Raw genomic sequence first — 57,671 nt, forward strand, 5'->3', positions numbered from 1 at the left:
TAATTGTTTTACACTATCTATTACCGCATCTAAATTTATACAACAAACAACTCCTAATTTTATATCAGAATCCTTGTCTACCAGATTTCCTTTGAACTCAGTAGAAGCAATTTATCTGTGTATAAAAAACATGCCTTTTCAAAACAACTGACAGTAACATTTCAATGGCCTCTCTAAGAATTTCTTGTTTTGTCACAAATTAATAAATAGACGATATTTTCTCCTATACTACAAACTTAATAATAAATAAAATTAATCGAATTAAAGGAGGGATCCTTCCAAATAAATTACAACAATGATTATTTTCATTCGCTGACAATCAAATTTATCCTCTATTTCTTTTCATGCTATTTTTTATTATGAAAACTTGATTAATCCTATTATATCAAAGGAAATAGGAAGCACAATAGGTATTCTTCACAAGATTCTTTTCAGTATAAAAGGAGAATAATCTCTGTACATACTCAACCTAACATAACACCTATTTATTTTTTTGTACCTATATGCGTACTTGATTTGTCCTTAATTCACCTTCATAGATAATCATTAACTAAAAAAATAATTATTTTCTTGTTCTTTCTTACACATTTTTTATGTATGAACATTAACAGCTCCTTTTTATAAGTACTAGATAAGAAATCAAAGCAAAAAAGACAAGAAATTTAGCGAATACGCCTCATTTCCTGTCTTCATGCTTTATTAAGTAAACTTATTTTCCTCTCAAACGCTTGAAAAGCAAGGGATCCGTTCTCACACTTACATCTCTTCCCCTGCCAAAAAGACCTGCTGTACATTCCGCAGCTGCTCAATATCCTGGGTAACATCGCCGGATACCACTAAAATATCCGCCTGCAGGCCCGATTTAAGTTGGCCTGTCACCTCGGTTAAGTCGAAAACTCGTGCCGGATTTTGAGTAGCTGTTTGAATCGCCTCAAGTGGCGTCAAACCATAACGAACCATTAACTCAAGCTCCTCAACAATCGGCACATCAGGCGCCTCCAGCATCACCATATCTGTCCCTGCTAAAATTGTTACTCCTTCATCATAGATCGGTTTAAAATTCTTCGAGTAAGCCTCAACAGAAGCTTCAAAAAAATCTAAATGATGAGAGTAGGTTTCAGTAGATTGATTAGAATGATCAATCCCCACCTCTTGTACCTTCTTGTTGTAATCAGCCAGAAAATGATAAGCAAACATCGTAGGCGTCCAAGTCTGCTGATTTGCCGCCATTTGTTTGCCTTGTTCTACCGTTAAAAAGTTGCCATGTTCAATCGTATCAAAGCCAGCATCAATACACATTTGGATTCCTGGTTGCGTGCCGGAGTGAACCACACATTTCATGCCCAAACGATGGGCCTCCTCAACTCCCGCATTCAGTTCTTCTTGGGTAAATTCACAGATATCGTCACGGTTTGTGGTTAACAGCTTAATCCAATCCGCACCATCACGTTTTTGACGACGAATGGTATGACGAATATTTTCTACACCATCCACCTCTTCAATGCCATCCTCATGGCCATGACCACCAGTAATACAAATTCCACGATCAGTATGCAGAATCCTTGGTGCTTTGACAAAACCTTTTTCCGCTGCCAGCCGCAGCGTTTCTAAAAGAAATTGCGGACCGCAGCAGTCCCGAATCGTTGTTACCCCCTTCTTCAGACAGGTCTCCGCTTGCTTTTGTGCATAATAAGCAATCATAAAATCATTGTAGTGATGCAAATCTGGCTGCGTCCAATAATAGCCCAAATGGATATGAGCATCCATTAAACCTGGTAGAATCGTTGACTGACCGTAATCTCGAACCTCTGCCTCCGGATATTTTTCCTGTAATTCTTTCGCAGGACCCACTGACAGAATCTGATCGTTTTGACAAACCACACCGCCATCCTCGATCACTGTTTCTCCATCACCAATAATAATTTTTGCCGCCTTTAATAAAAACATGCTATCCTCCCTTTCCCTACTAATGTTAGTATATTCACAAAAGTTTACGCTTACAAGGGGGAGGTGGAATTATTTAGCAAAGTCATTTTTTTAGAGATTTAAAAGCTTTCTATTACTCCTTTTTACTTTCCCATACGTGTCTTCTCTGTATTAACCTTATATAAATCAGAAATTATGCAGATTGAAAATTTTTGCACCTCTAATAATTTTTTTACAGTTTGCTTCATGAAAAAAAGCCTGCCTTCATTTTGCAACGAAAGCAGACTGTCTATTCTTAATAGCGTTCATTTAACACGGATAAAGCAACTAGAAACAAGATTACCAAGCTGATACTTAAAATAATATTCATTGAACGCTTGCTGACATCCAAGCCTTTGCCATGGCTGCTGAACAGCGGAACCATAGTTAGCCCAACCGGAATAAAGTAGCGGCCTTGAAGTCCCTCAATGGTTTTCTTGGCATTCACTGGATTCCAGATTTGATACAGTGCAAAGAAAGTCAGCAGGGTGTATAGGATCAGCAACAGCACAATAATTCCTTTTTGATAAAGAGCCAGTGTTCCACCGTCTTCTTTTTGCAGCAGGGAAGCCACAATCAAAATTGAAAAGTAAAAGATAATCCAGTGGGTTGCCATTGGTGCATCCAACAAACCAAAGTCTCCGACTGCTGACCGAGTGATATAATCTCCTTTGATCCCTAAAACATAGTTATCATAAAAATTCGTCAGAAAAATCGACGGATCCTTGAAAAAGGCTGCCACCTGCTTCGATGGGTTAGAAAAATCACGATAAAGCGTTTGCTGATCAATCATGAAGCTGTTCCACCACAGATAAAAACCAATCGATAAAGCCAAAATCAAAATACCCCAGGCAATTTTCCTTCGCACACTTAAAGCTTTATTGGGCAACAAGAAAAACAGCATCCCTAAAGTAATCATTGTCGGCTTCATTAAAACCAGTCCGATCATCATTACCATACTGATCAACATAGCTGGCGAGCTGATTCGTTTTTTGCTTCTAAGATGCAAGATCCAAGACGTAAAGAAAAAACCGCCGGCAATAATCATGGCATCTCCAGAAACCGTAGAAGCTAAAAACATAGCCATCGGATTGAGACCAATTACTGCCCCGCCCCATTTTGAAAAGGGGAAAATAGCTAAGGCTGCAAACACCACAAAAATGTAAGCAAACAGATTGAAATAGCGGGCAATATAATACTGATTCAGCGGTCGTTGATTAAACAGCTTACCCACCCAGATCGCGGTTATTTGCGGAATGTAATTGACAAAGCTGTAGTTGGTCATGCCGCCGGTTCCGATAAATTTATCCGAATTATCGCCATCTGACTTAATCATATAAGGATACTTTTCATTTTCTCCCCATTTTTGAACGGCGTATTCGTTCATGCGATAGATTTCATCTGAAACCTCAAAACCATAAAAGCCCCAGGTTTGATCAGCCTTTTTCGGTGCCTTTCCTGTACGCGTCTCTGGACGCACCTTAAAACGGGAAAGGGCATCAGCCTTCACTAAGTGCCCGACTTCATCGGGGGCCTGCAGCGGTGGAATGATTTTGATGAAGATTAGACCAAATACCATTGCGAAAATTAAAAAGAAAACGACTGGAAATTCCAGTCTTTTTATTGTTTGAAAGATCGGATTTTCTTGTCTTTTGCCCGATCGAAGTTGGGTGGTTGTCATTAACTAGCTCCTCAATAAATTTGTCTATGTCTAATTTATCATACTTCACAACATTTTGAGTGGACTTTTTCTTGATTGGTACAAAAAATCTATACAAGAAAAAAGAAGTCGCATCTTACCGCGACTTCTTCCATCAAAAAGGCTGAATCAATCTATAAAATCAAGTTGATTCCACGTTGCTTCTTTATTCAGCAATATACGAACAGCTGTAATCAGCATATTCCGTTACTTTTACTTGAAACGCACTATTTTTAGGAACAATAAACTCTTCTTCTTCAGTGAAAGTTTGCCATTCCGTTTCGCCAGGCAGCAAAACCGTCATTGCCCCTTGTAAAACAGTCATTAATTCTTTTTCGTTTGTATTAAAGGTATAGTCACCTGCTAACATGAACCCTAAAGTAACCTTACTGCCATCTGCCTGTTGAAGGGTTCGGCTGGTTACCTTCCCGTCAAAATAAACATTGGCCTTTTTCACTGCATCTACATTTTTTAACACGACAATTTATCCCCTTTTTTCAGTCCTATGCTTTTTGTGCAATCGCCAGCTTACGACTCTTTTGAATATAGGTAAAGCCAGAGTAAATAATCACTACGATGACAATCCAAGTTAACACCGTAATATCTAAGCCTGTAACGAATTTCGAAGCAATAATTACCCCCGCAATTCCGCCAATCGTGATTCCCAGACTTACCTTACGAGCATACTCACCTGTTCGAATAAAGTTGATACTCGCTACAGGCATCAATGCACCGCAGGAAGCAGACATGATCGGGAAAGCCACCAAAGGACTCAAGCCCAGCATATACACCATTGCCATACAAGGGGCATACAATCCCACCCCCATCGTCATTAGTGCACCTAAACCAAAATTACCCACAATTCCAATTATCAGTTTAATCCCGGTTAAGCCAGTCGCTGTATTGCCTTCACCTAAAATATTGATCATGCCAGTTTGTTTCAAGGCCATCAAGATTGCGGTCAATATTAAAGCACAGCCCATTACAAATTGAACCTTTTGCTCCGGCAGCTTAGTAACAAATTTCGAGCCGATCCATGAACCAACTGTTGCAGCAGCAACCAAAGAAAACAAAGTCAACGGCTCCACCTTTACCACTGTGATAAAGATAATTGCTTCCAATAAACAGGATAACGCATGACTGACATTTAACGTTCCCGGCAGCTTGCGATCGTCATCCAGCTGCTTGGTCAAGTTCATTAATAAAGTGGTAGGAGCAAATGCCCCAATGCCCAAAGTATCTAAGAAATCAGTAATAAAACCAATCCCGATTGAAACAGGCATACTGCCGCTGCCAAGATTTCTCTTATTCTTAAACAGATCCCGACCTAAAACACTCATGTGCAAGCCTATAAAAAGGACCAGCATTACCAAAACGATTTGTTTCATACTTACCTTCCCCCAAGAGAGAGCCTAGAAAGCATTTCCCGTTATCTTTCTAGGCTCAGATTTTTTTAGCCAAAATCTTGTTCTGTTCGAGCAATAATTTCATCCTGCAGCGCTTTTTCCAAATTATTAAAGTAGTCGCTGTAACCCGCTACTCGTACAATCAGATTTTCGTATTCTTTTGGATGCTTTTGAGCCTTAAGCAGAACATCCCGATTGACAACGTTAAATTGAATATGGTGTCCGTCCAGCGCAAAGTAGCTACGAACCAACGACGCCATATTAATAATTCCCTGTTCTCCAGCAACTACACTTGGCGTAAACTTCTGATTCAACAATGCACCACCAGTTTTGGTTTGATCCAGCTTAGAAGCAGATTTGATTACTGCAGTTGGACCGTTGCGGTCGGCTCCTTTTTCAGGTGAAATCCCATCTGGTAAAGGAATTCCTTTATGACGGCCATTTGGTGAAGCTTCCATCACTTGACCAAAGTAAACGTGGCAAGTGGTTGGCAGGAACTCTACTACCGTTTTAGAACCTTTTGGTGTAGGCCGGCCAGCAATGATATCCTGCAAGGTTTCATCCACTGTTTTTAACAAATCATCCGCATAGTCATCGTCGTTCCCGTATTTCGGTGTTTCATTGTAAACCATGTCATAAATATCGTCATGCCCTTCAAAATCATCCGAGCAAGCTTGAATCATTTCAGCCATCGTCATCGTTTTTTGATCAAACACATTATGCTTCATCGCAGCTAATGAATCGGTGATAGTTGCGACACCCACACACTGAATATAACTCGTGTTATAGCGAGCTCCACCACAGTTGTAATCTTTCCCCACGGATATACAGTCATCGCTCATTACTGAAAGCAGCGGTACGGGCATAAATTCCATGTACATCCGTTCGATCATATTGTTTCCGGCAACCTTCACGTCCACCACATATTTCAATTCTTCATAAAAAGCATCAAACATTTCTTCGTAAGTTGTCATTTCGCGGAAATCGCCAATATCAATCCCTACCTGCTTGCCTGTATAGTGATCGTACCCGCGATACATTGCTAACTCAAAAACTTTCGGAATATTCAAGTAACCAGTCAGAACATACGCTTCTTTACCAGCGACGCCCACTTCCACACAACCTGAACAAATCCCGCTTTCTCTCGCATCATCGACAGATTTGCCTAAATAGCTCAATTCATTCAAAATCGCTTCTGAATTATAAAGCGCCGGTTGACCCCAGCCTTTACGAGAGACCCGCAACGCTTCACGCAGGAATTTCTCTGGTGATTTTTTCGAAATTTGAACGTTCGAGCTTGGCTGCAGCAGCTTCATTTCATCCATTACTTCTAAAATTAAATAGCTGACTTCACTAACTCCGCTGGTTCCATCAGGACGCAATGCACCGGTATTCAAATTACAGAAATCAGTATACGTACCGCTTTCCTTCAACGTGATTCCGACTTTTGGCGGTGCCGGTTGGTTGTTAAATTGGATCCACAGATTTTCTAAAAGCTCCCGCGCTTCCTCACGAGTTAAACGGCCTTCTTCTATGTCTTTTTCATAAAAAGGTTCTAAATGCTGATCCAATTTACCTGGTGAATACGCATCCCAGTTATTCATTTCAACCGTTACCCCAATGTGCACAAACCAGTACATTTGAATTGCTTGACGGAAAGTTTGCGGCGCATGTTCAGGTACAACATCACAGACTTCAGCCAATTCCAACAGTTCCTTTTTCCATTCTGGATCAGTTTCTGTTTCAGCCATATCCCGACATTGCTGAGCATAACGTTTTCCGAAGATAATCATTGCTTCACAAACCAGCTTCATACCTTCTAATTCTTCTCGTTTGTTTAAAGCTTCCATATCACTGTTGTAATCAAGGTTGTCAATTTCCCGTTGGATATCTGCTTTGAAATCAGCGAAGCCTTTTTGATACATTTTTCCGTCCGCAACTGTATGACCAGGTCCCCGTTGCATCAAGAATTCTGTATATAAACCAGCATCAAATAATAAATGCCATTCTTCCGGCAATAACTTATTCATGCGCGTCATCATTGCTCGATCATGCCAATAAGGAATAATGACTTCCTCTTGAATCTTGCGATCTTCCTCTGATACTTTGAAGAATACCTTTTCACGATTGTTCATATTCTCAAAATCGTCTAACGTATGACAACATAACTCTGGGAAAGTTGGAGCTGCCCAAGGTGCATGCCCCTTCTCACCAAGAACCAAACTACCTTTTTCAATATAGTTTGTCCGGTTTTCCATAATATACTTAAATGCTAAACCACGCAAAACGGGGGTTGAAACTTTGCCTTCCCATTGCTTGTAGGCTTCTGTCAGTAAAACAGCTCGTTCCATGGAAATTCTAGGTTCACACTCTTTTTCACTAATTTCTCTTAATCGCTTGATTCGTTCAGTACTGCCTCTTCTCGTTGGTTCCAATGTTAATTCAGCCATTTCTTTTCCTCCTGTACTTCTTTATTATCCACCGATTGTCACTTGATAACCGGCTGTTTCGTATACTTTTTTAATGTGCGCAACTTGTTCATCAGATGGTTTAATAAAATTTTGGGTACATTCTCGGTTCAAACGTTTGTATTTGTCTCGACCAAAGTCATGATAAGGCAACAATGAGATTTCACTCACATGAATTCCTTGTTCATAAAGCCAACCCACAATATTCCTCGCTGTCTGTTCATCTGCATTGACTTCATCCAGCAGAATTAATCGCAAATCGATCACTGCCTTTTGGTCGGATAAATAGCGTAAATTCGATAGAACCATGTCATTTCCAGCGCCTGTATACAGGTGATGCAATTGTGAATTTATGAACTTTAAATCGTACAAAAACAGGTCGGCATAAGGTAAAATTCTCTCGTAATTTTTTTGAGGGGCCACGCCGCATGTATCAATCGCTACCGAGATACCCATACGCTGACATTCTTTTGCCAACTCAACCACATAGTCCATGTCCTGCGCCATTACCTCGCCGCCGGAGAAAGTAACTCCGCCACCAGACTGATCATAAAATATCTGGTCTGCTTGGATTTTTTTAACCAGTTCTCGAATGGAATAGTCTTTGCCGATTACCTCTTCTTTTCCGTATTTGTTCAACATAATCTCTGGACCAAAAACTTGGCTTTCTGGATTGTGACACCATTCACATCGAATGGGACACCCCTTGAAAAAAATCGTTGTTCGAATACCTGGACCATCATGGGTAGAGAATTTTTGAATGTTGAAAATGGTCGGATTTTTTTTCACGTTATTCCCCTCCTACTCACTTGTAATTATAATCACAAAGACAAATCTTTGCAAGCGGTTTTTTCATAATGATGAATTTTTTTATTTTTGATGGCGTTTTCGTTCACGAGTGTGACCACATAGGCATTTAGGGTATTTTGCGTTATACTAATAGTAATAACTTCAAGGAGGAACACCATGAATATTGGAGATAAAGTAAAAGCATTGCGTACAGAACGGGGCTTTACCTTGAAGCAGCTTTCTGAGGCTACCGGGCTGTCTACCGGCTTTTTGTCACAATTTGAACGAGGAATTACCACGATTGCAGTGGAGCATCTCTCAAACATCGCCGAAATATTTGATGTAAAAATCAATTATTTTTTTGAGGATGTTGAAGAAAGTGAACCAATTATTCGCGGCTATGATCAACCAGTTCTGCGGATTTTAAACAATATGATCTACAAAAAGCTTAGCCCTGCTCCTGAGGACAAACAAATGGCACCGAAGTTAATTGAGATAATGCCTCACGAGGATCGTGAATTTCCTGCTTCCTATCCTCACCACGGTGAAGAATTTGTCTATGTATTGGAAGGAATTCTTACGCTGGAGTTGGATAGTAAAAGTTATCAGATGTACCCTGGCGACTCTGCTCACTATTTTTCAACCTTGGATCACAACTGGGATAATCAAACCAATAAGGTCGTTAAGTTCATTGTGGTTCATTTTCCGAATGATTATTGAAACAGTAAAACAACCCCAGTTAAACTATATACTTCTTGACGTATAGTTTAACTGGGATTGTCTCTTAGATCGCTTTATTTATGTGATTACCATCAATTAACCACTTATCTTCCTATTCAATTTCGAGCAATCGCTGCTCACGATTTATTTACTTTTATTCCATCTAGTTCAAGCTGCTTTCTTCACTTTCGGCTGAAGCTTTTCGTTTGCTTAACTGTTTTTATTCATCACTATCAAGTCTCCCTACTTGCCTTGAGTGCAGCGCGCATGCTTAATCGTTAAAAAACTTTGTTATAGTGGAACAAACAAAAAAGCCCTCCAATTTTAAAGAGGACATTTGATGCAAAGAAAACAATATTATACTTTCTGAATATCCTGATCAATTTTTTCCTGCACATATTTAGAAATACTGATATTATTGTTGTTCAGATAGAAATCCTGATATTTTTTGATGGAGACCATACGCTTAACCGGTTCTTCGCTGAACCTTTTCAAAATTGCCGTCAAATTAGTCGCGATTAACGTAATGTATTGATGATCTTCCTTCGTTTTTTCTAACTCTGAAAGAGCCTCTTCACCCATCTCTGGAAAAGGCTCTTTGGCTTCATAAATATCAAACAGCGTAAATTCCAACGAGCTCTTCGCCACCCCAACTGCTTCCGTTAACGTTTCCGCGCTCGCAGCAATTGTCATTCCAGTAAAAGGATAATCGATGAGATAATCGTCTTCGGCCAATCTACTAATACGCATGGCAAAAACAAGTTCTTGCTGGTCCATGGTAAACCTCCTTGTAAAACTTTAGTTTAGATTTAATAGTTTTAGCAGTGTTTGCTCAGTTCCTTTAGATAAATCCTTATTTGCATGAATAGCAATTGTTACCTTTTCTCCAGTTTCAAAATGCTTTAATCTAACATGGGAAACCTTTTGTCTGATCATTTGCCAACCATTTTTTCTTGCTAAACGCAATAGGTCTTTACCAGTCATTGGCATGATGTATCCTCCAATTTCATAATTATCTTATCACAAAAGTATATATTTTTATATACTTTATAATTTTGATTAGTATCTCCCCTGTTTAATATACGCATTCTGCCAAAAAACTATTTTTCACTATACAAAATAAAATCGAACCATCGTATCACTATTCATTGCATCACGCCTCTTCTACAATAAATATATCAAAGAAAAAGCAGGTGAAAAAATGAAGCTTCTAAACTTACGAGAATCACCAGAAATAAAAAATGAGTTGACAAACTATTTACAGGCTAAATGGGGTACTAAGGAAAGCAACCCCGTTTACCTTAATTGTTTGGCTCATGCTGTTAGTCCAGAACTAGCATTGCCAATGTGGTATGCCTTAATAGATGGAGAGAGAATAATTGGCTGTGCCGGATTAATGCCGAATGATTTTATCAGTCGGATGGATTTAACACCTTGGCTTTGTGCACTTTTTATTGATGAAGCGCATCGCGGGAAGCAATTGAGTCGGTGGCTTATCGAACAAATCAAGCAGGACACGCGAAAATTAGGCTATCAGAAGCTTTATCTGTGTACCGATCATATCGGACTTTATGAAAAAATGGGGTTTGACTATATTGGCGACGGCTTCCATCCTTGGGGCGAGCAAAGCCGCATTTATCAAATAAACAGTTAAAAAGCTTCACGAAAAAAGCTCGTGAAGCCCCCCTTTATGCTGACCAGCTATCGTACAGCTTTTGATAGTCGGTCTTTTTCTGTTTATCACCATAAACTTTTTCACTCAGTGCAGCCTGCAGCCAGAAAATGTCATTAATCACTTCGCGAGATTGCTTAGCTTCAGGAACATCTGCCCAGACTGAAATGGCAATGCCTTTAGTTTGGGTCAGGTTGATAACTCGTTGACCATTAGCAAATGTGGTTAATTGAAATTCCGCATTAATTTTTTCGTAGGTAGGATAACTGTAACCCGCCGCTTCACCCAAAACATAATAAAAGAAATTGTCATTATGATTGATGACGCTATAATTTTTTTCGAAATACTTTTCGATCGGTGCCATGTGTTGATTCCAGCGGGTCCAATAAGAAATTTCACAGTCCTGAGTTAAGTGAACCTGTTCCTGACGATTACTTCTATAAAAACCATCATTCCAGACACGTACTGTAAAACCAAGTCCTTTTACATAAGCAGCTAGATCATTTATATAGGAAATAAAGGTCTCAATTCCGCTAGCGGATTTTCCAAAATGTTTCGAGGCAGCCTTTTTCAATTCAGGATAGTTTTCAAGCAGATCGAAATCGACAAACTCATCGGCACCGATATGGAAATAGCGGCTTTCGTAAAATAATTCTGCAAATTCCTGATAAATAGCATGAATGAACGCTGTGGCCTCCGGATTTAAAATATCTACTGCTTTCGTGTCACGTTCGCTATCCTTCATGGGCAGCTGCCACTGTGGATAATGGCGCAAAACCTGCTGCAAATGTCCTGGCGAGTCTAAATCTGGAATGAGTTCCAAATAGTATTGTTTGGCATAAGCAATCAATTCCTTGATCTCAGCTTGAGTTAAATGCTCTGCTGAAACAATCTCTGGATACCGCAGCGATTCAATACCAAAACCCTCATTTTCTGAAAAATGCAGCTGTAAATGCGTGAACTGGAACAACGCCATACTACGAACCAGACGTTTTAGTTCGACTAACGGATAATATTTTCGACCAATATCCAGCATTACAATCCGTTCTTCCAGTTGAGGCTGAAGTATTTCTGGCCAATTATTTTCCATTAATTGACTCAAAATAACTCGAACCGCTCCTCGAAACAGAATCGCTGGATTCCCTCCTAGAATACGAGTAGATTCAAGTTTAGCCTTCATCCCCAGCTCTGAATCTATTTGCAAACAAAAAGTATTTTCCTGGTCATTCACAAAATAATACCCTAGCTCCACAAATAGCTTCGTCACTCGATGTTGGACTTCTTGTGTGACTTTTGTTTCAGCAAGCAGCGTGCATTTTATTTTTTCCATAACCGTTTCCTTCTATCTAAAGAAGCTGACCTAAAAGCGCATTGCTCTTTCCTCAGCTTCCAATTCTTATTTTGATGCTTCTTCCGCCAATAAAAGACTGCCAAGAATTCCGCTTTCGTTAGGCAATCCCCAGCGAACAATATACTCGCTGGCAGCTGGTGTTTCCATGTATCCAGCCATTTGATCGACAAAGGATTGTTGTATTTTCATCAGCATATGCTCTTGATTCATTACTCCACCACCTAATACAATTTTTTCCGGTGCTAAAGTCAATACATAGCTCATTAATGCTTGTCCAATGTAATAAGCCTGCAAATCCCAAATCTGATGATCCTCCGGCAAGTCCTGTCCCTTGATTCCAGTGCGAGCCTCTAGCGAAGGTCCGGCTGCCAAGCCTTCCAGACAATCCTTGTGATACGGACAGCTTCCCGCGAAATTATCATCGGGATGACGCTTAACATGCATATGGCCCATTTCAGGATGACCAATTCCCGAAAAGATTTGCTGATCGACGACCACACCGCCGCCAATTCCGGTTCCCACAGTCAAATAGATGCAGCTTTTTTCCCCTTGAGCAGCCCCCTTCTTCAGTTCACCATAAGCTGCCGCATTGACATCCGTCGTCCAAGCCACTGGAATTGAGTAATGCTTTTTAATGCTGCCAAGAAAATCAAAATCAGCCCAACCAGGCTTAGGCGTAGCTAAAATATAGCCATAATTGTCTTTTGCAGGGTCTATCCCAATTGGCCCGAAAGAACCAATTCCCATCGCTGCTAATTCGTAAGGATCAAAAAATGCGTAAACCTTCGTTAAGGTTTCTTCCGGTGTTGTAGTAGGTATACTAACTTTTCTAATGATATTCTGTTGTTGATCGCTGACGGCACAAACAAATTTTGTTCCACCAGCTTCGATACCGCCAAAGTACATACTTTTTACTCCTTCATTTCCAGCGTTTTGATTTCATAAGGCTGAAGGGTTGCTTCAAATTCTCCACAGCGCTCCTCCAATAGATTCAATTGATAGGCAGGGGCTTGACCAGCTTTTTCTACGAATAAGTTTGTCGCTTGATCACTCAAATTATACCCGCGAAGAATCAAGGCCTCGTCTTCCTTGCGCCGTTTAAGAGCCGTTACTTCAAAGCGATCTTCTTCAAGCAATAAATAATTGTGCCTAGCCTTCAATAGTCCACTATGAACATTAGTTTGTCGGGTAGTTAATGGAACTTGTGCACTATGAGCCTGCTTATAGGTTTGGTAACGACTAGCCGGTTCGCCATGCAATTCAACCCCAAAGCTGAAGGTATGCTCTCCTAAACATTGCGCTTCAGGAGTTGGGAAATAGCCCCAGTCACCCATTTCACCGACACTTCGTAAAAGTGTCAAGGCAATTGTATCATCAATAATTTCATACTCATTTAAACCAAAGTTAGAAACCGTCAGCCCATATTGTTGATTATGCAGATTAACAAAAGCATGCTGATGCTGCGGATTAGCTGGGTTTTCCCAATGCTTAGATGGCTTAGTTGGCCGGACAACCGTCTCATAAATACTGTCAGCTTCGTGAGTGTCTGCTGTGATCATCGTAGAGAACAATACCCGCAGACGATGGTCTTTTGCCTGATTATTGACCCTCGTTTCAAAATTCACCCGCCGATTATGATTATCCAGCGTTATCTCTGTTGTCAAAATGAATGGAATCCGTTTATCTGAACGCTGTGCTTTTCGCTCTCTAAAATCAACCACCATTTGCTGTTCCAAATCGAGTAAATCCTCTGCTGCTTGTGGAATCTTCAACTCATGGACTAAACGAATTTTCCCAGTCAACGGCGTATCTTCTAAAACTTCTATCCGATAATCAAAGGATGTCGATAAAATCGCTTGATCATTTTTCGGCTGTTTGAAAATATACTCATTAGCAATATCGCCAACATCTTCAAAAACCAGCAGGTTATTCACGGTCCGACCTAATTCTTTGTCTGTTAAGCTGATTGAGCCATCCCCAGCAATCGTTACTTTGACCTGTCCATTTTCTAAAACACGGCCTTCTTCTTTAATTAAGCTGCCTTCCATCGCATCTACAGCCCCTTCAACCAAGCTAAAGCTTTCCCAAGAGAAAGGCGGTAAATCCTTCACGTCAATAGTTACAGTCACATATTTTTCCATGTACGGAATGCGGAAACGGTCCTTCGGCAAATCGTAATCAAAGCGAATCCGCTCTTCACTAATTACAGCCGGTATCGTCTGACCCGTTTGATTAATGACATGGTATTGCTTCCTTGCCTCTTGCGCTAAAGTTTCATAGCCATCAGAAGGATACTGCTCTTGAAACGTAATCCGCTTCAACTCAAGATCAACCTGAGCAGGATCGCTTTTTGCTGCACTGGCGGTATTAAACACGATAAAAGGGGAACTGCCTTCAGGAAAATCGCTAGTATCAATCGTTGAAACCAATTGTTCAACTGCTTCCTCTGCCAAATATTTCCCCACCTCATTGGCTTTCTCAAAACGCAGCAGCATTTCTCGATGTACTTCGTCCACGGAGCATCCACAAATGCTATCGTGAGGATGGTTTTGCATCAAGGTTTTCCAAGCATAATCCAACTGATCATGAGGGTACTCTCCAGTAACTTCAAAAGCCATCGAAGCCAACGGTTCCGTGATATTTTCCAGCTGACGGCTGACTTTGGTATTCCAATGCTTTAAATAAACTCGGGCAGATGACGTATTGGCTAAAGTAAACCAGCCGTCGGTCTCCTGACTGGTCAATTCTCCAGTTACCTGCCCAATTTCTTCTGGTAAATCTGTTTGAACAGCTTCTAAATATTCAGCAAAACTAGAGTGAACGAATTCATAGTTTGGATACAATTTATTAGCTAATGTGATTGCTTTTGATATATCTTTTTGTACCGGCTGGTGATCAACACCGTTCATCATCAGTAAATGATCCGTTGAAGCATATTTTTCTGCATCTGCCAATTTTTGGTCCCAAAAAGCTTTCGCCGCTGTCTCTTCTGCCGGAATCTCATTCCCGTTGCTGTACCAGTTAGCAAACAGCAACCCAAAAATCTCGGTTCCATCTGGTCCCTGCCAGTTCATTTCAGAATATTGTGAAGTATAGCGGTCCTCCAAAACTTCGTTATCAAAGCCAATCGGTTTCACCCCACGACCAAATGCAGCCGCAGCTAAATTGGCTTGCTTCATCATTTGCGGTGTTTGTCCCATGTTACCAAAAGTGTCGGGAAAATAACCCAGCATCACCGGTGTTCCCCACTTTTTACTTTCCTCCATACCAATCAGCATATTCCGCGCATTTGATTCAGAGCTGATTAAAAAATCATCCTGTAAAATGTAAAAGGGGCCAATTTGCAGCTTGCCAGAGGCAATTGCTCGCTGAACTGCTGCTTTTCTTTCCGGACGTACCTGCAAATAATCGTCCAGTATAATTGTTTGTCCATCTAAATGAAAGCTGTGGAATTCTGGATCGTGTTCAATTAAATCCAACAAATCGTCCATCAGCTGAACTAGACGCATGTGATGCTGCTCGTAAGCCATGTACCATTCACGATCCCAGTGACTATGCGAGATGATATATACTTTTTTCTTCATTGAAATGCTCCTCATCTATTTTTCTACTCGTATATCAAAGTAATCCATCACCAGCTCACAAAACATCATATTAGCCCACGAAAACCATTCGCGCGTATACTGATTTGGATTATTTACATCAAATCCTTCGTGCATCAAATGAGTGCCGCCGTCAGTTGCAACCAGCTGATTCAAAATTCTTTCCTTTTCACCTTTATCATTGGTCGTCATGCCTTCCATTGCCAAAGCAATTGGCCAAACATAATTTTCCGGCGTATGGGAGGACCCGATCCCCTTAGCAAACTTTCCTTCATAAAAATAAGGATTTTCCTTACTCAATAAGGTCTTACGGGTAGCAAGGTAAGTTGACTCGTCTATTGAACCATAGCCTAAGTAAGGAGCCGAAATTAAATTTGGTACATTGCTGTCATCCATGATTGTGGCATGGCCTTTACCATCCACTTCGTAGGCAAAAATCGTTTCTCCAGCTTGGTTAATTGTTCGGCCGTATTCCTCAATGCCACTTTGAATCTCAGTTTTCAACTTGTGGGCTCGGGCAACAACCTCTTCATCCTTCAATACTTCAGTGAACAATTCTTCCAAGTACCCCAGTATAACTACTGCAAACATATTCGAAGGAACCAGATAGCCATATTGGCACGCATCATCACTTGGTCTAAATCCAGACCAAGTCATACCAGTAGGAACAACCTCCGCTCCTCGACCTTGGTTAACTAGTGTATCTTCTTGACGAGTAGTCTCTCGTTCAAAGGAATACAGCGATTGATTATGATCTTGTTCTGTTTCAAAAACTGTCAAAAGCTTGTCAATGCCTCTAACAAAATCAGCATTAAACTGATCCTGTCTACCTGTGTTTTTATATAACAAGTAAGCTAGCTGAACGGGATAACAAAGAGAATCAATCTCATATTTTCTTTCCCAAATCCAGTCGTTCATTTCTGTGTGGTCAGTTTGATGGCCCGCCCCATTCGCGGTTTCGTTAAAAGCATTGGCATAAGGATCAATAGTTATATAAAAAAATTGTTTCTTCACCAACCCAGCAATCATATCTGCCAAATCAGAATCTTCTTTAGCTACTACTAAATAAGGTCGAACCTGCGCCGTTGAATCCCGCAGCCACATCGCTGGAATATCTCCCGTTAATAGAAACGTCGTGCCATCCTCCTGACGTTTTACTGTTGTCAGAAGAGTGTTAGCAAAGGCCGCATTAAAATTTTCTGCCCAATCAGTATGTTCACTTCCACATTTCTCAGTAATTTGTTCCATAAAGCTAACGATGGATTTTGGTATATCTTTGTAGGTCATATTCTGTCTCCTTTTTGTAATTTGATATATCATTTACGCAATTGATTATATCCTAATAACCGATCATTGTCTACGCTTTCACCAATATTTGTTTAACTATTTACAGAAAGCAAAAGTATGTTAAGATAGTGATATGATATATCAAATAGGAGGAGACCATGGAACCCTTATATAAAACGATTCTCAATGATCTTAAAGAACAAATCAGCAATGGAACCTTGCCTCTCGGCAGTCAGGTTCCTACCGAAAAAGAACTGTCCGATACTTACGGTGTCAGCCGGATCACGTCTAAGCGGGCCTTGACTGAGTTGGAGCAATTAGGGCTGATTGAACGAACACGGGGAAAAGGCAGCTTTGTCAAAGAACCGTCTCCACAAAAAAATTCAACCAAACGGATTTTGTTTTTACTGCCCTTTTCCAATGATCTGTCTCTAGGAAACTTTTCAGAAGGACTGCTGCCAGTGGTTCAAGAGGAACAATTTGAAGTGATGATGACGAATTTTGACTTTCTAACCAGTCATCAAGCCAGTGATATTGCCCAGGAATTTGACGGCATGATTTATTATGCCGATGATGAAAGCCAGCATCTGGATTTGCTATTTGATCTTTCTTTCCAGCAATTTCCAATTGTCGTGTTGGACAAACAGCTGCACGACTTGGATCTGCCAACAGTACTTTCGGATAACTTAGCTGGAGGCAAGGCCGCCTGTGACTACTTAATTGAACAAGGCCATACTCAAATTGCTTATATTTTTGGTCATCTCCATCCACCACAATCGACTAGGCAGCGTTATTTAGGGTATATCCGCAGCCTAAAAGAGCAGCAATTGACTTTTCACACTACTTTAGAAGAAAAGCTGGCCAATCCAGCTAACGTACTTGAGTATGTAGAAAAAAATGGGATCACTGCTTTAGTTTGCGAAAACGATTTAGTTGCGATTGAAGCGATGAGAGTGTTAAAACAGGGCGGCTACCAGTTACCGCAGCAGATTTCAGTAATCGGCTTTGATGATATTCAAGCCGCTTCATTGGTAGATCCGGCATTAACAACTATTTCTCAAAATTTTAAAGAAATCGGAGCCCTAGCTGGTCAGTCCTTAATAGCGTGGATTAAAACCGGGCAGCAGCCGGACAGCCGCAAAGTAGACGTAACCTTAATTACCCGAAACTCAACAAAGGAGTATGCAACCAATGATTAAAACGATTGATACCCGTCATGGAACCGCCAACCAGCACAGTTTTTCCAAAGGCAACTGCCTGCCATATACTGGCGTTCCCTTTGGCATGAACTATTTTGCACCGCAAACGACCGACCAAAATGGCAGCTGGTGGTTCCATCCCAATGATCGAACTTTCCAAGGTTATCGCTTAACCCATCAGCCAAGTCCTTGGATGGGAGATTTCAGCCGCATGCTAATGACACCATTTAGCGGGGAGCTGGCAGATATTTCTTTATTCCATGCCCAAAGCTCTTACCGTCCAGAGGAAGCAGTTTTTGCTCCTTATCAGTTAAAAATTAATCAATTGCACTACGGTATTGATTCCATCTTGGTTCCTAGCATGTATGGTGCTATTTTAGAATTAACTTTCAGTCAAGAACAAAATGGACTTCTATTGACATTACCTGGTATGAAAGATGTTCAACAGATAAATGATTCTGAACTGCAGTTAAGTATTGTTAATTTCAGCGGATGTGAGGATGAAGACTTTACCTTTTACTTAACCTTTCAGTTTGCTGAACCCGTTTTATCTTTTGTTAAAACTACCAAAGACAGTGACACTTTTATTAAATTAGATTTCGGCTCTGTTAAACAGCAAACGATTCACTTAGGTACCTCTTTTATTAGCCAAGAGCAAGCTGCATTAAATCTGGAACGAGAAAAAGAAAAATCCCTAGCTGAATTTTTGCAGACCAGTCAACAAGAATGGACTTCTTATTTCAATCGCATTCAGGTTGAACACCCGGATTCGCAGCAAACAAAAACCTTTTATCACAACTTGTATCGAATCTTTTTGTTCCCACAAACCTTCTATGAGATTGATGCAAGAGGTCATAAGATTCACTATGATACCTTTAATCGCAAAGTTCAGTCTGGTGTGTTGTATACTAACAATGGTTTTTGGGATACTTACAAGACGGTTTATCCTTTATTTTCTTTGATTGCTCAGGAGAAATATGGGGAAATGCTGGAAGGTTTTTTAAACAGCTACGAAGAAACTGGCTTTTTGCCAAAATGGTTGTCACCAGATGAACGTGGTTTAATGCCCGGAACTTTAATTGATGCGGTAATTGCCGATGCTGCAGTGAAAAATATTCGACCGGATTTAATGCCCCGCTTTTTAAAAGCTATGGAAAAGGGGGCTACCGTTCAAAGTGAACGCGCCAATTACGGTCGCCAAGGGACCCTGGATTATTTAAAATACGGGTATGTTCCCAGCAGTTATCATGAATCGGTTAATCACACGCTGGATTATGCTTACAGTGATTTTTGTATCAGCCAAGTAGCAAAAACATTAGGCGACAAGGAAATGGCTCAAACTTATGCTCAGCAGTCGCTGAATTATCGGCAGATTTCCGATCCAGCTGTCGGATTAATGCGGGCGAAAGATGCAGAAGGGCATTTTCGTAAGGACTTTTCACCAATTCGTTGGGGTAGAGATTATGCAGAGGGCAGCGCTTGGCAAAGCAGTTTTGCTGTATATCAGGATTTCCAGGGCTTAATTCAGTATATGGGAGGACAAACGGCCTTCACTGAAAAATTGATTGCGCTTTGTAATCAGTCACCGGATTTTGATGTAGCCGGTTATGGTTTTGAAATTCATGAGATGAGCGAAATGGCTGCAGTCGAATTTGGCCAGCTGGCGATTTCTAATCAACCAAGCTTCCACTATCCTTATTTGTTCAGCTATGTCGGCAAACCAGAAATGGCTCAGCCCCTGATCAAAAATCTGTTAACCGAGTGTTTTAGTTCCGATACTGACGGTTATCCTGGCGATGAGGATAACGGCAGCATGGCCGGCTGGTACATCTTCAACTCGCTGGGATTTTACCCGGTTAGTCCTGGTACTGGTGAATATGTGATTGGCATGCCATTGGTCAAGAAAGCTGTCCTGATTTTGTCAACGGGGGAAAAATTAACCATTACAACCTCTCCAAATCAGCGACAACAGCAATTTATCCATCAAACGAAACGAAATGATCGCCCTCACCAGCAACTGTTTTTTACCCACGATGATTTGATGACTGGTGGAAAAATTGACTATCAGCTAGGCATTGTACCTCATCCTAAAGAATACAAAACAAGCGACTTCCCCTTTTCGCTGAGCAAATAAAAAATCGGCCGAAAAAATCCCATCAAAGATTTTTCGGCCTTTTCCTATTTCATAACCGCTTCAAAATGAATCGCTGCTCCGATTAAATTAGCATCATTTTGATACTGACAGGCAACTACCTCGGGCATTATTTCTTCCACTGATTCAGCAGCTAAATAATGATACAAGCGTTCCTTAATATTCGTAATCACATCTTCCCGCGTTGAAACGCCGCCTCCAATCATAACGATTTCCGGATCAAGCGCCACCTGCAGATTATAGAGAGTCAAGCCAATTGCATCATACATGGCTGCTAAATATTGCTTTGCTTGTTCGTCGCCAGCATCTGCGCGAGCAAATAACTCCATGCCTGTTAGTTGGATTTCCGTAATTTGGCTAAAAGCATTAGCCGTATTAACCGCTGTTCCCAATTTGCTCAGTATCGTTTGACCATACGGCTTCATCAAGCCAAATTCTCCCCCAAAGAGATGACGCCCCTTGTGAAGCTTACGATCAATAAACACTGCTCCACCAATACCGGTTCCAATTATGATAAACACTGCATGCTTAGCGTGCTGTCCAGCACCTAGCACCATTTCACTAATTCCAGCACAGTTGGCATCATTTTCAATGGTTACCGGCAGACCAAGTTCAGCTTCCAGCTCATCAAAAATGGGCCGAAAATGCAAATACCCCAGTGCGCTTACCCCTTCAATCTGACGAGCGGCCACATTCACTGCTCCAGGAGAGCTGATCGCCACCCCCGTGACCTTCGGAATTTGCTGCAGCCTCTCCTTCATAGCCAGAACCATTTCCTCAAAAGTTTCCGGTGTAGCAAAGCTGCCCTTTTGCGACAGCTGATCGGACTGCCAGCGAGCATACTTCACTGAAGTTCCACCAATATCAAATACGGCTAAAGCCATTTGTTTTCCTCCTCGCTGTTTACATTGGAATAATCCATAAAATATTGCTCACGAAATTCCTTTGGAGTGATCCCATTGAGCTTCTTGAACATTTTCGAAAAATAGTTGGTGTTGTTGTAGCCAATCTCATCAGCAATCTCATTGATATTCTGATTGCTGTACAGTAAAAGCTGTTGAGCCTTTTTAATTCGTACCTGATTGAGATATTGAGAAAAGCTGCTGTGCATTTCTTTTTTGAACAGCTGACCTAAATAAACAGCATTCAAATGTAATTCATCGGCCACCATCTTCAGTGTGAGATCCTGAGTATAATCCATGCGCACCAGTTCAATCACCTCCTGAGTTGCTTCAGAAATCTGCTTTTCTACCGGCTGTTCACTGACCATGTGCAGTACATCCTCCAATACCTGCTTCAATTGGTAGACCGTGGTGCTTTGACGAATTTTTTGGATTGTCTCTTCATAAATCACCTTAGTAACGGTGGGGTACTGCCGGGAAATATCAGTAAACAACAAGAAAGCAATATAACGGGCATTTTCTGGCTGCAGGTGTTGGCTGTGAACTTCTTCGAATATTTTATCCAATTCCTGCTGAATTGTTTTCGCATCGCCGATCATCAGAGACTTATTAAACACCAGAAAAGAAAACTCCTGCTCATTTAAGTTCTCTACCAATTCCAGCTTCTGATTCGGCAGCAAATCGGGATAAAAATTATTCAATTCCTCAATCTGCAAGACCTTCTCATAACTTTCATATACATTCTCCCAGTCTAGAATAGTCTCCCCTGTGTAAAAGGCAACTCGTCCACCATACTGTCGCTTCAAATCAGCTAAAAAACGTTTCAACTTCTCGGCATCTCCTTGAAAAATCAAGGTAATTTGCTGATCCTGCTGCGGACCTCCAGTGATAATCAATCGTTGGTTTTTGGTTTTCAATTGCTGGATAATCGCCAGCAATTGATCCGCCTCGCTTAAAATCTTAATTACCGTAAAAGGTCCTTGGATTGGTGTGCCAAAACTCTCCATCAGCTCAAAAAAATCATGCTCATTTAGATCATCGTTGAGCCAACGAACGATGCTGTTTTCACTATATAGCTGCTCTTGCTCCTTACGGTGCTGTTTTTCCTTTAACTCCTGCTGAATTTTCTTGACGATTTCGGTCAATTCCTCCTGATCAACCGGCTTCACTAAATAGTCCTTCACACCCAAGCGGATTCCCTCTTTGACATATTCAAATTCCTGATAGCCAGACAGAAAGATCGCTGCAAATTCATAGCCGCGGCTGTACGCTTCCCCAACCATCTCAATGCCGTTCATTTCCGGCATGGTAATATCACTCACAATCAAATCTACCGGATTCCTGCTCAAATAATCCAACGCTTCGAGACCCGTTCGAGCTGTGGCAACAATTTCAAAGCCCAGCTCCTGCCAAGAAATAATCTGCTTCAGACCCTCTAAAATCATATATTCATCGTCTACTAGCATTGCTTTATGCAACAAGAGCTTTCCCCCCTTTAATCCGAATAGTCACGATAGTCCCCTGGTTCAACTGTGCGTCAATGTGCATCGTAAATTCCAAGCTAAAGGAATTCTTCAAGCGCTCATAGACATTGCGCATTCCAATCGATGAATCCTGAAGATTCTCTGGCAGGAACAGCTTCTGCCGCAATTCCTTTAACGCTCCGTCCTCCATACCTTTCCCATTATCGATCACCTGAATCACGATATCTTGCCCTTCAAAAAAGGCCTTCACACTAATCGCGTTGTCATTGCGAGTATAGTCAATTCCATGGACAAAATAATTTTCTATTAACGGTTGCAGGCTAAATTTCGGAATCACCAGCTGCTCCAATTCTTTTTCAATCGTAAACCGGTAAGCTACTCGATCGGGATATCGCATTTGATAAAGATAAACGTACTTCTCACAGAATGATAATTCTTTTTTCAACGTTGTGGTTTTTTCCTGAGTTGTATTATTTCGCAGCAAAGCCGAAAAAGCATACACTACATCAGCTAATTCTTTTTGCTGCTTGCTCAAAGCATACATCCGAATATACTCCAACGTATTATAAAGAAAATGTGGATTGATTTGCGATTGCAACGCCCGCATGTGAGCATCCCGCTGTTTAATTTCCAGTTCGTAATTTTCCTTAATATACTGATCTAAGCTGCCAATCATAAAATTAATCGCCTGGGAAAGATCAAAAAGTTCATCCTGAACCAAGGCAAGATCGATTCTTTCCTGAAAGTTCCCTTCCGCTACACTGTGAGTAATAGCCACAATCGTTTCCACCTGCCGGAAGTAGCGTTTGAAGGTTCGGTGAAGCACCAGTAATAAAACACTAGCCAACAAACAGCCCAACAAAATTATTAAGCTGAAGGTTTTTAGATTTTTCCACCAAAGAACGTTTTTGTTTGCCACTAGAACGTAGGAGTAGGCTTTACTGGTTTTCCGATCCAGCACATAGTAATTTTTGTGAATTATTTTGGGAACTGCACTGTGACGTTCGATCCCTTTCACCAGTGTTTTGTATTCAGCAGCCGTCACTTGATGATGAGTAGAAAACATTACTTGATCCGCACTATCGACGATAAATACATCAATTCCTTCATCCATCAACGACTGAGCTGAGTTGCCCAGCACCGCCGATTCTGAAAAAACACCATAAATCTGGCCAATGGTTTGAAAGCTGTACTGATCAACAATGGGACGATTAATCAAAAAGCCATTTTTTTCCGGCAGTTCTCCCTGCATTTTCTGTCCATTGTGATTTTTTCGGTCAGCCTTCAAATAATTCTCTGAACCATCCAATGTGACATATAGCTCTTCCAGATCCGGAAAAGCAGTAAAAAAGCCGCTAATCGTAGAAGAAACCCGGGTATCCTTCTGATAATCATCCCAATACTTTTGGGTAAATTCAAAATACTCCGAGGGCGACAAATTCAAATACTTGCGCACATTATCTACCGCCGCATTTGAACTAGCTAATTCCATGTAAAGATAACTCATGGTGGTGTCCTTATCCGTTGCATAACTGTGAATTCGATTCTCCAAGATGTTCATTTCACTCATCAGCTTCTTGTAATTGGAATCCGCAGTAAAAACGCACAAAGCAGCCACCGTTAATAGAATAATTCCTACTAACAGAAGGCTGTATACTCGCATCAATCGATTCATTAAATAAGTTTTCTTAGTCAAACGGAATCCACCCTTATCCATTGACAGCCAACTTCTGATCCACTAACTGGCGATTGCTCTTAGTAGCATAACCACTCCAGATAATCAGCAATGCAAAGGTCGCAAACAAGAATAAACCTTTAAAGTACCAAGTGACTGCTAAAATACTAATCACTCCAAAGAGCACCTTCAAGAAAACACCAAAATTTAAGAAAACACTGATAAAAGCCAGCTTCAGCAGATTGACGTTGGAAATCTCGTAGCTCGTTTCGTACAACGTTATATAGAGAAACAGCACCGTCACTAAAAGCAGCACAAAGAACAATAAGACAGCAATAATCAGCCAAAGCAAGCCTTGAATTTGCGCCGCCAAATAGAGATTATAGACTAACACCAAAGTAAGTACTGCAAACAATCCAAAGTGTAGATTTCCTCGCTTAAAGTTCGACTTCCAGCCGGTTAAAAAGCGCTTAAAGGTAATTTCTTGATAGTTCATTCCTTGCTCTGTCAGCAAATCATTCATCGTTTGAAATGCCGGTCCGATGCCTAAAACCAGTCCCCCCATTAGTGAAAATAAAAGGAAAAAAAGATTTAATTTGATAATGGTCCATATCACATAGAACAGTCTTTGAACCCCGCTGCTTGCCATAACCTTCACCTCATCATTTTTTTGAAAATGTTCAAGCCTTAGTTCACAAGGCTGTTATAAACTAAGGTTTAAACACTTGTCATATACTACCACGAATTCCAATTAAGAACAGCGACCATGACAGAAGCCTTTAAGCTAGGAACTTACCACTTGGCCCAAGAGTTCAAGTACCCTCTTGGAACCAAGCACGTTTTTCTAATTCATCCTATTTCTATTACAGCCTAAGTATTCCTTAGTTGCTTTCTTCCATATATTGATCCAGTTGTGCCTGCATTTCTTTTTGAGCTTTGTCCCAGCCTGCAGTTTTTAATTCTTCAATTAATTTTGGCAGATTTTCTTCAGGGTCAATTGAACCAGTATTCAAATTCGCTGCGTAACGATTCATCACATTCATAATATTGGTCAATTCTGTTTTGAAGCTGTCCGTTTTCACGTTGAAGCCTAGAATTGGCGAAGTCTCTGCTGTTTCAATACTTTGATCACGTTTTTGAATCATTTCATCTGTCACAGTTTCAGAAGTATAAAGCAGCATGTTGTTACCCGTGTTCCAAGCATCCATGTGCGCTTTTGGTTTGTAACCGTCCAGTAATTTGATCTTTTTATCGCCAACTTTTTCCCAAGCTTCACCTTCCACTCCCCAAACCAAGCCGTTTAACAAATCAGGATCTGTGTTTAACAGATTCAAGAATTCTACCGCTTTTTCTTTGTTTTTCGAAGTATTGGAAACAACAAAGTTTGCCATTTGTGCCTGAGCCGTAGTCTTCAATTGAGAAGTTAAGGGACGAGAAGTCAATGATTGACCAGCAGCCTGTGACAAGATCGTATCACCATAATCCAATGGCCCTTGAGTTTCTTCACGGGCAAACCATGTGTTGCCTTCTAATGGATAAGCTTGTGTATCCGTAGCCGCATCTGAAGGAATCAAACCAGCTTTGTACCACTGATGTAGGACCTTCAAATTGTTCTGGAATTCAGGATCTTCGTACTGGTTCACAATTTTCGGTGAACCATTGGCATCCAATTTCACCGCAAAAGGATAATCCTTGCCTAATGGAAAATCAAAGTTGCCGGAAGCTTTAAAGTTTTGACCAATTGCAAAAGCAGCAATGTTTGGTTCCTTTTCATGAAACTGCTTCAATACTTCGGTAGCAGATTCATAAGAACCATCAACTTTACTGATATCTAAATTGTATTTTTTCACGAATTGATCATTAAAGGTTAACACCTGCTGTGCCCAAGTATTGCCGTATACCGGAATCGCATACAATTTGCCATCGACTTCGTTTCCCTTTTTGTACATTTCGGGCAGTTGATCCATGTATTCCTTAGCATGCGTTTGTGAAAGTTCAGTTAAATCGGCGAAAGCACCTTTTTGCGCATTGGCTACATATTGATAAGCAAAAGCGATATCGTAGCTTTCTCCTGAGTTAATAATCGTTGGCATTTTCTTGTCCCAGTCTCCCCAGCTGATATATTGCAGGTCGATGGTTACACCAATCTTATCCTTGATTTGCTTGTTGGCAATCTTCATTAATTCATCATAGTTATCCGGCTTATCCCCCACTTGATACATTAACAAGGTTTTGGAATCACCACCGCCAGCTCCCTTTGAGTCATCTGATCCGCCGCAAGCAGCCAAACCGACTGTTGCTAAAGCAATTGCTGCTATCCCTAGTACTTTTTTCCACGCTTTCATCATTCCACTTCTTTCTATTCGTTTATTCTTTGACACCGCCAATAGTTAAGCCTCCAACGAAATAACGTTGGAAGAATGGATACGTTAAAGCAATCGGCAAGGTTGATACCACCACAATCGCCATCCGAGCAGACTCACTCGGCAGGGCTGCCAAGCCACCTTGAATCTGTGCACCTAAGCCGGCATTTCTTGCCAGAAAGTCCAAATTATTTTGAATCTTCATTAGTAAATATTGCAATGGAACCAAATTATCTCTTTGAATATACAGCAAGGCATTCAACCAGTCATTCCAATATCCTAAAGCCGCGAACAAACTAATTGTCGCAATGCCCGGAACCGCCAACGGTAAAACAATGCTCCTAAAAATACGCATTTCACTGGCACCATCAATACGAGCAGACTCAATAATACTGTCTGGTACTGTCTTTTTAAAGAAAGAACGCATTACCAGAATATTGAACGGACCTAAGGCCAATGGCAGAATCAACGCCCAAATCGTGTCATTCAGACCTAACAGATTCTTAACCACTAAATAATTGGCAACCATCCCAGGTGTGAACAGCATAGTTACTAGAGCAAAAATGGTAAAGAAACGGCGAAACGGAAAATTGGACCGTGAGATAACGTAAGCATACAACGAGGTCATCGACGCATTTACTAATGTTCCTAAAACCGTAACAAAAATCGTTACTCCAAAGGCCTGAAAAATTTTCTTGCTCATTTCCCCCGCAAAAATGTAACTGTAGGCTGCCGTTGAAAATTCTTTTGGCCAAAAGCGATACCCCATTTCCGCCAGCGATGCTTCCTGAGTTAACGAAATCATGATGACAAAGATGAATGGCAATACACAAGAAATCGCAAACAAGGCAATCACTATATTGAAAATTAAATTGACCGTCGGATTAAAGGAACGAACTTCAACTTTGTTTACTTTTCTCTTTTTCATTGAATTCCTCCTTAGAATAGTGCTGAATCCGGTTCGATTTTTCTAACAACAAAATTAGCAATTAATAATAATGCAGCTCCGACGACTGACTGATACAAGCCGGCTGCCGACGACATTCCGATATCTCCCGTTGAGGTCAACCCATTATAGATGTAAGTATCTAAAACAGAGGTTACTTGATACAACGCACCAGAATTACGGGGTACATTGTAGAACATACCGAAGTCAGCTCGGAAGATCCCGCCGATGTTCATGATTAAAAGCACCAGCATCATCGGTACAATTTGCGGAATAGTCACGTTTTTAATCTGCTGCCACTTGCTGGCACCATCCACCATCGCTGCTTCATAATACGTCGGATCAATTCCCATCACGGAAGCATAGTAGATAATACTATTGTAGCCCAGACTTTTCCAAACATTCATGATAACAAAAATCAGCGGCCACCACGTTGGATCGCTGTACCAGTTAATCGGGGTTTTTCCGGCATTGGTCAGCCAATGATTGATAATCCCTTTATCTGGACTCAAGAAAGCATAAACGAAATACCCGATAACTACCCAAGATAAGAAATACGGCAAAAGAGACATTGTATGATAAACCTTTACAAATTTCTTATTGCGCAGTTCACTCATAATAATCGCAAAAGCGATTGCGAAGAACAAATTAAATGCCAAGAAAACAATGTTGTATAACAGTGTGTTTCGGGTAATTAACCAAGCATCCTGTGAAGCAAACAAGAATTTGAAATTATCAAAGCCTACCCATTCACTGGTCATCAGGCTGTCAATAAACCCATTCGGTGAAATGTGAAAATTCTTAAAGGCCACCACATTGGCAAAGACTGGTATATAAAAGAAGAATATAAACCAGATGAACCCCGGCAAAGCCATTAAGATCAAGGCTTTATACCGCCATATATTCTGCCAAAATCCAGCTTTCTTTTTTTTCTGCATTCCTTCAACTCCTTTCGAAAACAATGATATCGCTTTCCATCAGCAGAAGTAATGAACAAATTTAAGGTATGTCGCAACAAATTAAAGGAAAGCTCTAAAAGCTATTTTTGATCGAAAGCAATTGTGATAAAAAGTAGGTAGCTGCTTTTGCAGGCTTTTTCAAACAAAGAAGATTTTGCTTCATAATTAAATGAAAGCGATATCCCACCAAGCTCTGACTGGAGTTTGGAAAAATTTGGAAAAGAATCGTCGAAGGGTAAATAAAAGGAGGAACCACCAATGGTTGAAATGGCTTTAAAAAATATTTATAAACAATACGACAACAACGCAACATATTCCGTCACTGATTTTAATCTAGCTGTAAAAGATCAGGAATTTATCGTCTTTGTCGGTCCTTCCGGCTGCGGAAAATCCACTACTCTGCGAATGATCGCAGGACTAGAAGATATCTCAGAAGGTGAATTTTTAATTGACGGAAAATTGATGAACGACGTAGCACCTAAAGACCGCGACATCGCTATGGTTTTCCAGAATTATGCTTTGTATCCTCATATGACAGTATTCGACAATATGGCTTTTGGCCTGAAGCTGCGGAAAATCAATAAAGAGGAAATAAAATCGCGGGTGGACAATGCGGCAGAAATTCTAGGTTTAACCGAATACTTGGATCGAAAACCAGCCGCTCTATCTGGGGGACAAAGACAACGGGTGGCCTTGGGACGGGCAATCGTTCGGGACGCGCAGATTTTCTTAATGGATGAACCCTTGTCCAATTTAGATGCTAAACTGCGGGTAGCCATGCGGGCAGAAATTGCTAAGCTGCACCGTCGCTTAAAAACGACCACGATTTACGTAACTCACGATCAAACTGAAGCCATGACCATGGCCGATCGCATCGTGATTATGAAAGATGGCTTCATCCAACAAATCGGCTCACCAATTGAAGTCTATAATTCGCCTAGAAATGTTTTCGTAGCAGGCTTTATCGGCTCACCAGCTATGAACTTTTTCAATGTAATTCTGTCTAAAGGCATCATTACTGATAATCAAGGACTGACTTTGAAAATTCCTGAAGGCAAAAACAAACGCCTGATAGAAAAAGGTTACGAAGACAAAGAGCTGATCTTTGGTATTCGTCCTGAAGACATTCATACCGAACAAATCGCTATTGATACCACACCAGATGCAACAGTAAAAGCCGAAATCGTAGTTTCTGAATTGCTGGGTGCTGAAACCATGCTTTACTCCCGGGTGGGCGATACCGAGTTCATTTCCCGGGTCGATGCTCGCGACTTCCATCAACCAGGTAAAATGATCGATTTGGCCTTTAACCTGAATAAGAGCCACTTCTTTGATAAGGATTCTGAAGAAGTCATTGAGTTGAGGTAAAAAAGCTGAGGAGAAATCCATTATAAGATTTCTCCTCAGCTCTCTTTTTATTTCACTGTACATCTTACTTGTTTAAACAAAGTCACATTTTCGTTGTTTTCAGTGTCGTCCTCGGTTTGGTAAAACTGTACTTTTGATTTATAATCTGTGGAATGTGCATCTTCTAATCTCTCTATGCCAATAGAATACTCTTGATTATTCTTTAATGAATCAGCCAGTACCTGCTGATTGGCAACATAGACAAAAGTTGTTTTCTCTTCATCAAAATCAGTCACCATGAACCCGATAATGTTGTTCTCAGGCGAAATTTCATTTGTTAACAACTGTACCTCACCAGTACCAATATCCATCTGCTTATCTATTTCTTTTTTCACTTCTTTAGTTGCTGTAGAGCACCTAGCTAGTAAAAAACTCCCATCAACATCCCGATTAATGTAAACTTTTTCATGCCAAAACTCCTTTCATTCTCACAAACAATATACGTTTTTTTTCACAAATTAACTATCTGTCTTAGGTCCGAAGTTAACAGAAATTCTCTCTTTCTAAATTATCCAATTTACTTTATAATCATCAACGAGGAAGTGAAACGATGAGCCCTATTAACGCTAACGAAATTGTTGATAACATGAAAAACCAAAAAATAAACTATGACCGAGTATTACAAAAAATGATTAGTGTCTGGCAGCAGCAACATGCTCGTCCCAAAATTCTAATTCATTCCTGCTGTGCACCCTGCAGCACCTATACCTTAGAATTTTTGACCCAATATGCCGATGTGACAATCTTCTTTTCAAACTCCAACATCCATCCTGCCAGCGAATATCAAAGAAGGATGCTGGTCCAGAAAAAGTTTATTGATGACTTTAATAAAGCTACCGGCCAACAGGTTGATTTAATCGTCGATGAATACAAACCCAACGCCTTTATTCAAATGGTTCAAGAAAATCAGTTAGCCGAAGAAAAAGAAGGTGGGAAACGTTGCACCGCCTGCTTTAACATGCGCTTAGATTTAGCCGCCAAAGAAGCACTCGAACGGGGCTATGATTATTTTGGCAGTGCCTTGACGATTTCTCCAAAGAAAAATAGTCAGCTGATTAATCAGATCGGAATGGATATCCAAAAAATCTACGATACCAATTACTTGCCAAGTGATTTCAAAAAAAATTCTGGCTATCAGCGGTCTATCGAGCTGTGCAAAGAATACGACGTTTACCGTCAATGCTACTGCGGCTGTGTTTTCGCTGCTAAACAACAAGGCTGTGATCTAAAAACTGTTAACAAGGAAGCTAAAGAATACCTTTCGCAGCAGGAAACATCTACGAATAAACTAGAAGTATAATTGCCAAAGAAGCGGTGACACAAGTAAAAAGATGATTTCAATTTCCGAACAGGAAATTTAAAATCATCTTAGTAGAAAAGCTTAAATGACTACCCAAAATATGCTCAATTTTGTCATCTCTAGTGTTGGATAACTATTTGCTTTTATGTGTTATTTTCTTTTCCGATTGCACTTTTTTTCTTTTGATATTTTCTTCTTTTAATCGTTTTTGAGCATCTTCTGTGGATTCATTCTCTTTTTTCAAAAAAGTATCTACAAATTTATCAGCTATTTTATTGTGACTAGCGATAACAGTATCCGCAATTTTGTCATTAGTAGACATAAGCTTGTCGGCTATATTTTTGTTGGTTGAAGATACAGTGTTTGCGATTTTGTCATTTAAATTATTCATAATAAGCACCCCTTAATTTGTTATGTATTTATCTTACTCCTGAAAAAAAGACGATACAATCAACAGAATTGGGTAAAGTGTTGGTACACGAGGTGAAGAATATGTGTCGAGAATCCGCAGTAAAGAGAATTAAAAAAAATTTTATTTTGTTGCTTCAAACCAAGGAGTTACACGAAATTAAAGTTGCTCAATTATGTAAATTAGCGGAGATAAACCGCTCTACATTTTATGCTCATTTTATAGACATTTATGATTTGAGTGAAAAAATAACTACTGAAATAGAAGATAAATACCTTTACATGGTCAACTTAGCAGGTGATAGTGTAGGACTAAAGCAAGCATTTTTTGAATTGTTTGCAGACGTTAAAAAAAATCCGAAAATTTACCAAGCTTATTTTAAAATTAATCCAACCAAAGGACTGCTTTTTAAAGAGCACGACGAAAAAACAGGCGAGCGACACAATGATTTCCTAAAATATAATTCGATTTTTTTTAGAACAGGAATAACAGCTGTGGTAAAGCTTTGGTTAGAAAATGTTTGTGAAGAATCCATTGAAGAAATGACCGCACTAGTTTTAAATAAATACAGCTTCTAGAACTTTTTGAAAATGAGCAATAATCTATACTAAGTAGGGTTATAGACGGCAACTACTTCTCAAGAGGGTTGCGACTTGAAAAGTCTTCTGCTTAATTGCTTTTAAAGCTATTTTTTAAATTTGAATATCTCTACTGGTACATGAGAAAAAAATAATTTTGGAATGTGAAGATACTGGGAGAATGCACTAAGACAATACTTACTATTGATAGTACTGTTCGGGAAGTATACATGAATAACGTAAATGAACTATTGCTAGGCTGCTTAGATTTGGCTAAGTTCACTGTTCAGATGCAGTTCAACAATTCGGACTTTTTTCTCTGCCGTGCGGTGCATTTTTTCAATTCCCCACAGTAAATACCCGTAGCTAAGACTTAATTATTTCTTTGTCCTAGTTACGGGTAATATATCACGTTGGGCTTGCTGCTCTTATTGATCACTTTAACGTCAATAAATTGAAAAAAGCAGAGTTTTGTCTGTTTGTTCAAAAATCTTTATTTCATTTAATTGTCCTATCAAAGAGGAACTCCACTACTGTTGAAACAGCATTTTTCCAGACATCAACTAATAATTTTGTCATCAGTCTGTATTGTGTCTCTTTTCCTTCAATTGATCATCTTGCAAATTAATGCTGTAGATGCCATTTGAACGAAACCAGTTATAGTACTCATACACACCCATTTCAGATTGCGCAACTGATTCCATGTCGGGATAGCCGAAAATTTCAACCAAATCCTCTCGAGTATACGTGTCCATTAACTGCAAAGCATCAAAATCCGCTTGATTGAACATTTGATCTTTCATTTTTTCATTACTAAAGTATAAATTTTTATTGACGACCTTATCATTCTTGTAACTTACACTGAGCATAGGCATAGGTGATTCCCAAGAAAAATTCTGCCAAGTATACGTAAGTACCTTTTCGCCTTCCAAATAATCTTCCATCTTCATATTGGGAGAACCTAGAGAAGAATTGACCTGCTTCCTTGTGCTTCCACCTTCCCCTGTTTCCTCTTTGCCAACCTGAATAGCTTCAAACGCCTCTCGTAACTCACTAACCGAACCAATCTTTTCGTTCACCTGTTCATCTAATTCTGAAGATTCTATGTCTTTTGTACTCGTGGTTGAATGAAAAGGCTGCTTAAAATAAGTATAGGAAACTACTGCTAGAGTAATACAGAGTAAGCCTATCCAAAAATATTTATCGCGATAAAATTTCTTATTCCATTTTCTCACAGTTCAATCTCCTTTTTGCATTTAGAAACCGTTCATTCCTTTTTTTCGCTAAAAGCTGAAGCTTTATTTCATTTTACCTAAAGACGCCGCTTAAATGAATACTTTCTCACTATTTAACGATCTTTTCTCATGATCTTATCTTATTTTTTTCCTTTTTTTAAGGTATTTATAAAGGATTGCTAAGTCATAGGAATTTTCTTGGTTCACTTTTACTTAATATCTATACAAAAAATAATGGCTGGGAATATCATCATTTGGACGAGTTTTTGACCCATTTCGAATAAATCACATATATCATTTGATGTTAGAATGTTGATTTAACGGTGTTTTGACACTCGATGAAACGAGTAAAAACATAGCAATTGACAAAGTTACCCGCCAGAATTCCGACAAGGGTTTTAAAATTCAAAATCGTTTTAAAAAAGATTGCTTTCGTTTCGATATCTCTTTTTGTTCGAAAATATAGCAATGTACTTAATGAATTAGTTCTACTTTAAAAAAAGTCGAAAAAAAATGTTTCTGCTTTTTAAATTGATGTATAATACCTATATGACTTAAAAGTACTGGAGGTAATTATGAAAAAATTTGAACTAAGTGAAGTGATTTATCAAGCTATTGTCGATGGTACGCTAAAAGGGTATCTGCAATACCTTGACGAACGTAAAGAAAAAATAGCCAAAATGAATGTTAGTGGTGCCTACGCTTGGACTAAAGGAAATCACATTGATGATCAAGTATCTAAAGTTGGACAAAAAGCTGGTATTGATTTTACAATTGAAAAAGCTGGCTATACTTGGGAGTATTTACAATTTACTTTAAGTGAAGAATCAGAAAACTTTATGTTGATTGTAAAAAATTCTCGCAGAATCCAACAATCATTTGACGGAGACATCAAAAAGGAAAAAAATTATCTTGTAGACCTATCAGATATCAATCTACCCGCATTCAAAGAATCCGGTCTTACATTTATCAAAAGGCCAGAACAAATTGAATTAGAGTTAAGTGATCCTGAGGAAGTAAAGGCAGTCTTAGAAGGCCGTTCTCTAAATGTTGAGCATAAATATTCCCGTTTTTACATTGTCACTTATGAAATCAACGATGAGACAAAAATTATTGACTCTATTAATCTGATGATGCCTAATAGCGAAACAATGAGTTTGATTCCAGTAGCAGACTTAACTAGCTATATTACGACCAGCCCATATGAAATTACGTTTGATGATGTAGCACCAATCAGGGAAGAAAAAACAACAGATCAAACGATCTTTTCCGGAGAACCAAATGCTTTTGGCCTTTCTGTTGCAGCAGAAGATGAGGAAAAGAAAGAATAGTAAAACCTAAATAAGGATGTGTTAATCATGTTTTTCGGAGAGCAATTACAAAATGTTCGAGAATTGAAGGGTCTCTCCAGAAAAGATCTTGCTGAATTAGTTAATGTCAGTGAACAAGCCATATGGCAATATGAAAATCAGTATACTGTGCCTAAATTTGAAATCGTAAATGAATTCAAGAGAATTTTTTCTGTTAAACCTCAATTTTTCTATTCAAAACCTTTCACAAAGAATATAAGTACTATTGAACATATCGCTTATCGAGCAGAAGATCGAGAATCTAGAAAAAAAGCGAAGATGGAAACAACCTATTTAGACTTTGTTAGTCATTTCATTTTTGAGTTTGAATTTAGTGTAGATGCACCTCAAAGTTCTATTTATTCTCTGAGAGAAGCTTCAGAAAAACTTTATTATAATGGCGATTCTAAAGTTACTGATAAAAAGAGTATTTTGCAACACCTTGCAGAAAACGCGAGAAGCACTTTGGATATACAAAATAATAGAGATCTATTGTATAAGTTAGAAATGTCTGGAATTTCAATTCTTGAAAAGAATATGGGATCTCATATTGATGCATATAGTACGTGGACGAAAGAAGAACGTCCCTTTATTATTTTAGGAAATATAAAGAAATCATCTGTACGAAGAAATTTTGATTTGGCACACGAATTAGGTCATCTTTTGATGCATAGATTAATTGACATGGATAGTCTTTCCAAAGATGAACATAAGGTCATTGAAAAAGAGGCCAATGATTTTGCTTCTTATTTCTTAATACCAGAAGAAGAATTTGTAAAAGATTTTAAACAAATTAAAAAGAAATCGAATCCATATTCTTATGTCGAGATGAAAATGAAATATATGGTTTCTATCATCGCTTTGGAATACAGAGCCTACAAATTGGGGCTCCTAAGTTATGAAGAAAACAGGTACTTTTACGCATCACTTAATAAATACAAAATGAGACAAAAAGAACCTTTGGATGAAGATATTCCTGTCGTTAAACCGGGTAAAATACGTGCGCTTCTCAATTTTGTATTTGAAAATCATCTGCTAGTACTGAATGATTTTTTAGACAAATATAACATCGAACTTCCCTTTTTAGAATCTCTACTTGGGATTGATGAAGGCTTTTTAACGAAGTTTAAAGCGACTATCAGAGAAGACTACTATGGGTCGAATGTCATTCCTTTGTCTCCCAGTGGAAACTAAGAAGAAATCGAGTAGCTCATCCGTCGCTTCGCCTTAGTGCACGCGAAAGAGCAGAGCTGTTCGTCTTTTGAACGCATAGAAAAGATAACTATCCATCAATTTTGTATCACTTTTTGCAGCAAACCTAACAGTTATTCGAAGATTCCGTTCATATGGGTTAAAGAATATCCAATGATTATTGGCTCTCAATAGGATGAAATTGTCTACTGCGGAACAAACAAAAGAATTTCTTTCATAGAAAATAGACACGTCTCTAAAATCCACTAAAGATTTTTAGAGACCTGCCCATTTTCTTTTTTTTGAGACTACTTATGTCAGCGCCTATTTGTTTATTTCAGTAACGGGTACGCTCTTTTTAGCTGAAGTAATTTGTTCAATTTTTTCACCAAAGAAGTTAATTAATGGTCCGGTAAAAAATGCAGTCAACACTGTCCCCATACCTATCGGAGCTCCTAACAGAAAACCGACGCATACACACCCTAAATCGGTTAAGACCCTTATTTCCCGATATTTTAATTTGGTCTTGCTCTGTTCTTCAATAATCTTTGCCGCTGCATCATAGGGGGAAATCCCCAAATCGGCCCGCATGTAAATGGCTACTCCTAATGTGCAGCACAATAAGCCGATACACATTGCTAGTACTCGAATATAGATATTAAGCGGCAGTAAAGTAAGCAGGGACAGGACAAAGTCCGACAAATAGCCCACTAAGAAAATTCCCAGTGCTGTGCCCAAATGAATAGACCGCTTGCTGAAGCGCAGCATAAAGAGTAGAAATAGCAAATTCATTACCATTTGAACGGTGCCAAAAGGCAGAGCTAAAAACTGAGCAATACCGATATTCATTGTTACAAACGGGTCTGTTCCAAAGCTGCTGAACCGCATCCAGGCAATGCCCAGTGAAATAATCATCACGCCAGCTATCGTTGCAAGAGCTCGATTGACTAAACTATGCTTCATTAGGAAGATCACTGTAAAGCTGTGCTTCAGCCTTACTCTCCTTTTCAGTATGAATATCTAAAACCTGTTTGGACAGATTAATCAGTCGAGTTCCTTTTAACTTATAGAACTTGCGGTACACAACATAACTGATAATCACAAACACAATTGGAATGATACAAGTCAAGATCCGAATACCCCAAATTGCCGTAGCCGATTGTGCTACATTCGGAACATACCCAACAATTGATAACCCAACCCCAGTCAGTAAACCAGCAACTGCTTGCGCAGATTTCATTAAAAAGGTTTGTGCGGAACAAATAATGCTTTCATTCCGGGTACCAAATTTAATTTCACCATAATCAATGCAGTCTGCAATTGAAACAGTCGTTACGCCCAATGAAAGGCCTGAACCAAATTTCAAGATTAAACCAGAAGCCATCGCCAAAATCACATTTGTCGGTGCAATAAACCCAGACACCAGCAAAAGAGTCAATCCTGCCACAGGTAGGGCACAAGCAAGAATGTAAGTTTTTTCCCTACTGATTTTTCGACTAATTTTAGGAAAAAGCATTAATCCCAGCATCTCTGCAAAAATCGTAAAGAAGAAAAGTGAAAATAAGCGTTCACTGCCTGCGACATATTTAAAATAATAAATCATGAATCCATTCAAAATCTGCATTGATAAATTAAAGGTCAGCAGAAAACCGATAAAAGCCAACAGCTGATCATTTTTCTTAATGACATTTACCGCCGTCTTTATGGTGATTTTAGGTGCATTTTTTTGATCAAGTGTAGCCGCTTCAGGAACATTGGTTACAGTAATCCCAATTAATACAATAAAGATCACCGCAATAATTACTGCAATCATTTGAAATCCTTGAAGCTGATTTCCGCCACCTAGTTTATTTACTATTTGGAGACCGAATGTTCCCACTAGTAAACCAGCCAAGCTGGCAAAAATTCTCGGAATAACTGAAACCTTCTCCCGTTCCTGTGGGTCATTTGTCAAATTAGGCAGCCATGACCAATAAGGAACATCCATTATCGTATAGGTCATCCCAAATAGTACATACATGATGGTGGCGTAGATATACAGGCTGTTTCCAGTTAAACCAAACGTCGAAAAAAGTAAAACAAATACAATGGCATTTAATATGGTTCCTATCACCAGCCAAATTCGAAATTTCCCATGCTTCGTTCGAGTATTATCGATAATCATGCCCATCACAGGATCATTAATCGCATCCCAAATGCGTGCTCCAAAAAACAAAGCCCCTACAAATGCAGGTGTTAAGTACAAAACATCTGTAAAATAATAGGCTAAAAAGGTACCGACAAAGCAGATAATAGCATCTTTACCCAACGCACCTAAACCGAATGCGTATTTCTCTCTAAATGGTACTTTCATTAATCATTTCTCCCTTCATTTCGGTATGCGCTTACCTATAAATCTATTATAGGTTGATGAAAGCGGATACCACAGAGTATAATGTGATTAAATACAGTCAGAATGTTAGGTGGAAAATAATGGAGAAAACGTTTGTTAAGACTTACGCCTTTGATACACAAAAAGATTTACGCCTTTTGTACACTGGAAAAGCGATTTGTGGTGCGTTGCACAGCTTTGGACCAGCAGTCAGGCCAAACCATATTGTGCATATTGTAACCAGCGGGAACGGGAGTTATCATGTGGATGGACAGGTTTATCCTGTAAAAGAAGGACAAGGCTTTTTGATTCCACCAGATAAGCGAACCTTTTACCAAGCCGACAGAGAATCTCCCTGGAGTTACTATTGGATGGCCTTTTCTGGTGAAATGGCAACCTTTTATTTAGAAGGCTTAGGATTAGATGCCAAGCACCCCATTTTTAAAATTGATCAGATGGAACAATTAGTCGCTATCATTGAAACGACTTTTTCTTTTGAAGACACTTCGGTTCAATCAGAGTTAATGCTTTCTTCATTGCTTTACAAATTTCTCTCTTTGCTGCAGCAGTCTAATACCAGCACCGTTGCTGTCAACAAGTCCGTTAACCCACATGTCCAGTACGCGATTGACTATATTAAATCAAATTACGCAACTGACTTAACAGTCAAAAATTTGGCTGAAGCCTTATCCTTAAATCGAAGCTACCTTTCAACAATCTTTAAAAGTGAAATGCAGACTACCCTGCAGCAATACATCACTGAGTATCGTTTAACAAGGGCCGCTGAATTATTAGGGATCAGTCAATTACGGATTGAGGATGTTTCAGAATACAGTGGGTATAAAGATCCATTGGTCTTTGCCAAAGCTTTTAAAAGAAAATTCGGCAAGACTCCCTCCCAATATCGCAAAAGTGAACAGGAAAGACAAAAATTATTTGAACATTCTTCTTTCCTCGTCGACCATGAGTAATTAGCAAAAAAACTGCTTCAATTCACCTAGTTAGATAAATTGAAGCAGCTTTTTTGTTGTTTTCGTTAGTCCTCCTGCTATTTTGCCTGCAGCACGATTATTCTAGAATCAAAATCATGGGAAGTTTTTCGTCCATCAATGACCTGCCCACACGACGTATCGCTAGTTACAAAACCAACATTCATTAACTCATCACCGAAATAAGTCTTTCCTGTTTGAACGTTAGTATATTCAACTGTTGGGACTAAGCCCTTCAGCTGCAAACGCGAGAACGGTCCATTGACTTCATTTAAAATCTTATAGTATCCCAAGATACTAGTTTTCTTATCAGCTGACACCACCATCCAAGCACAATAATTTCCCTCGAAGGGACTAACCAACCGATAAAAGTCTCCTTGGTGAATGATTTTACGGTAATCCTTAATAAAACAGATTTGCTGCCTGACAATTTCCCGATCCGCTTCCGTCAGCTGATTCAAATCCAATTCGTAACCAAACGAACCAAAAGCCGCTACATTCCCTCGTGTTTCCATCGATACTTCCCGGAAAGACTGTTCATTTGGCACTGCCGAAACGTGTGCCCCCATCGAACTTAATGGATAAACCAATGACGTACCGTATTGAATTTTCAATCGCTCAACCGCATCTGTATCATCACTCGTCCAGCCTTGAGGAGAATAGTAAAGCATCCCTGGATCAAAGCGACCGCCTCCTGAAGCACAAAATTCAAACAGAATATGCGGAAAATCTGAAGTCAATCGTTCATACAGCGCATATACTCCCAGTATATAGCGGTGGAATAACTCCCCTTGGCGTTCGGCCGGTAATTTTTCCGAGTAAGCTTCCGTGATGCAACGATTCATGTCCCATTTAACATAGCTGATCTTTGCTTCCCCTAATACCTTCGCAACCATTTGATAAATTTTTTCAACTACTTCTTCTCGACTAAAATCTAAGACATACTGATGGCGGCCATGAGAAACTGTGCGGTCAGGTACTTTGATGATCCAGTCAGGATGCCTTCTATAAAGTTCACTATCCTCATTAACCATCTCAGGCTCAAACCACAAACCAAAGGACAAACCAATCTGATTGATTTGTTCTGCCAGACCAGCTATCCCGTTAGGCAAAAGCTCCTCGTTAGCAAACCAATCCCCTAAGCCAGCACGCTCGTGTCGGCGGCCGCCAAACCAACCATCATCCAACACGAACAATTCTACGCCATCCTCGAAAGCAGTCTTAGCAAAATCAATCAATTTCTCCTCAGTAAAATCCATGCCCGTTGCTTCCCAATTATTAATCAAAATTGGGCGCTCCTGATCACGCCACTGGCCACGAGCCAACCGTTTACGATACAACCAATGGTAGCTTTGACTCATTCCATTCAAGCCTTTGCTGCTATAGGTCATCACCACTTCTGGCGATTGAAAGCCCTCTCCCGACTCCAGCACCCAATCAAAATTGAAAGGATTAATTCCCAATGAAACCCGCGAAACATTGTAAGTATCTACTTCTACCTGGGCAAGAAAATTTCCCGAATAGACTAAACTGAAGCCAATTGCCTCCCCCATTTGCTCAGTACAATCAGGTCGCTTTAATGCAATAAAAGGATTTTGATAGTGACTAGAAGATCCCCGAGTACTCTCGATACTTTGAATCCCTGGTACCAGTTTTCTAAACTGCAAATGTCGTTCTCTTCCCCAAGCCCCTGAAAGCTGCAGCAGCTCATAATTACTATCTAGTAAATCCAAACTCATACTCATTATCTGCTCCAGATGAAGCTTTTGCTCTCCCCGATTAATTACCTTAACCGATCGAGTCACAACCGGCTGCTGCTCAAAGATAGTATAGCTTAGCGTTAGCTCCAAATTTAGCAGCTCATCCAACAGCTGAATCTCTAATGTTGCTGCTTCGTCCTTCTGTTCAACATAAGTTGCCGGCAACTGATCCAGTTCTTTCTTTCCATCAAAAACAGTATAGTCTTTCACCACAAATGACGAAATGCGGCTGCCATTTTCTTGCAGAACCGTAATCGCCGGATGACGATAATCTGTTGAGCCATACACTGGATATTCTTGCCGTAAATGCTCTCTTGAAAAGCTGACATCCCCCTTGTTTACATACGCTGTATTCGGACGATATTCTGCTTCAATTAAATGATCAAAGGAGTCTCGGTCTGAAATCCGTTTTCCATAATATAAATTTCCTAATGTCCCATCTGACAATACTTGAATGACATAACTTATCTCATCATTGAATAGATGAAACATCTTTCCCTCTTGATGAACTGCAATCGGCATAATACGTTCCCCCTCAAATTTGATTTTATTGTAACCCCTTTCTTAGCGGTTAAGGAGTTCGATTAGTCAGTTAAATCAGTCAAAGTGTTAGGTAATTTATTCTTTAACAAATTGAGATCCGTTTTAGGAAAATTTTCTGTTCCAACCAGCAATCGTATAAGCAAACTTTACTTTTGTATAAATATAGTTTACCATAAATACAAGAGGTGATTTGATTTGAAAAAAAATATAAGTGACTCTATCACCAATAAGGTTTATGAATATCGAGTGCTAGCCCGACTGTCTCAACGGGAATTAGCCCAACAGGTGGGCGTTTCAAAACAGACCATTTTTGTGATGGAAAAAGGTAATTATCTGCCATCTTTGCTTTTAGCCTTTCGTATAGCCAAGTTTTTCAATGTTGATATTACTGAGATTTTTGAATATATTGAGGAAGGAGAAGTGAACCATGAAGACCATTGATCACCTAATTATCAGTAGAGGGGAAAGTTTCTCCAACAATCTTTTGATTTTCGCTTGCATACTTTCTGTTGTTCTTGTGCTGAGTATTTTTTCCCTGCTGTTCAAAATGGGGGATGACGAGCGTTCTAGTCTTTTAGCTTATCAAACAGCTGCTATTGTTTTATTAGTCAATTGTGCCCTAAACAACTTTTTGCTATTTGGTTCAATTCAAAATTGGAAATTGTTCATTTGTCTAAATTTCATGTTGGCCTCCTTTTTTGGTCTTTTGTTTATTAGTAAGAAGTACTATCAATTTTTGAGGTGATTAGATGGCTGAATTTGAAAAAGATTTTATGCTGAGGCAGGCTAAGGATTTAGCTAAAGGATTAGGAAAGTTTCTAGAACAAGAATCCATTGACGAAATTCTTCAGATGGACCAGGCCAGCAATCAGAAGGAGCCGTTGGATCAATTCATCGAAAACGAATTAGAGCGATTTAAGGAAGAACAAGAGGCTGCTTCAAAAGACTCTCTTTCTGGTAAAACTTAACCGACGAAAAAAGCCGTTCCTCAACAAAACAGGAACGGCTTCTTACTATTTATAAAAGACTTTTAATAGACTTTATACTCTTGTCCAGTCTGTTTCCCAGCCACGCTCTTCAAAAACGCTGTCGCTACGCGATCTGCCGGAACCGGAACAAAGCCTTTAAAAGACTCCTTCAAGCGATCATAGGATTCTTCTAAAACATTTGGACTCACGCAGTTAATCCGAATACCTCTAGTGTAATCAATCGCTGCTGCTTTAACAAAAGCAGCTACTCCTCCATTCGCCATTGCAGAAGAAGCACCTGCAGCAATCGGATCATCCTTCATCACTCCAGTAGTCAGAGTGATACTTCCATTATTGTGTAAATAGTTTTGTCCAATAAGCGCTAAATTAATCTGACCGAGTAGTTTGCTTTGAACCGCCACCATATTATCTTCCGGTGTCATCTCTTCAACTAAAACTTTTTTGGCTGCTCCTGTAGCGGAAATAATCGCATCCACATTGCCAATCTTTTGAAACATCTGCTCGATACTTTCCGGCAAAGTGATATCTACTTGAACATCTCCACTCGTTCTTCCTGCTGTCAAAACTTCATAATTTTCCGCCTGCAATTTCGTTACGACAGCTTTTCCAATCGTACCATTGCCACCGACTACTAGAATTCTCATCTAAACACGTCCTTACCTTCTTTTTCTCAGAATACCACGAAAAGCCTATAAAACCAACATTCTACTCATAGTAGAGTCGCTTTTTCGTATTTTTTTCTCCATTGCTACAGCTTTTTTGCTATGCTTAGAACAAGAAGCTACAACTACAATTTCTTGGTAGGAGAGACAACCAATGGAGAATTTTTTAGCAAAGAAACTAAAGCGATACCGCAAACAACATGAACTTACCCAAAAACAATTAGCAAGTATTCTCTATGTGTCGGACAAAACCGTCTCGAAATGGGAACGAGGAAATGGACAGCCCGATATAGAAACACTAAAGAAAATTGCCCAACTATTGGAAACTACTATCGACAATTTATTAAACGAACGAGAGCCGGTTTATTACTTTGAGTATAAGAGTACATGGATGATTGGCCTGTTGCCGATTCTGCACGTTGTGATTCCCAATTTTCTGGAGCTCATTCGGACATATGGATTTAAGTATAGCTACTTTTCAATCTTGAAAAAGCTGCCACATGCAAAAGGAATTATCAGCTGCGGCTTTCTTTCTACCGGCATTTTTTCATTGGGAATTTTTAGTCGAGGATTTTTTTCAATTGGGATACTTTCATTAGGTATGCTGTCCTTTGGCGTTACTTCAGGGGGGGGAATAAGCTTCGGCAGCCTGGCGGTAGGACCGATAGCCTTTGGAAATTTTGCTTTGGGACTCTTAGCCTTTGCGAATCTTGGAATTGGTTACTTAAGTATCGGGAATCTAGCAATCGGCAGGATCGCTATTGGCAATCACGGAGCTGGTACTTACGCACTATCTCTTGGAGGTAACCTTCATGATAAAGAAATACTGGCTGCTCTGCATCAGCTTCAGCAATTAGATATTCCCACTATGGTAAATGACCTGCTAATTCAACCAATGATCACTTTTATGCAAACACCTTGGATAACTGTGGTTTTCGCTAGTATAGTTATTCTACTGAGCCTGATCACTATTGGGGGGCTGGGATTAGGCTTAATGAGAATTATTCAACATAATCGCAATGAAAAAAGATGGGTGTAGAAGAAAGTCGTGGGTGTAGTGTCCACGACTTTTCGATTTTTAGTAAGCGTAAGATACGATTGCAGAAGTTGTCCTGCACATATATACAAAAAAAAGCAGCCGACTTTGTATAAACAAAAATCGACTGCTTGTATTTATAGTTATACTTCTATGACATTCGAATCACTAATTTGCAACTTATAATTGACATCTGATGGAAAGCTATACGTAAACCCATCCACTTTACATGGACTTCAATAATATAATCCAGTGGTTTGAGTAACTCGGAAATATTGATTTCTAAACAACTATCAAATATCTTGCACCTTTGTTCATATTTGACATCACCGTTGTTGACCAAGTAGACAGTTGCTTGGTATTTATCCAAGTATACGATCTGTTGTTTCATACACCATATCATAATATCTGTTCCATATTTTTATTGCCTGATAATTATGTTCTCTGCCATTCTCAACACTTGAATTAAGGAGAAAACGTACTAAAGTTGTATCTATTGTTCGATTATCAGGAATCACAAATCCAGTTATTGGACGATAAGTTATCCCTTTAGAATTAACAATCTTTCCCCCTTCAGGTCGACTTAATACATCTTCAAAATAAATACGAATAATCTCATCTGGAACATTGACAGTTATATTTTTAATTTCTCCATTATTATCCGAAACTAAATCATCACGTAAAACATGTCTTTTTCCTTGAGCATCATAATAGAGAATCTTCAAATGTGCATTTCTGATAGGAATGGCTTCTTCTTTATCCTCTGAATAAATCATTGTTAAAAATCTATCTATCACGACTAGTTTTTCTGCTGCGTCTAATTTACTGTCTCCAATGGTGAAGAAAACCAGACCAAGTACCAACAAACAAAATATCTTATCCTTCTTTTCAAATCAATCTCCTCCACATAATTTTTAGGAGATTACCTATTACATCCATCGCACATAAACGTACGTTGTTTTTGGTGAAAAAAAAAGGACATCTTTTTAGCCTCACAAAGATATTTTACCTTAACTCATGTATATGAACGTCAGATAACTAAATTGATAGCTATTTGACGTTCATAAATCAATTTTCAAAATTTGAGAATCTATTATGAGCTAATTTTTTTATTGATTACGTAAAAGTCAACTTTACATTATCAAAAAAACTTTGTCGCTTAAAAAAAACAGTAATTACAATCAGCATTATATGCATGGTATACTTTTCCTGAAATTACTATCAATCACATCAAACTGTTTAATAGATCATCCAAAGTTATCATCTTTTCTCCCAGCTTTGGCAGTAATACTTTATGCTCGTCAAACGCAGTTAAAAATTCTTCCGGTGTCGCATTCCCTGAGAGTGGCAAAGCCAAAATATTGTAATCCCACCATTGACTTGTTTGTAATTTTTCAATGGTTGCTTCATCAAATCGATACCTTAATACCTTTGCCGGTACCCCACCAACAATCGCATAGTTCGGTACATCCTTTGTCACAACGGCATGAGCTGCGATGACTGCACCGTTCCCTATTTTTACTCCCTGCTTGATCGTTACATCCTCGCCAATCCACACATCGTTTCCGATAATTATCGAAGATTGGCTTTGGCTTACTGGAACAGGCTTGAATGTCGCCTGTTCACCTAAATCTTTATAACCATTTTTCGCAGGGTAATGCCTGCCATAAACAATATGAGAAGTAGAGAATCGATTCGTGGGATGTTGAAAGCCCATCATTTTTACATTCGGGGCGATACTGCAATAGCGACCTACTGTAACATTTGTAACCAGACTAGAGGAAGAATACGTGTAGCTTCCCATGCTGCACAGCTTGCTTCCTACATCAAAACTGGTATAAGGTTCCAGCTGAAGTGTACTTGGAACAATGATTGAGTCCCCTGGTTGGAATCGTCTTCCTGTGGTCCAACGTTCAAAGGTAATGCCGGATGCTTCAAAATAATTGAGTAGTTTTTCAGTGACTACCAAGTGTTGAAGGAACCTTACAGGGGTGATAGCAGGACGTTCCACAAACTTTTGAATAATGTGAGTGTTACGAAATTTCCCGATCATCACAAGTTTTCCGTTCTCAAGTACTGCATGGTTAATGATTGTGGAAGGTCTGTTTTTCCTATCATAAATAATGAGTTGATTCTCTTCTATTCTCCAATGATGCTCATTAAAATTACTGTTATAGCCAGATACCATGCCTGATGAATGAAAATGAAACTGATTGGTATTGAACTGATCATTGCTGGTCATTCTAAAGTAGCCATTATTTATTCGATGAAAATACTCGCGGATCATCACACATTCCTCACTTACCTGTTTTGTCTTTAAAAATAGTCCTCTAGAAAATTGCTCACAACGGAAGATTCTCTCTCATTTGAATAATTCGATGTCCAACCTCTCTTGAAATAAACTTCGCAGCGGTATTAGAGCTTGCCAAGAATAATAAATACAATGCATCCTTAAAGCTGATTCGATCTCCTTCGAACATTTTAGGGCCACTTCCTCCAGTAATATCTGAAGAAACAATCATGCCAATCTCATTCAAATTTTGTATATTCTCTACAAGCAAAAGTGCTGTCATTACCTTAGACAAGGCTGCCGGAGTAACTACCTGTGTTTCATGAATCCCTATCGTTGAATTCGGAAGCTGATTCGTATAATAAAGAGGGTTTCCATTTGGCACTCGCAGAGCCATTCCAGAAGTCGCTTTTAAGGACACCTCCGAGCCTACGTTCCCAGATTTATTTTTGCAGGCTGTGATTAATTGATGAACGGCTTCAAAACGATCATTTTCACCCGTTACTCCAGTGGCTCCCATCACAACAGCTAGGTAGAGATCACCCGATGATGGGTCAACAGTTAACGTAATGACATCCAAAACATCTCTTCCAATCGTTCCAGTTTTACCACCAAGAACAGTGTACTTCTCTTCTAAGAACGCATTTCGTAAGGTCGTTTTCACCGTCTCCTTCCGACTGTTTCCACCCTCAATGCGTACTGTGTAATCTTTGGTACCCCAAATTTTTACCAGCTTATCACTTCCCAAAACCTGTATGCCCAACTTCAAAAAATCTTTCGCCGTTGAAACTTGTCCATCTACCTTAAAGCCATGCATATTCTCAATCTTTGTCTGTTCCATTCCTATCTCGCAGGCTTTCTGATTCATTTCTTTTAAGAAAGCGGCATGTGCTTCACGATCTGAAGCTCCGAAACCCTTTCCGCTCAGTCTGTTTATTTTTGTATCCAAAGCTGCAAACAACTGCCGCCCGGTCGAAGCAACACCAAACTCATCTTGCGTGTCTGGCAATGCTTCTAGGAACGCTTCCGCAGTTGGCTCATTCCCCGCCTGATAGATCGCAGTGAGATCATATACTGACAAGCGTCGAACGTTTCCAGCACCATTGGCTGATTCCATACTTCCAACGGAAAGAGTGTACTCCTGACTAGGAAAGCTGCTAGTCTTTACGATACCGACAATAGTTTCATAGCCTTTGCTTTTCGTTTGCCTGCGAACCCCGAGTCTTGAACTGCCCGAGATAAGCCTGCCATTGACGTGTACGCCAAAAAGACCGTTCACATATCTGGTCACTTTTACGTCAAACATAATGAAGTAACAATGATTTTCTTTCAAAATTAGCGATTGCTGCAGCTGTGCACTTCCTTGACTATCCATGGTTAGATTCATCCATCCTTGGTCATCTTCATCAAGCACAAGCTCTTCACCAAGTTTCTCCCAATGAGAGAATCGATTTGTCCACCAAGCATTAGTCAACAAGTTTCTTGAAAGCATTTCTGAATCGTTTCTTTCCTTCAGCTGCACTTTTTCTATCGTTTTACTTGCCATCATCTTCCCCTATTTCTTTTCTGCTTGTTTTTTGATCATTTCAGTTACTTCATAAAAGCCCGTTTCACCGTGAGAGCCCTTAATAAATACAATGGAATCTTCTGTTACCTCAGCCATGATCTTTTCTACTACCTGTTCCTTGGTTTCACACCAAGTCACAGGTGCAATATCCACTGGAAGATCCTTAAAAGATTTTCCGTAAAAGATCGCTTGATCTGGATCAGCTTGATTAATGTGGGGAATCAATCGTTCGTGATGAAACCTGGCTTCCTCTTCATTGCCTAAATAATCTACTTCGCCTAATACTAAAAGACTTTTGCCTTTATAAAAAGATTTCTTACTGGTAAAAAAATCGATACCGTTCATCATAGATTCGATAGCAGAATTATGGGTATCATCAATCACCGTGACATTTTTTTCATTTAAAGTTAGCGGAATCGGACGCAAAACTCGTTTCAAGCTGTGAAAGTCGGCTAACTTAGGTGCCATCTTTTCAACTGAAGAACCCATACAGTCCAGTGCCAATAGTGCCCCCATAGCATTTTGAATTTGTCCATCACTATCGGTCGTCAAAGTAAAAGTCACTTCTTTACCCCGGAAGGAAATACGGACATCGGTCTTCTCTCGGGACACTTTTTTCTCAAGCAGATAGCAATCAGTCGTTTTATCCTCAAAACTGAATAGAAGGACATTCAACTTGAAGAGCCGAGCCATCTCCACAAAACTAGCCAAATGATCTTCATCCATATCCTTGTTAATCACTACATACCCGTTTTCCTTCACACTAAAGAAGAGTTCTTTCTTTTTGCACAAATTATTTTCTACTCCATCAACAACATGCGCACTGCCGAAGGAGGGAATAATAACCACGTCTGTTTGCCAGATAAAGGCATTATTGCCATAGCCCAGTCGATTCATACAGGCACCGGCAGCTTCGAATAGAACAAAATCGTAATTATCATTGATCTCTACTGATAAGCTGAACGTTGGGTAATGCAGATTCGCATTGCCCATATTTGCCAGGATAGTTCCCTCATCTTTTAGTAAATGCTCCATAATCAGACGAGTGGATGATTTTCCAACACTTCCAGTCAATGCACAAAATTTTCCATGGTAATTCCACATTTGATACGCGGCATAATGGTAAGCAAAGGTTAGACTATTGGGAACAATGAACTGAGGGATTGTATCCTTCAGTTTGAGAATGGGTTCGTCAGTAATAATGATCGATAAATGCTTTTCTACTTTGTATCGCAGAATGATCTCATTGCCGTGAAAATCCCGTTTCGCCTTGGGAATGATCGCCCGATAACTCTCTGCCGATAGCGCGATGTAAGCCACATTTTGCCAGTTGTTTCGTAACGTCAAGGTGGGATCGCAAACCGTGTGATCAATGACTAAATTAGCACCCCGCTCATCATTAAGAAAATAACCTTCAAAGGTTTGTTCTAACCATTGTTTGTGGGGCAGATTCGGCTCTTTTTCCACCAAATACTCTTTGGGTGCAGATTCTGGCTGCATCGCCAAATCAGCCGTATGGTTGTAATCTTTCCCATTAATTACTAAGGTACAAATCCGCTGATCTGCCTCCTTTTTGAAAACCAAGCAGTCGCTTTGATCGGTTCCCCAAAAAATGCTGCCAAGTACTCCTGCTTGATCCCCTAGCTGAGATTGCGCTTTATATACTTTTCCATGAATCAGATGATCCCGATTCTTGAGATAGTCGAAGCTTTTATCTGATAAACGCAAGAACTCTTCACCAATTTGATAATAGTCATATAAATGAGTCAGCTGCGGAATCATTTTTCGGCCAGTTGGTGTCTTTCGAGAATAATTAGAAGCAAAAATAAATTGGTTGACTCGACGCAGGGTTCCTTTCAGTCCACCATAGACATCAAATAAAGCCACAATACAATCCGGTGCATTGAGAGAAATAGCCTGATTCAATAACTCCCCTAATGGCCGTTTTTCCCCAGATTTTCCGTGGGTGGATCGTCGAGCCGCGTACTCTTTTTCAGCCTCTATGGAAAAACAAATTTCCTGATCTGGCGACAACTTGTTTGCCTCCATATCCTGTAAAATGGCTAAATAAAGCAATAAATGAACCGTTCCCCACGGGGATTGTCGAACCCCTGAAGGCCGTTTTCCGATGAATTCTTTGGTGCTAAATGTTAGCACGGTAGGCTGGAAGATTTCTTTCTCCATCTGTTTCATGTAATCTGTCGGTCATTTTAAGTGTGAAACGACCGTACTCCTCTCGTTGGTTGAATTTTTTATCTCGTTAAAGAAAGCAGCGCTTTTTTGGTAAGCGTGGCATTCTCCTTGTTTCTTCGTTTTTCATAGATCGTTAACATCTTAGTCATAGATTGATTAGTTAGTGCCACTTCGGTCCCTAATTCAAGAAGCCTCAGCGCCCGGATATCTCGACCTTTTTCTAAGTACTCATCAGATAACTGATACAGATAGTTCGCTAGCTCCTTACAAGAAAATTGAGCACGCATCACTGCCTCAAACTCTGCTTTCTCTAAATAACGATCCAAAATAAACCGAGTCCGGCTGTCAGAATAGAAATCCTGGTTTGTTTTTTCTGAGTGTAAGGACAATACCCGGTTAAGCATATACTGGCAGGTCTTGATATTCGCTGTTTTTCTTTGTACTTGAACATCAAAGGACACCTGAATCAGATGTTCCAGACTTTCTTGTGTCTTTGAATCAGTGATCATGCCCCTGCGCAACATGCGCGATAAAATCAACAAGGCATTCTGATTTTGCGTCCGACCAAACGGCAGGACCATTTGTTCAGCTGAAGAAAAATCTAGCTTCGAATGGTTCAGCCAGTAATTGTATAAAAAGACATCCACTCGTTCCTTGTCTTTTAATGCTTCGAGGAGTTCATGATTCTCTTCTTCGTCTAAACCAACAAACTGATAGGTCAGTACAGGCTCTGAATACTCCCGTTTTTGTTCCGCTACTTTCTTTCGCCAATTTCTCTCTCTCAGCCAATTAGCGGATAAGCCCCAGCCTTTGTTTTTGGCAAAGATTCTCAACTCATCAAATTCTTCATTGGTCGCTGCATTGAATAATTCCTCTGACCACAGTGCTTGGCGAAATGAATCGTCTGAAGCCTCGCCGCTGCACGTCTCTGCATCTAAAAAGCTGTGTACTACTTGATTGTTCATCAATACACTTCCTAAAGGACCGTGAAGAATACCGTTTGGTCGTTTATCTAAAAACAGATCTTTGAAATGGCAGGTCGTCTCGTACTGATTGCCATTGACCTCCACCAAATCAAAGTAATGTGCCTGAATCAGTAAATACGCGGCATACACACGATAGAAAAATGCTGGAAAATAATCCTCTGCCTCGTCTCGTTCAAAGTATTCCTTCATCCCCTTAATCAGAGGTCTAAAGTTAATCAGGCGGAAATAATCACGAATGATCGGAAATTGTCGCAGAATTGGATAAACGAACCATTGAGTATTGGCTACTAAATCACGACTGACATACAATTCCGCGATGTCAAAATTCACCAATTTTCTAACATCCTTCGCATGTCCCCAAAAAACAAAATCACTGAAGTTGAAGATACGATGGGTTTTGGCACCGATAACGGCAATTTTGTAGTCAAAGACTGCAGGCATCTCTCTTTGATGACCTCCTTTAGAAAAGGTATTCCCAATCCGTTCAGGCTCTTTGGTTAAATAGGCGTCAAACTTCTTGATATGATTCAATGCACGATCGGTTCGTACCTTCAACACAAAACAATCCGCTGGCAAATGATCCAGTGCCGCCTGAAACTGCAAGGCTTGCCGCATATAATTAATGGAGGTACTTCTGTTTAAATCCACCCGTCTTTCTAATGGCGGTTGTTCGATAATTTTTATGTGATTTTCTTCTAATTCCTGTTTTAATTCTGGAAAGCGGTCAAACTCACCCTGCCAAGTACTCAACAGGATACCCTCGATTGTTTTGGCTGCTCTCATCTTCAAGAGCTTATCGATGGTTAATCGAACTTCCAATTCTTCCCGAATAGCGCCACACATGACAGCCCACGTTTTCTTCATCTTGTTTTCCTCTCCTAACACACTTGTTTTGTCAGTGTGCCGTCTTCTCGATTGATCTGCCAGCCCAGTTCTTGCAGGTTGGCTTCACCCCAGGTTTCTAGGATTCGATTGAAATCCTCCATATCCACTTTCCGAGGCTGCCATCTGGTTAGTTGATTTTCAGCATAAATCATCTGTGCCTGAAGAATCATTTGGTCATCTTCAAGCTTCAACTGCGTAACCATGCCATAAGGAACTGCCTCCAGATGAGTGTCAAACTCGCCATTACTATTGAAGACAAAATTGCCCAAGCTATAAAGAACATCCACGCCATCGACTTGTTCAATGGGTTGAATCGCATGAGGACCGTGCCCCATAATTAAGTCCGCACCTGCTTCGACTAAGCGTCGTGCTAAGAAACGTTGTGTTGGATTAATGTGTTGGAAATCAATCCCCCAATGGCAAAGAACGATTACTTTGGAGGCAGGAAATTCCTCTTTTGTTCGTTGAATCGTGCGGAATAATTGTTGAGATAAACAATTTCCTCCTAAGTGATTCCCTTGGGCATACATGCCAAACTCATTGTATTGCCCATTTCTAAACCAATAACCGTTAAAAATGAATAGGTCCTGGCTTTTAGTTTTTAACCGATAGGGACAAAGTGCTTCAAGAGAGGTATGTCCCGAACCAATTGCCGCAATTTTCTGTTTTTTCAAGGCAGCGAGTGTGGATAGGATGCCCGCGCGACCAAAGTCGTTGGTATGATTCGTAGCTAGGGTCACTAAGTCAATGCCATGCTTTTTGAAGGTTTCAGCGGTTATGTCTGCTTTTGCCCCCAGCACAAATTTCTTTTTCCTTTTCATTGGAGATACGGTCGGATCATCCACCAAAACAGCTTCCAAATTGGCAATAGTGAAATCTGCTTCATCTAAGAAAGATTGGACCTTCTCAAAGGAATAATCATAGCCTTCTTCAGTCAACGGATCCCACTGATTCCGTTTGATTCTTCTTTCGGAATACCATTCTCCTAAATACGTGTCTCCAACGACTGTCATAGTGACGTTCTTTTTCCGAAACGTTTTTTGTTTTTTGTTTTCTTTTACTAGTTTTTCAATACTGATGTCTTCATAGTCTTCTTCAAACCACAGTTTTAGAAGCTGCTGGTCCAATTCAAACGTATTTTCTGCTTCTAAAACAACTACCAGTGTGTGCTCATCAAATGCGATACTGTTGTTTAACCATGAAATTCGATAGCCTACTTCTCGTTCACCCACCAGATGTCCCTGCTTCTTAAACAGTTTGCCCTTGTGAACACATTCGATGTCGATAAAATAAGCCAATAATTCCTTCGATAGCTCCATGAACGCTGCACTGATTTTCTTTACATCTTGGATGGTATAGCTTTGAGGATCGTTTCTTTTTTTCCGTCCCGAGATATTTTTACAACAGTTTTCCGTTAATTCATGTTCAACAACAAAGGCATCAATTGCCTTTTGACAACTTTTTTTCGTTTGCTCTCTAAACAGCTTGGCTAACAATAGGCTGGTGTCTGGTCCCATCGTACAAACATGCAGTCGAATCAATTCGCTTAAAGAAATAAATTCGCCCTCATCAAATTGAACCGCATTCGGTGAACGCTTTTCTTTAGCGACTACCTCATTCACTTTGACTTGGTCAGTCAGTAATAACTCACCTGCTTCCACTGCCTGAAGCACCTGTAAAAGAACCAATAAACTGCCTAGTCCTTTGTCTCCAATTGGTTCTGTTTCCGTTGTATAGTCGATCGATGTGCGATTGTCTTTTGAATAGTGCATCATTTAGCTTTCCTCCACAAAGTACGCATTATTTTTGATAAATATTTCTAACTCCTCTGGCGTCCCCAATGCCGCATAACTGTTCTGAGGTAAAAATACCGGATGAATAGTTTTCCCCTGCTCAATCAAATAGTTATACAAAGGGGCAATATAAATCTCGCCATACTCATCCAATAATTGAGCGGACATTGCTTCAAAGGCTTCAGAGAAATCCTGCCATGGGTGGAAGTAATATAATCCTACCGAACCCCAAGAAGAAATCGGACGCTTTTCAGCCATCTCTGTAATCCTTTCCTGAGTTTCATCCAGTTTGGCAAAGGACCAGTGAGTGCCTTCTGCTTTAAATAAGGGAACACTGCCATCCCCTTGAAGAATGGCCTCCTTGGAAAGACATTCAGGGTTAATGGTTGTATCAATGTTGTAAATCAGAATATCTTCATCCTTATCTATAAGTTTCGCTACCTGCATAACCGTATCGGCTTGCCCTTTCGTCACTTCAGCCAATTCGATAATTTCATAAGTTTTAATTCCCAATCGCACAATTTCTTCTCTTAAAGACTCTGGAGAATAGCTGCCCTTTCTGACAATAAAAAGAAACGTTTCGTCAAAAAACTGTTTCAATGATCCGACTGCCCAAGAGAACAAGCTGCGCTCCCCAGCCATGATTTCATGTTTAGGCTGTGTATAGCCTTGTTTAGTAAAACGGCTGCCTCGACCAGCCATCGTGATAATTACCTTCATTCGTTTCCTCCATGTATCTACTTTCCGCCTTGAGTAAGGATTATTCTTGGCAGCCCAAAACTTACCTAACGGAATTTCGGTTCCGTAATTTATTCCTATCTAATCAAACGTTTACCAGGTGCATCCTTTTAGGTGTATTTTCGGATGTCTTCAGCTGTAACAACAGTCAACTCAGATACCTTTTTCAACTTATTCTGTACCTTCATCTCCTGAATCCTATCAATAAAATATTCGATACCATCACTAGCTTTGATCCCATCAAAAGTCCAATAGCAATAATCCCACCAATTCAAGTCCAGCAGGTTTTCAATAATCGGCTTTCTGAAGCGATAATACAGAATTTTGGCCGGTACACCACCAACTACCGCATACGGCGGAACATCTTTGGTGACAACTGCACCCGTAGCAACTATTGAACCATGCCCAATGACAATACCTTGTTTAAAAGTTACGTTATCGCCAACCCAAACATCGTTTTGAATTTGTACTCCTGAAGGAATCTGCTTGTACGGAATGGCTTGAAAATTTCCTTTCTCAGTTCCAGCAGCTAGCGGTACACTTACATTAGCTGGATGAACAGAATAAGAAATATTTGAGGTAGTAAATCGTTCAATAGGATGCTGTACACCCATAATCTTAAAATTCGGTGCAATTGAACAATAGCGTCCAACTGTAGTAAATTCAGTCAACCTGCTATGGCTATAAGAACAAGTCCCCATTGAAGTGAGAGTATTTCCTACTCCAAAAACACAATGAGGTTCAATTTTCAAGTTCGTAGGATAGCGTAAAGGTGCTCCTTCTTTTAAGCGCCTAAATTTATTAATGCCAAAGTAAACATGATGTTCCTCTAAAAAATCACCTAGTCGATCAGTATATTTGGTTAAGGGCATAATTAAAATCCTTTCAAATACGGTGCCAAAAGCTTCATCGCCTGCCCAAACATCACCTTCTGCCGCTCTGGATAATCCGCGTGTAAGGGAATCATCGACAAGAACAACAATCCTTCAATCAAACGAACCTGTTCGATTGGATACAGCTGGGCAATACTCTTGTTAACCAATCCCGTAATTTCCTGTTGTAAAGCTGTTTTATGAATCGTGTAGGAATAAACCATCGCAGACTTTTCCGCTAAGCTGAATTGATCCGTAATAATGTGGTCATAGGCCCCCTCAAAGCTGTGCATAATTTTGGCAATATCATAGAAATCATCGCCATAAATATCGAAAGAACCGAATTTACCCCGCGGATCAATCAGCTTCACCAGCTGATTACTTACTTCAAACAGAATATTACTCATGCAAAAGTCGCCATGAATGATTGAAGCGGGTTTTTCACTAATTAACTGATGGTGTTCCAATAAACTAAGTAATCGCTCCATCATTCCCTTGACTGGCTGATAGGTCACACCATTAATCGTTGGTGCTGCTTCATAGAACACTTGAAACGCTGGATCTTCCATCAAACGTTCGACTCGATCCACGGTTTTCTGGTAGTAAATAGCCTTCAAGTCCTGCGGGTCCAGCTGCTTCTTCTCAGAGTGCTGCTTCATTTCCTGACGAACAAACATCAGCTTGTTCATAATCTTTTCCCAATCACTGATCTCTAAATTTCCGTAGATGTATAGATTATGCAGGGTTTCATAGGGATAATATTCCATCTCCACACATGGCTGGTTTTGATCCAAGGAATAATTGTAGATACGAGGTGTAAAGAACTGCAGCGCCTCCGGCATTTTGATGTACCATTCAATTTCGTGTATCAGCTTCGTGGTATCGTCACTCTTCTTGGTTAAGATTCCACGCTGGTCGTCAATCGTAATCGAGTTGAAGAATCGCGCTTGAACCAGTTTTTTCGTTTCTAAGTACTCCCTCTCATGGCCTAAGTCCAGCCACGCATCGGTTGAAATTAATTCGACTAAGTGATCCGTTTTGTCGTACTGCTTAATGGCTTCATAAAAGGAGCGGCTGTCATCTTTGTGGTTTTCCCACCGATCATATTTTCCCGACAGTAAGGGTACGCAGTCGTGAAATACTTGTCCGCTGCGAAAGCCAAAAACTCCCGCCACCAGCTGGTCCGTCGGCTTGTCCTGCGAAGAATCATTTTTACTACTGAAGAGCAGCTCCCCATCTTCACGAACCACACTGGTCCACGGTGTCACGTTATCCCGTTGACCAATCACAATGAAGTCTTTTGCCGCAAAGAAATTCTCCTTCACAATCGTATCGCCAAAGTGAATCGTCAAATGAAAATCATCGTTTACAAAGGACAACATCCGACGCAAGCCATTACTGACGGCTTGAAATAATGTGCGACTCTCGCTATCCGTTAAATACAGCTCATAAACTGACTCTGACCGTTGTTTAATTAACTCATTCGCTTCTGCCTGACTTTGATCAGATAGAATAAATACAACGTCCTTCTCACGGTATTGTTCTAACAAACTATCCTCGATTGTGCCCTCCTCAAAAGGCAGCATCAGCGGGTAGATCGATCCAAAGCGTGTCTGCATATTTGCCGAAATCTTTTTCGTATTTAAAATCATCACTGCTTCCATCGGTCATCCTCAATTCGTTGTAAAATTTCTTCTTCCGTCCATTCCAGGAATTCACTGGGACGAATGGCCCGGTCATCGACATAGAAGCCTTGACCACACCAAGGTTTCCCTACATGCAGTTCATCGTAAGGAATCGCCCATTTCTCCAGCCATTCTGTAAGCACAGGCACCATATTTGCCGTGATCAATCCCACATTTCCCTGATAGGTACGCATTTGTCTGGCG

The 57,671-nt window shown here is 40.0% G+C and carries 50 protein-coding genes (1 of these 50 only partly in view); 14 read left to right on the forward strand and 36 right to left on the reverse strand.

Translation table 11 applies throughout. The features are described from left to right. Positions 1–756: 756 nt before the first annotated feature. From IGI46_RS21920 to IGI46_RS21945, 6 genes are all read right to left on the reverse strand, one after another. The gene (locus IGI46_RS21920) at positions 757–1,947 is read right to left on the reverse strand and encodes an amidohydrolase family protein (RefSeq protein WP_429965734.1); all 1,191 of its coding nucleotides are present in this window, start codon (positions 1,945–1,947) and stop codon (positions 757–759) included. A 274-nt stretch (positions 1,948–2,221) separates the two neighbouring features. After that, positions 2,222–3,646 (reverse strand): DUF2142 domain-containing protein, encoded by a 1,425-nt coding sequence (locus tag IGI46_RS21925; protein ID WP_429965733.1) that lies wholly within the window; start codon positions 3,644–3,646, stop codon positions 2,222–2,224. Between the two features lie 184 nt (positions 3,647–3,830). Then, the gene (locus IGI46_RS21930; protein ID WP_429965732.1) at positions 3,831–4,142 is read right to left on the reverse strand and encodes a pyrimidine/purine nucleoside phosphorylase; all 312 of its coding nucleotides are present in this window, start codon (positions 4,140–4,142) and stop codon (positions 3,831–3,833) included. A gap of 25 nt (positions 4,143–4,167) precedes the next feature. Then, positions 4,168–5,052: a sulfite exporter TauE/SafE family protein gene (locus IGI46_RS21935; protein WP_207704098.1), complete on the reverse strand. Its 885-nt coding sequence runs from the start codon at positions 5,050–5,052 to the stop codon at positions 4,168–4,170. Between the two features lie 65 nt (positions 5,053–5,117). Then, the gene (gene hypD / locus IGI46_RS21940) at positions 5,118–7,520 is read right to left on the reverse strand and encodes a trans-4-hydroxy-L-proline dehydratase (RefSeq protein WP_429974254.1); all 2,403 of its coding nucleotides are present in this window, start codon (positions 7,518–7,520) and stop codon (positions 5,118–5,120) included. 24 nt (positions 7,521–7,544) lie between these two features. After that, complete coding sequence (locus IGI46_RS21945; RefSeq protein WP_429974255.1) at positions 7,545–8,327, reverse strand: radical SAM protein; 783 nt, start codon at positions 8,325–8,327, stop codon at positions 7,545–7,547. Positions 8,328–8,504: 177 nt separating this feature from the next. Here IGI46_RS21945 and IGI46_RS21950 point away from each other — a divergent pair, with 177 nt between their 5' ends. Further along, positions 8,505–9,047: a helix-turn-helix domain-containing protein gene (locus IGI46_RS21950; RefSeq protein ID WP_207704101.1), complete on the forward strand. Its 543-nt coding sequence runs from the start codon at positions 8,505–8,507 to the stop codon at positions 9,045–9,047. A gap of 357 nt (positions 9,048–9,404) precedes the next feature. Here IGI46_RS21950 and IGI46_RS21955 read toward each other — a convergent pair whose 3' ends face one another. Both IGI46_RS21955 and IGI46_RS21960 read right to left on the reverse strand, forming a co-directional pair. Beyond that, positions 9,405–9,824 carry a hypothetical protein gene (locus IGI46_RS21955; RefSeq protein WP_429965729.1) on the reverse strand — a complete coding sequence of 140 codons (420 nt, stop codon included), beginning with the start codon at positions 9,822–9,824 and terminating at the stop codon, positions 9,405–9,407. Positions 9,825–9,845: 21 nt separating this feature from the next. Further along, positions 9,846–10,037 carry a type II toxin-antitoxin system HicA family toxin gene (locus IGI46_RS21960; protein ID WP_429974257.1) on the reverse strand — a complete coding sequence of 64 codons (192 nt, stop codon included), beginning with the start codon at positions 10,035–10,037 and terminating at the stop codon, positions 9,846–9,848. Between the two features lie 211 nt (positions 10,038–10,248). On the opposite strand from IGI46_RS21960, the gene IGI46_RS21965 reads away from it, so the two are divergent. Next, positions 10,249–10,701 (forward strand): GNAT family N-acetyltransferase, encoded by a 453-nt coding sequence (locus IGI46_RS21965; protein WP_429974259.1) that lies wholly within the window; start codon positions 10,249–10,251, stop codon positions 10,699–10,701. A gap of 34 nt (positions 10,702–10,735) precedes the next feature. Here IGI46_RS21965 and IGI46_RS21970 read toward each other — a convergent pair whose 3' ends face one another. The 4 genes from IGI46_RS21970 to IGI46_RS21985 form a co-directional block, all read right to left on the reverse strand. Next, positions 10,736–12,049 (reverse strand): family 20 glycosylhydrolase, encoded by a 1,314-nt coding sequence (locus tag IGI46_RS21970; protein ID WP_429974260.1) that lies wholly within the window; start codon positions 12,047–12,049, stop codon positions 10,736–10,738. 66 nt (positions 12,050–12,115) lie between these two features. Then, positions 12,116–12,976 carry an ROK family protein gene (locus IGI46_RS21975; protein WP_429974261.1) on the reverse strand — a complete coding sequence of 287 codons (861 nt, stop codon included), beginning with the start codon at positions 12,974–12,976 and terminating at the stop codon, positions 12,116–12,118. 5 nt (positions 12,977–12,981) lie between these two features. After that, on the reverse strand, positions 12,982–15,654 hold the full coding sequence (locus IGI46_RS21980) for an alpha-mannosidase (protein WP_429974262.1): 2,673 nt from the start codon (positions 15,652–15,654) through the stop codon (positions 12,982–12,984). Between the two features lie 15 nt (positions 15,655–15,669). After that, positions 15,670–16,959: a glycoside hydrolase family 125 protein gene (locus IGI46_RS21985; RefSeq protein WP_429974263.1), complete on the reverse strand. Its 1,290-nt coding sequence runs from the start codon at positions 16,957–16,959 to the stop codon at positions 15,670–15,672. A gap of 158 nt (positions 16,960–17,117) precedes the next feature. Here IGI46_RS21985 and IGI46_RS21990 point away from each other — a divergent pair, with 158 nt between their 5' ends. Together IGI46_RS21990 and IGI46_RS21995 are read left to right on the forward strand one after the other, a co-directional pair. Further along, a complete protein-coding gene (locus tag IGI46_RS21990; protein ID WP_429974264.1) occupies positions 17,118–18,158 on the forward strand; it encodes a GntR family transcriptional regulator in 1,041 nt (346 codons plus the stop codon). Next, positions 18,151–20,292, forward strand: a complete 2,142-nt coding sequence (locus IGI46_RS21995; RefSeq protein ID WP_429974265.1) for a GH92 family glycosyl hydrolase — start codon at positions 18,151–18,153, stop codon at positions 20,290–20,292. The genes IGI46_RS21990 and IGI46_RS21995 overlap by 8 nt, the downstream gene beginning before the upstream one ends. 44 nt (positions 20,293–20,336) lie before the next feature. Here IGI46_RS21995 and IGI46_RS22000 read toward each other — a convergent pair whose 3' ends face one another. The 7 genes from IGI46_RS22000 to IGI46_RS22030 all read right to left on the reverse strand — a co-directional run bounded on the left by IGI46_RS22000 (position 20,337) and on the right by IGI46_RS22030 (position 28,618). Then, the gene (locus IGI46_RS22000) at positions 20,337–21,194 is read right to left on the reverse strand and encodes an ROK family protein (RefSeq protein WP_429974266.1); all 858 of its coding nucleotides are present in this window, start codon (positions 21,192–21,194) and stop codon (positions 20,337–20,339) included. Beyond that, a complete protein-coding gene (locus tag IGI46_RS22005) occupies positions 21,185–22,693 on the reverse strand; it encodes a response regulator transcription factor (protein WP_429974267.1) in 1,509 nt (502 codons plus the stop codon). The genes IGI46_RS22000 and IGI46_RS22005 overlap by 10 nt, the downstream gene beginning before the upstream one ends. Continuing rightward, positions 22,683–24,413 carry a sensor histidine kinase gene (locus IGI46_RS22010; RefSeq protein WP_429974268.1) on the reverse strand — a complete coding sequence of 577 codons (1,731 nt, stop codon included), beginning with the start codon at positions 24,411–24,413 and terminating at the stop codon, positions 22,683–22,685. Before IGI46_RS22010 ends, IGI46_RS22005 begins: the two co-directional genes overlap by 11 nt. After that, positions 24,406–25,020 (reverse strand): YesL family protein, encoded by a 615-nt coding sequence (locus IGI46_RS22015; protein WP_429974269.1) that lies wholly within the window; start codon positions 25,018–25,020, stop codon positions 24,406–24,408. The genes IGI46_RS22010 and IGI46_RS22015 overlap by 8 nt, the downstream gene beginning before the upstream one ends. A 232-nt stretch (positions 25,021–25,252) precedes the next feature. Beyond that, positions 25,253–26,716 (reverse strand): ABC transporter substrate-binding protein, encoded by a 1,464-nt coding sequence (locus IGI46_RS22020; RefSeq protein WP_429974459.1) that lies wholly within the window; start codon positions 26,714–26,716, stop codon positions 25,253–25,255. Positions 26,717–26,738: 22 nt separating this feature from the next. Further along, positions 26,739–27,662 (reverse strand): carbohydrate ABC transporter permease, encoded by a 924-nt coding sequence (locus IGI46_RS22025; protein WP_429974270.1) that lies wholly within the window; start codon positions 27,660–27,662, stop codon positions 26,739–26,741. An 11-nt stretch (positions 27,663–27,673) separates the two neighbouring features. Continuing rightward, positions 27,674–28,618: an ABC transporter permease gene (locus IGI46_RS22030; RefSeq protein WP_207704113.1), complete on the reverse strand. Its 945-nt coding sequence runs from the start codon at positions 28,616–28,618 to the stop codon at positions 27,674–27,676. Positions 28,619–28,897: 279 nt separating this feature from the next. Between IGI46_RS22030 and IGI46_RS22035 the strand changes: the two genes are divergently transcribed. Continuing rightward, a complete protein-coding gene (locus tag IGI46_RS22035; protein ID WP_207704114.1) occupies positions 28,898–30,007 on the forward strand; it encodes an ABC transporter ATP-binding protein in 1,110 nt (369 codons plus the stop codon). A 47-nt stretch (positions 30,008–30,054) separates the two neighbouring features. Here the strand turns inward: IGI46_RS22035 and IGI46_RS22040 are convergent, their stop codons facing one another. Continuing rightward, on the reverse strand, positions 30,055–30,381 hold the full coding sequence (locus IGI46_RS22040) for a hypothetical protein (protein ID WP_429974271.1): 327 nt from the start codon (positions 30,379–30,381) through the stop codon (positions 30,055–30,057). 215 nt (positions 30,382–30,596) lie between these two features. On the opposite strand from IGI46_RS22040, the gene IGI46_RS22045 reads away from it, so the two are divergent. Beyond that, positions 30,597–31,346: an epoxyqueuosine reductase QueH gene (locus IGI46_RS22045; RefSeq protein ID WP_429965713.1), complete on the forward strand. Its 750-nt coding sequence runs from the start codon at positions 30,597–30,599 to the stop codon at positions 31,344–31,346. A 133-nt stretch (positions 31,347–31,479) separates the two neighbouring features. On the opposite strand, the gene IGI46_RS22050 is transcribed toward IGI46_RS22045, so the two are convergent. Beyond that, entirely contained in the window at positions 31,480–31,737 is a 258-nt protein-coding gene (locus tag IGI46_RS22050) for a hypothetical protein (protein WP_429974272.1), read from the reverse strand. A 68-nt stretch (positions 31,738–31,805) separates the two neighbouring features. Here IGI46_RS22050 and IGI46_RS22055 point away from each other — a divergent pair, with 68 nt between their 5' ends. Then, entirely contained in the window at positions 31,806–32,333 is a 528-nt protein-coding gene (locus IGI46_RS22055; protein ID WP_429974273.1) for a TetR/AcrR family transcriptional regulator, read from the forward strand. Between the two features lie 578 nt (positions 32,334–32,911). Here IGI46_RS22055 and IGI46_RS22060 read toward each other — a convergent pair. Continuing rightward, positions 32,912–33,568 carry a DUF3862 domain-containing protein gene (locus IGI46_RS22060; RefSeq protein WP_429974274.1) on the reverse strand — a complete coding sequence of 219 codons (657 nt, stop codon included), beginning with the start codon at positions 33,566–33,568 and terminating at the stop codon, positions 32,912–32,914. A gap of 575 nt (positions 33,569–34,143) precedes the next feature. Between IGI46_RS22060 and IGI46_RS22065 the strand changes: the two genes are divergently transcribed. Both IGI46_RS22065 and IGI46_RS22070 read left to right on the forward strand, forming a co-directional pair. Beyond that, positions 34,144–34,899 (forward strand): hypothetical protein, encoded by a 756-nt coding sequence (locus IGI46_RS22065; protein WP_207704581.1) that lies wholly within the window; start codon positions 34,144–34,146, stop codon positions 34,897–34,899. A 27-nt stretch (positions 34,900–34,926) separates the two neighbouring features. Continuing rightward, complete coding sequence (locus tag IGI46_RS22070) at positions 34,927–36,111, forward strand: helix-turn-helix domain-containing protein (RefSeq protein WP_429974275.1); 1,185 nt, start codon at positions 34,927–34,929, stop codon at positions 36,109–36,111. Positions 36,112–36,432: 321 nt separating this feature from the next. Here the strand turns inward: IGI46_RS22070 and IGI46_RS22075 are convergent, their stop codons facing one another. Continuing rightward, the gene (locus IGI46_RS22075; protein WP_429974276.1) at positions 36,433–37,071 is read right to left on the reverse strand and encodes a YczE/YyaS/YitT family protein; all 639 of its coding nucleotides are present in this window, start codon (positions 37,069–37,071) and stop codon (positions 36,433–36,435) included. Continuing rightward, a complete protein-coding gene (gene melB / locus IGI46_RS22080; protein WP_429974277.1) occupies positions 37,061–38,461 on the reverse strand; it encodes a melibiose:sodium transporter MelB in 1,401 nt (466 codons plus the stop codon). The genes IGI46_RS22075 and melB overlap by 11 nt, the downstream gene beginning before the upstream one ends. 119 nt (positions 38,462–38,580) lie before the next feature. Between melB and IGI46_RS22085 the strand changes: the two genes are divergently transcribed. After that, entirely contained in the window at positions 38,581–39,450 is an 870-nt protein-coding gene (locus tag IGI46_RS22085; RefSeq protein WP_429974278.1) for an AraC family transcriptional regulator, read from the forward strand. A 77-nt stretch (positions 39,451–39,527) separates the two neighbouring features. On the opposite strand, the gene IGI46_RS22090 is transcribed toward IGI46_RS22085, so the two are convergent. Then, on the reverse strand, positions 39,528–41,750 hold the full coding sequence (locus IGI46_RS22090) for an alpha-galactosidase (protein WP_429974279.1): 2,223 nt from the start codon (positions 41,748–41,750) through the stop codon (positions 39,528–39,530). 216 nt (positions 41,751–41,966) lie between these two features. Here IGI46_RS22090 and IGI46_RS22095 point away from each other — a divergent pair, with 216 nt between their 5' ends. The 3 genes from IGI46_RS22095 to IGI46_RS22105 are packed head-to-tail and all read left to right on the forward strand — an operon-like array spanning position 41,967 to position 42,739. Then, complete coding sequence (locus tag IGI46_RS22095) at positions 41,967–42,212, forward strand: helix-turn-helix transcriptional regulator (RefSeq protein WP_207704575.1); 246 nt, start codon at positions 41,967–41,969, stop codon at positions 42,210–42,212. Continuing rightward, complete coding sequence (locus tag IGI46_RS22100; protein WP_429974280.1) at positions 42,199–42,516, forward strand: hypothetical protein; 318 nt, start codon at positions 42,199–42,201, stop codon at positions 42,514–42,516. The genes IGI46_RS22095 and IGI46_RS22100 overlap by 14 nt, the downstream gene beginning before the upstream one ends. Before the next feature lie 4 nt (positions 42,517–42,520). After that, complete coding sequence (locus IGI46_RS22105; RefSeq protein WP_429974281.1) at positions 42,521–42,739, forward strand: hypothetical protein; 219 nt, start codon at positions 42,521–42,523, stop codon at positions 42,737–42,739. Between the two features lie 62 nt (positions 42,740–42,801). Here IGI46_RS22105 and IGI46_RS22110 read toward each other — a convergent pair whose 3' ends face one another. Further along, the gene (locus tag IGI46_RS22110; RefSeq protein ID WP_429974282.1) at positions 42,802–43,404 is read right to left on the reverse strand and encodes a short chain dehydrogenase; all 603 of its coding nucleotides are present in this window, start codon (positions 43,402–43,404) and stop codon (positions 42,802–42,804) included. A gap of 172 nt (positions 43,405–43,576) precedes the next feature. Between IGI46_RS22110 and IGI46_RS22115 the strand changes: the two genes are divergently transcribed. After that, on the forward strand, positions 43,577–44,461 hold the full coding sequence (locus IGI46_RS22115; RefSeq protein WP_429974283.1) for a helix-turn-helix transcriptional regulator: 885 nt from the start codon (positions 43,577–43,579) through the stop codon (positions 44,459–44,461). 359 nt (positions 44,462–44,820) lie between these two features. On the opposite strand, the gene IGI46_RS22120 is transcribed toward IGI46_RS22115, so the two are convergent. The 10 genes from IGI46_RS22120 to IGI46_RS22165 form a co-directional block, all read right to left on the reverse strand. After that, entirely contained in the window at positions 44,821–45,324 is a 504-nt protein-coding gene (locus IGI46_RS22120; RefSeq protein ID WP_429974284.1) for a hypothetical protein, read from the reverse strand. Between the two features lie 359 nt (positions 45,325–45,683). Beyond that, positions 45,684–46,745: a CatB-related O-acetyltransferase gene (locus IGI46_RS22125; RefSeq protein WP_429974285.1), complete on the reverse strand. Its 1,062-nt coding sequence runs from the start codon at positions 46,743–46,745 to the stop codon at positions 45,684–45,686. 55 nt (positions 46,746–46,800) lie between these two features. After that, positions 46,801–48,294, reverse strand: coding sequence for a hypothetical protein (locus IGI46_RS22130; protein ID WP_429974286.1), 1,494 nt, complete (start codon positions 48,292–48,294; stop codon positions 46,801–46,803). A gap of 9 nt (positions 48,295–48,303) precedes the next feature. Then, positions 48,304–50,508: a Mur ligase family protein gene (locus tag IGI46_RS22135; protein WP_429974287.1), complete on the reverse strand. Its 2,205-nt coding sequence runs from the start codon at positions 50,506–50,508 to the stop codon at positions 48,304–48,306. Positions 50,509–50,567: 59 nt separating this feature from the next. Then, entirely contained in the window at positions 50,568–52,358 is a 1,791-nt protein-coding gene (locus tag IGI46_RS22140; protein WP_429974288.1) for a hypothetical protein, read from the reverse strand. Between the two features lie 14 nt (positions 52,359–52,372). Continuing rightward, positions 52,373–54,154 carry a CapA family protein gene (locus tag IGI46_RS22145; RefSeq protein WP_429974289.1) on the reverse strand — a complete coding sequence of 594 codons (1,782 nt, stop codon included), beginning with the start codon at positions 54,152–54,154 and terminating at the stop codon, positions 52,373–52,375. Beyond that, entirely contained in the window at positions 54,155–54,892 is a 738-nt protein-coding gene (locus tag IGI46_RS22150; RefSeq protein WP_429965691.1) for a glycosyltransferase family 2 protein, read from the reverse strand. A gap of 128 nt (positions 54,893–55,020) precedes the next feature. After that, complete coding sequence (locus IGI46_RS22155; RefSeq protein WP_429974290.1) at positions 55,021–55,782, reverse strand: CatB-related O-acetyltransferase; 762 nt, start codon at positions 55,780–55,782, stop codon at positions 55,021–55,023. Between the two features lie 2 nt (positions 55,783–55,784). After that, positions 55,785–57,446, reverse strand: a complete 1,662-nt coding sequence (locus IGI46_RS22160) for a hypothetical protein (protein WP_429974291.1) — start codon at positions 57,444–57,446, stop codon at positions 55,785–55,787. Then, positions 57,434–57,671: the 3' portion of a capsular biosynthesis protein gene (locus IGI46_RS22165; RefSeq protein WP_429974292.1), read on the reverse strand. 143 nt of this gene lie beyond the right edge of the window; the window shows 238 of its 381 coding nt (coding positions 144–381); its start codon lies off the right edge, out of view — the gene reads right to left on this strand; its stop codon occupies positions 57,434–57,436. The genes IGI46_RS22160 and IGI46_RS22165 overlap by 13 nt, the downstream gene beginning before the upstream one ends.

Origin of the sequence: Enterococcus sp. AZ163, from assembly GCF_050498925.1 — a bacterium.
In the GTDB taxonomy this organism is placed as follows: Bacteria; Bacillota; Bacilli; order Lactobacillales; family Enterococcaceae; genus Enterococcus_A; species Enterococcus_A ferrettii.

What these genes read in the sequence shown, in the direction of transcription:
- IGI46_RS22065 (WP_207704581.1), top strand. Translation starts at nt 34,144, where the DNA reads ATGAAAAAATTTGAACTAAGTGAAGTGATTTATCAAGCTATTGTCGAT.
- IGI46_RS22030 (WP_207704113.1), bottom strand. Translation starts at nt 28,618, where the DNA reads ATGCAGAAAAAAAAGAAAGCTGGATTTTGGCAGAATATATGGCGGTAT.
- IGI46_RS21975 (WP_429974261.1), bottom strand. Translation starts at nt 12,976, where the DNA reads ATGTACTTTGGCGGTATCGAAGCTGGTGGAACAAAATTTGTTTGTGCC.
- IGI46_RS22135 (WP_429974287.1), bottom strand. Translation starts at nt 50,508, where the DNA reads ATGAAACAGATGGAGAAAGAAATCTTCCAGCCTACCGTGCTAACATTT.
- IGI46_RS21970 (WP_429974260.1), bottom strand. Translation starts at nt 12,049, where the DNA reads ATGGAAAAAATAAAATGCACGCTGCTTGCTGAAACAAAAGTCACACAA.
- IGI46_RS22090 (WP_429974279.1), bottom strand. Translation starts at nt 41,750, where the DNA reads ATGCCGATTGCAGTTCATCAAGAGGGAAAGATGTTTCATCTATTCAAT.
- IGI46_RS22155 (WP_429974290.1), bottom strand. Translation starts at nt 55,782, where the DNA reads ATGCCCTTAACCAAATATACTGATCGACTAGGTGATTTTTTAGAGGAA.
- IGI46_RS22125 (WP_429974285.1), bottom strand. Translation starts at nt 46,745, where the DNA reads ATGATCCGCGAGTATTTTCATCGAATAAATAATGGCTACTTTAGAATG.
- IGI46_RS21980 (WP_429974262.1), bottom strand. Translation starts at nt 15,654, where the DNA reads ATGAAGAAAAAAGTATATATCATCTCGCATAGTCACTGGGATCGTGAA.
- IGI46_RS21960 (WP_429974257.1), bottom strand. Translation starts at nt 10,037, where the DNA reads ATGCCAATGACTGGTAAAGACCTATTGCGTTTAGCAAGAAAAAATGGT.
- IGI46_RS22010 (WP_429974268.1), bottom strand. Translation starts at nt 24,413, where the DNA reads ATGGATAAGGGTGGATTCCGTTTGACTAAGAAAACTTATTTAATGAAT.
- IGI46_RS22130 (WP_429974286.1), bottom strand. Translation starts at nt 48,294, where the DNA reads ATGGCAAGTAAAACGATAGAAAAAGTGCAGCTGAAGGAAAGAAACGAT.
- IGI46_RS22020 (WP_429974459.1), bottom strand. Translation starts at nt 26,716, where the DNA reads ATGAAAGCGTGGAAAAAAGTACTAGGGATAGCAGCAATTGCTTTAGCA.
- IGI46_RS22070 (WP_429974275.1), top strand. Translation starts at nt 34,927, where the DNA reads ATGTTTTTCGGAGAGCAATTACAAAATGTTCGAGAATTGAAGGGTCTC.
- IGI46_RS22105 (WP_429974281.1), top strand. Translation starts at nt 42,521, where the DNA reads ATGGCTGAATTTGAAAAAGATTTTATGCTGAGGCAGGCTAAGGATTTA.
- IGI46_RS22085 (WP_429974278.1), top strand. Translation starts at nt 38,581, where the DNA reads ATGGAGAAAACGTTTGTTAAGACTTACGCCTTTGATACACAAAAAGAT.
- IGI46_RS21965 (WP_429974259.1), top strand. Translation starts at nt 10,249, where the DNA reads ATGAAGCTTCTAAACTTACGAGAATCACCAGAAATAAAAAATGAGTTG.
- IGI46_RS22140 (WP_429974288.1), bottom strand. Translation starts at nt 52,358, where the DNA reads ATGAAGAAAACGTGGGCTGTCATGTGTGGCGCTATTCGGGAAGAATTG.
- IGI46_RS22160 (WP_429974291.1), bottom strand. Translation starts at nt 57,446, where the DNA reads ATGGAAGCAGTGATGATTTTAAATACGAAAAAGATTTCGGCAAATATG.
- IGI46_RS21935 (WP_207704098.1), bottom strand. Translation starts at nt 5,052, where the DNA reads ATGAAACAAATCGTTTTGGTAATGCTGGTCCTTTTTATAGGCTTGCAC.
- IGI46_RS22015 (WP_429974269.1), bottom strand. Translation starts at nt 25,020, where the DNA reads ATGGCAAGCAGCGGGGTTCAAAGACTGTTCTATGTGATATGGACCATT.
- IGI46_RS22035 (WP_207704114.1), top strand. Translation starts at nt 28,898, where the DNA reads ATGGTTGAAATGGCTTTAAAAAATATTTATAAACAATACGACAACAAC.
- IGI46_RS22000 (WP_429974266.1), bottom strand. Translation starts at nt 21,194, where the DNA reads ATGGCTTTAGCCGTATTTGATATTGGTGGAACTTCAGTGAAGTATGCT.
- IGI46_RS22050 (WP_429974272.1), bottom strand. Translation starts at nt 31,737, where the DNA reads ATGAATAATTTAAATGACAAAATCGCAAACACTGTATCTTCAACCAAC.
- IGI46_RS21920 (WP_429965734.1), bottom strand. Translation starts at nt 1,947, where the DNA reads ATGTTTTTATTAAAGGCGGCAAAAATTATTATTGGTGATGGAGAAACA.
- IGI46_RS22115 (WP_429974283.1), top strand. Translation starts at nt 43,577, where the DNA reads ATGGAGAATTTTTTAGCAAAGAAACTAAAGCGATACCGCAAACAACAT.
- melB (WP_429974277.1), bottom strand. Translation starts at nt 38,461, where the DNA reads ATGAAAGTACCATTTAGAGAGAAATACGCATTCGGTTTAGGTGCGTTG.
- IGI46_RS21925 (WP_429965733.1), bottom strand. Translation starts at nt 3,646, where the DNA reads ATGACAACCACCCAACTTCGATCGGGCAAAAGACAAGAAAATCCGATC.
- IGI46_RS22075 (WP_429974276.1), bottom strand. Translation starts at nt 37,071, where the DNA reads ATGAAGCATAGTTTAGTCAATCGAGCTCTTGCAACGATAGCTGGCGTG.
- IGI46_RS21955 (WP_429965729.1), bottom strand. Translation starts at nt 9,824, where the DNA reads ATGGACCAGCAAGAACTTGTTTTTGCCATGCGTATTAGTAGATTGGCC.
- IGI46_RS21990 (WP_429974264.1), top strand. Translation starts at nt 17,118, where the DNA reads ATGGAACCCTTATATAAAACGATTCTCAATGATCTTAAAGAACAAATC.
- IGI46_RS22150 (WP_429965691.1), bottom strand. Translation starts at nt 54,892, where the DNA reads ATGAAGGTAATTATCACGATGGCTGGTCGAGGCAGCCGTTTTACTAAA.
- IGI46_RS22100 (WP_429974280.1), top strand. Translation starts at nt 42,199, where the DNA reads ATGAAGACCATTGATCACCTAATTATCAGTAGAGGGGAAAGTTTCTCC.
- IGI46_RS22110 (WP_429974282.1), bottom strand. Translation starts at nt 43,404, where the DNA reads ATGAGAATTCTAGTAGTCGGTGGCAATGGTACGATTGGAAAAGCTGTC.
- IGI46_RS21985 (WP_429974263.1), bottom strand. Translation starts at nt 16,959, where the DNA reads ATGACCTACAAAGATATACCAAAATCCATCGTTAGCTTTATGGAACAA.
- IGI46_RS22045 (WP_429965713.1), top strand. Translation starts at nt 30,597, where the DNA reads ATGAGCCCTATTAACGCTAACGAAATTGTTGATAACATGAAAAACCAA.
- IGI46_RS22025 (WP_429974270.1), bottom strand. Translation starts at nt 27,662, where the DNA reads ATGAAAAAGAGAAAAGTAAACAAAGTTGAAGTTCGTTCCTTTAATCCG.
- IGI46_RS21995 (WP_429974265.1), top strand. Translation starts at nt 18,151, where the DNA reads ATGATTAAAACGATTGATACCCGTCATGGAACCGCCAACCAGCACAGT.
- hypD (WP_429974254.1), bottom strand. Translation starts at nt 7,520, where the DNA reads ATGGCTGAATTAACATTGGAACCAACGAGAAGAGGCAGTACTGAACGA.
- IGI46_RS22145 (WP_429974289.1), bottom strand. Translation starts at nt 54,154, where the DNA reads ATGATGCACTATTCAAAAGACAATCGCACATCGATCGACTATACAACG.
- IGI46_RS21950 (WP_207704101.1), top strand. Translation starts at nt 8,505, where the DNA reads ATGAATATTGGAGATAAAGTAAAAGCATTGCGTACAGAACGGGGCTTT.